Genomic DNA, 57,671 nt, shown 5'->3' with positions numbered 1-57,671 from the left:
CGATCACCACGGGAAGCGTGAGCAGCGCCATGGTCAGCGCCGACCAAAGAAGTCCGGGGGAACCCAGGGTGGGCGCGGGCAGCTTGTCCTCGAACAGCAACGCGTCGAGGGAGCCCCCGATAGCGTAGACGAAAAAGCCGAGACCAAATACGCCGTAAACAATGGAGGGAACCCCCGCAAGATTGTTAACGGCAATACGCACGAGTCGCGTCACTGGCCCGCGGTAGGCATACTCCTGTAGATAGATCGCTGCCAGCACGCCCACGGGCGACACAATCAAAGCCATAAGCAGGACCAGAATGACAGTACCCACAATGGCGGGAAACACCCCCCCCTGCACATTACCCTGCCGCGGTGAATCGCCAAGAAAGCGCCCCATGGCAGCAAAGAAATGTGCAACTTTTTCTACTGCATTCATAGCATTGGGAGCGTAGACCGTTCTCAGGTCGCCAAGGGGTAGCGCGATAACAAGTCCGGATGCAAGACGGACCCGCAGTAGCGCCCCTTCCGCTTGCGGTACTGGCAGCCGATCATCCATCGCAGCTTCCAAAAGCGCGACCTGATCCGCGGGAGGGAGTCCCGCAAGAGCCTGAGAGCCTTTCCGCGTCTGTAGAGCTTCCAGAAAACCAAAAACGGGCCCCTGGTTTTTTCTTTCAATGACCAGCGCGCTCGGGGGCACGGTGCGACCCGAAACACCCGCTTCATCTACCCATAGCAGCGGTGAATCGAAATAATCTTCTGCGCCGCGGTGGAGCAGTACGCGGCGGAGGGTTTCCCTGGTATCCAGCTCCCGATCAAGTATCACGCCCAGTTGGGTCTGCGGGTTACCCTCGGCGCTTTGCAGCTGCACCAGCGCCTGAGGCCAGAAATGCGGAAACCCGCGAAATGCCAATAAGCTCAAAAAGCCCAGCAACACCATCAATGCAAGCACCACGGCGCCGGCACTTAGCCAGACCATGGGCTCGGCTCGGCGGACACCGCTTTGGAGCCTCGATACATTAACAAGAGGTTCAGCGGTTTGCATAAGCGTAGCGCAGCCGCTGTCTAAACAGCTCTGCGACGGTATTGAGAACAAAAGTAAGCCCGAAGAGTACCAGGGCGGCGAGAAACAGTAGGCGGAACTGCACGCTTTCAGAGCCCGCCTCGGGGAGCTCCACCACGATGCTCGCGCTCAGGCTTCGCAGCCCGGAAAACGCACCCGGTTCCATAAGCGGAGTGTTTCCCGTAGCGAGAAGAACAATCATAGTCTCCCCAAGGCCTCGGGCGATACCGATCAGCAGCGCTGACAATATCGCCGGCGACGCCGCAGGAAGCACTACCCGCGCGAGGGACTGCCAGCGAGTTGCGCCCAGGGCAAGGCTCCCGTCAGAAAGGCTCCGGGGAACGGCAAAAATAGAGTCTTCGATGATGGAAAACATCACCGGGGTGATGGCGACACCCATGGCCATACCTACCAGAAGCGCATTGCGCTGCTCATAGGCTACCCCCCACTCGCTCCAAAGCCAGTCGCGCAAGGAGGTTTCCAGCAACCAACTCTCAAGCAACTCACCGTTCATCATGAGTAGGGCGATCGCAATCAGATAAACTGCGGCGACCAGCGCCATGCGGGGTGGTCGCCGTTGAAACCTCGGCGACGCCAGTTGCAACAGCAGATGAATCAAAGACAGAAAAACCGGCAGGCCCAGAAGCAGCGCGGGGAGTAGCAGGACCGGAAGCAGGTAGTCCAACAGCAGCGGTGCCAACCACAAACCGGCAACAAAACCTAACACTACCGTGGGGAATGCCTCGAGCATTTCAATGCTCGGCTTTATGCGATTGCGGATCCGGGGAGGCAAAAAGTAGCCTGTATATACCGCCGCACCCAGAGACAGGGGGATCGCTAGCAACATGCCATAAATGGCTGCCTTGAAAGTGCCGTAAAGAAGCGGCGACAGGCTCAGCTTCGACAAGACACCAATAGCCGCACCATCGGGGTGCCAGTACTGTCCCGGGGCGTCGTAACCACCAAACCACTGGGGACTCCAAAGACTCCGCCATCCGGTTTCCGGTGAGGGGTTGCTGAGCATCACGCTCACCCGTTCCCTGTCCGTCAGTCGATAAACAACGTTTTTGTTATTGTTGTTATAGATATCCAGCCCCAGCTCTCCGGGGCCTTTCAGCGCTGGAACAATCTCCCGCAAAAGCTCCTCCTTACTACTGGGAACCTGCACCAGTAGCTCGCCGCCCTCACCAAAAAAATAAACCACCCGGCGCCGGCCCTCACTCACCAAAGCACGCACATTCATGGACGCTTCCCACGGCTCGCCCAGCAAGGGGAGGCCTGTGCGCGCGATATCAAAGCGATACACGCGGTTCTCCTGATCCACCAGCAACAGGGTTTCGTGGTTGGGCCCCCAGACAATGTGTTTTGCGGAACTTTGGAGAGCCGGGAGCCGCCCCTGCACCACGCTTTTCGGACTGCGCCCGGGATGCCAGCGAAGATAGAACCGGTCCTTGACGACCACCACCATGCCCAACCCCGCGTCCACCCGAATCACGCCCGAAGAAAACTCCGCCGCCATGACGCTAGGACCCGTTGAAACGACAGGGGATGTGGGAGACGTGCCAAGCTCCCCCGCGTGGAGCAAACCCCGTTGGTCGAAAAACGCGTAGACAAGCCGGTCCCCTTCCGCGTCAATGGCCAAGCTGGAGGGCACTGCATCGCTCACGGCGATCGTTGCCTGCACCTCGAGGGTTGCGGGCGTGGGAGTGGAGCTATCCGGCTCGCCACCCACACCCGCCGGTGGAATGACAAAAATCTCCAGGGCGTTGGCGTTTAAACGCGCCGCGTATTGATTTGTACGCCGTACTTCGCCTTCGGAACGGCTTGCGCCGTCAGGCACAAGAAAGTGTCTCTCTCCGGCAAAAATCAGGGATTCCGCGCCGGCTGGCAGGACCTGCGTGGACACAGACTCGATCCTGGCAGCACTCGCCAGGGGCATAGCAACGTATAGGAGGTAAGCCAGAATCAGCAGAATCATGAGGATCACAGCACCACCGGCCGCACCGATGGCCAGAGTCGCAATGCGATCCCGCGCGCGTCGCCGCGCAGTAATTTTTGACGCACTGTCAGCCACGGGTTAAACCCAGGCTGGAGCGCAGCCCCCGAAGCTCCGAGGCCGGAAGAGCAGCGTAGCCCAGGCGGGCGACCTCTCTCTGCCCTTCCGTGCTCAGCACCACCTCCATAAACGCGGCGATGAGTGGATCCACAGGCGCATCGGGTGGTCGATTGATGTACACGAAAAGACGTCGCGCCAGCACTGCCTCATCGATTCCGCCACTGTCGAGCACTCGTAGGCGTTTGACGCTGGCATTGAGAAATCCCGCACTGGCGTAGCCGATGCCGTAGGCGTCCATAGCCACCGCGCGCACGACGGCAGAAGAACCCACCAGGCGATTGAGCTGAATGGCGAAGTCACCGGCACACAACACCTGGCGGCGAAAAACGCTGTAGGTACCCGATGCCGCGCTTCGACCGTAGGCGCTGATCACCCGCTGATTCCATGGTGCCCCCAGTCCCAGAGCATCCCAGGAACGGATGGCGCCGGGGTACCCACAGCGTCGCGTCGCCGAAAAAACCGCATCGAGTTGCGCTGTGGTAATGCTGTCCAGCGGATTGTCTCTGTGGACAAAGACCGCCAGTGCGTCCTGAGCGACGGGCACTGCCGTAGGCGGATAACCGTATTTTCGAATGAAGGCGCTTAGCTCATCGGGGGACATGGGCCGGCTCATGGGCCCGATATTTGCCGTACCCTGCACCAGTGCCGTGGGGGCCGCCCCGGAGCCGATAGCACGAACCTGCGCTGAAACCTGAGGGTATCGCGCTGTCAGCATTTCTGCCCAAATTGAGGTGAGAGAGCCCATGGTGTCAGAACCCGTGCTCACCAACTTACCCGTGAGGGGCTCAGCCCCATGAAGTGATGGCACCCAAAGGCAGGCATACAAAGCGAACGCAAAGTAGAAACGACGGCGGGTATTCACAGGGCAAAGTGCAGAGCGAAACGACTCCCTCGTCCCGGCTCACTAGCAATGATCAACTCAGCCCGATGGCTGGCGGCAACGTGCTTGACGATTGCCAAACCAAGACCGGTGCCTCCGGTGCGCGCATTGCGACTTTCATCCACGCGGTAGAAACGTTCCGTGATTCTGGATATGTGTTCGGCTTCGATACCAACGCCGGCATCCACCACGTTCAACACGAGCTCCTGGTCACCGCGCACCCAGCTCACGCTCACCGGCTTGTCGTCTTCGCTGTATTTGAGCGCATTGATGACCAGGTTGGACACCGCGCTGCGGAGCTCACGGTAATTACCCTTCACTGCATCCCGGGTCTCCAGTTCCAGAACCACAAGGCGGTCCGGATGACTGGAGCGCAGCTCCTCGCGAAGCTCTTCAAGCATCGCTACCATGTTTACGTCTTCCGTCTCCCGGTCCTCACTCACCGTTTCGATGCGACTGAGCCACAGCAAATCCGTCAACAGGTTCTCCATGCGCTGAACCTGCATATCCATCTGCGCCGCCGCTTTTTGGAACCGCGGGTCCTCGAGCAGCTCGCTGGATGACAAGGTATCCAGATACCCCTTGAACACCGTCAGCGGCGTTCTCAGTTCATGGGACACATTGCCCACAAAGTCCCGGCGCATTTGCTCCATCTGCACCACCCGGGTCACATCCCGGAAGAACAATAGAAAGTCGCCGCCGGCAAAGGTTGTAATTTCCACCTGTAAAATCTGCCGACTGTTGCGGTCACTGGGAATTTGCAGGGGCTGCTGAAAATCACCTTTTAAAAAGTAATCGTGAAACGCAGGCCAGCGAAGCAGATTCAACACGGGCTGGCCTCGATCCCGGGGGTACTGGAGCCCGAGCAGACCCTCTGCCGCGTAATTAGACCATTCGATGGCGCCGCTCTGGGTAAGAATCAGCACGCCGTCGCGCATGGATGCGAAGGAGCTTCTCAGATAGTCAACGGTGGACTGGAGGCGGCCACGGGCTTCGCGGTTTTCCCGCTGGAGACCGTAGATGGTGTCGTAGACCAAACCCCAGATACCGGCACTCTCGGGCGGAGGCTGATCCGGGTCTTCCAGCCACCGGCGCATGAGCCAGAGCTGCCACAGCCAGATACCGGTAAGGACGCCGAGCCCGATGCACAGCATTTCGAGGGTGTAGCCCGTAACCCAGCCGAGCAGGCCCGAGGCCGCCAGAACCAGCAGCAGCTTCCGTAATTCAGCGCGCCAGCTCCCTGCAAGACTCAACCGGCGGGTACCCCCCGGGAGGAAAAGCGATAGCCCGTGCCACGCACGGTCTGGATCAGACCGCTGTAGTCCTTACCCTTGACTTGCAGCGCCTTGCGCAGCCTACGGATGTGCACATCCACCGTGCGCTCTTCTACATAGACGTTTGCGCCCCACACCTGATCGAGCATTTGATTGCGGCTGTAGGCACGTTCCGGATGGGACATAAAAAACTGCAGCAGATTGAATTCCGTAGGCCCCATGTCCAGAGGCTCATCAGCCAGGTACACCCGCCGGCTTTTGCCATCGAGCACCAGCTCGGACACCTGCATGCGATCGGCGCTCTCGCCCACCCCGGAACGTCGCAGGAGTGCCTTTATACGTGCGATGAGTTCCCGCGGCGCAAAAGGCTTGGTGATGTAGTCATCTGCCCCCACCTCGAGGCCCTGAATGACATTGTCTTCCGCGGTTTTTGCGGTGAGCATAATCACGGGTATCTCCTGGGTCGTGTCGTCGCGCTTCAGCCGACGCAACAGCTCAATACCACTCCCTCCCGGCAGCATCCAGTCCAGGAGCACGATATCCGGCCGCTGATCGACAACAATGGCGTGGGCATCCTGGATGTTATCCGCCTCAAGGCAGCGGTAATCGACGATTTCCAGCGCCATTCGCAGCATATCGCGAATCGCAAACTCATCATCTACCACCAGCACCGTTCGCTCACTCATCCCTGTTCTCCCGCAGGACTGCTGAAGCGGTGAATCTTGCAACCCACAGATGACACAAAGATGACAGACAGGGCCTTTTCGGACACAAAAACGTCACAATCAAAACCAATCAAAACCAACCAAACCAGCCTCTCCCCTTCTCCAGGCGCTCCCGACAGCCGTTAAGCTGGCGCTCATAACGAGCTGATCGGTCTGACACTTTACGGGCCACGCCAAGCAACCAGTCTTTGGAGTGAAAGGTGCCCCGCTCATAGCCCCCGTGGCCTTCGTGATAGGCGAGATAAAGCCGGTAAGCATCGTTTTTCTGAATACCGTTGCGACGGTAGGACTCATTGTTGTACCAGCCGACAAAATCAATCGCGTCGCCAAAGTCATCCCGGTCCGCCCCGTAACGACCGGCGGAGCGCTTGTAGCCATTCCAGGTGGACTCAAGCGCCTGACTGTAACCGTAGGAATCGGAAGGACGGGGACCCGGTATAAACCCGAGAATCTTTTTGCGCGGCGGTTTGGCGTTGGCGACAAAGCGGGACTCCTGATGAATGATGGCCATCATCACCGCCACAGCGCTCCCCCAGGACTTCTCAGCATCTCGTGCATCATCGTACCAGCCCCGCTTGTCATCAAAGATTTTGCAGAGGTCGTCGACATCGGCAGGCGGTGAAGTCGCGCAGGCACTCACGAGGAACAGCGTCACCACCAACACAAGGATTCCCCGGGACGGCGTTACGCCGCAGGCTGTCATGCCCCCGCCTGTTCCAGGCGGGCCTGGAACTCCGCCTCATCGATAACCTCAACACCCAGGGACTCCGCTTTGCTCAGCTTGCTCCCCGCCCCCGGTCCGGCGAGCAGCACGGTAGTTTTCCCCGACACGGACTTGGCGGTGCGGGCACCCAGAGCCCGCAGCGCAGCCTCGGCTTCATCCCGGGACTGACTTTCGAGCTTACCGCTTACCACCCACACCTGGCCGTCCAGTGCACCGTTGCCATCAGCGGTCATCGCGACTTGGGGCCAGGCGATGCCCGCGGCAACGAGTCGCTGGAGCACCTCCTGATTCGCTTCCGCACGAAAAAACACATGCACATGCTCGGCGACCACGGGCCCTACATCGGGCACCTCCAGCAAATCCTCAAGATCCGCTCCGCCAATGGCGTCCAGACTGCCAAAATGGTTTGCAAGAGCCAGGGCCGTGGCCTCTCCCACTTCCCGGATACCCAGGGCAAAAATAAAGCGCGGAAGCGTGGTCTGGCGACTGGCATCGATGGCGCTTAACAAGTTAACCACGGACTTCTCACCCATGCGCTCCAGAGACAACAGCGCCGATTCCTCGAGCTTGAAGAGATCGGCCACATCGCGCACCAGGCCCCGGTCCACCAGCTGCTCAACGATCTTTTCCCCCAGGCCATCAATATCCATGGCGCGCCGACTGGCGAAATGACGCACCGCCGCCTTCAACTGCGCCGCACACACCAAACCACCGGTGCAACGCAATGTCGCTTCCCCTGCCACCCGCTCCACGGGCGACTCACAGACGGGGCAGGCGCATGGCGCATCGATGAGCGCCGCGGAATCCAGACGCCGCTCTTCGATGACCGACACCACTTGTGGAATAACATCACCCGCACGACGCACCACCACGCTGTCACCGTGGTGAAGATTGAGACGCGCAATTTCATCCATGTTGTGGAGCGTTGCATTGCTCACCGTAACGCCCCCGACAAATACCGGCTCCAAGCGTGCTACCGGCGTAATCGCGCCCGTGCGCCCCACCTGAAACTCAACGCCGGTCACCTTCGTCACCGCCTCCTGAGCGGGAAATTTTCGTGCGACGGACCACCGCGGCGCTCGGGCAACAAAGCCCAGCTCCCGCTGCGCTGCAAAATCATTCACCTTGTACACGATGCCATCGATGTCAAAACTCAGGGCATCGCGCTGCTCTCCCAGCCGCTGGAAATAATCGATGCAGTCCCCTAAACCCGAGAGACGTTCGGCATAGCGACTGACAGGGACTCCCCAGCTCGCAAACAACTGCAGGACATCCCAATGAGACCCCGGCCAACCCGCCTCGGGATGCTGACCCGATGAGTAGGCGCAAAACTCCAGGGGCCGCCCGGCGGTAATCTTTGAATCGAGCTGGCGCAAAGACCCCGCCGCCGCATTCCGCGGATTGACGAAGGGTTTTCCACCCTCACGCCGGGCATGCTCATTGAACGCTTCGAAACCAGCGCGGGGCATAAAGATCTCGCCGCGAATCTCCACAAGCTCAGGGCAGTCCTCTCCCAGCAGTTTCAGGGGCACAGACCGGATAGTGCGAACATTCAGCGTAATGTCCTCACCGCGGGTGCCGTCGCCCCGGGTGGCCGCGCGCGACAACAGACCATCACGATAGATAAGGCTCACCGCTATGCCGTCGAGCTTGGGCTCGGCGACCAACTCCGGCAGGGTATCCACGTCCAGGCGATCAACAACGCGTTTAAGAAATGCCGCCAGCTCATCGTCACTAAAGGCATTATCCAGGGACAGCATCGGCATGGGGTGCTCGACGCTTGTGAAAGCATTGAGCGGTGCAGCGCCCACTCTTTGGGTCGGTGATGACGCGTCCCGCAGTTCCGGGTGCACCGCCTCCAGGGTCTGAAGCTCCCGCAGGGCGGCATCGTAGTCCTGATCAGGGATTGTGGGCGCATCTAGGATGTAGTACTCGCGATTCCAGCGCTCCAGCTGCTCACGCAGGCTTTGGACGCGGTTCCTGATGTCATCGTCGGGCATCGTGATCGCTAGCCCCGCTGGGCAAGTAACCGACGTTCGAGTTCGCGGATCTGTTGTCGGGAATGTTCGACGGCCTGCTGGGTCAGAACGCTGCGGGATTCATCCAACAGCTCTCCCCCGAGGTTACGTGCCACGACCCGGGCGGTTTCGAGCATGTAGTCAAAGGCCTGGATCATATCTTCAGGCCCCGGAAGCGTGATGAAAAACACCAGACCCCGGGTCTGCATGGTATCCATATTGTCGATGTCAAAAACGCCCGGCTGGAGCATATTGGCCACACTGAACTGGATGGGACCGCGTCCTGCCTGCTGCTCGTGGCGGTGAAAAAAGTTCATATCGCCAAAACGGAGATCGCAGGCCAACAGGATTTCGAGAATGTCCTTGCCCGAAAAACCATCGGTGTCTCGCGACATGACATGGAGGATGATGACTTCCGTCTCCATGACACCCCCGGCCTCCACAGTTTTTGTGGGGCCTGGCTCCTCTTCCTCGGGAATGTCGTTTAGCCAGTCGAGATTACTGGGCTCATCGCTATCGGCGCGCATGCCTTCCATGGATACTTCGCCGTCATTGCTGCCGCTTCCATCTGCAGAAGCCTTCTCATCCGCTGCCGAAGCGTTTTCTGTCTCTGGGGCGCCTTCATGCTGATCTCTGAACCCGGCCTGCGGAGGAGCCTCCGCGGCGATATCAGCCGCATCTGCGGCGTCAGAGGCGTCGTTGGAGGTGTTGTTGGAGGTGTTGTCGCTGGAGGGACCCAGGCCATCGCTACCCAGAAGGTCCTCACGACTGACGATCCGCGCACCACCATTGGGCAGCTCGCGAAACACCGCAAGATCATCCACCGGCGGCGCGTCCGCGGGTTCTGGCGCGAGCTTCATACGCACGCGCTCCCGCTGCTGGCTCCGCATTCTCCGCCAGGCGTCAATCATCACCGCAAGAATCAGGAGACTTCCGACGAGCACCATTCCGTCGCGCAGGGTCACTTCAGGCACGGCTTTGTTTACTCCTCCCTATGGTCAATCGCTGAACCACGCTAACGTGCTTCCCCAACTCCAGAATTCTAGCTCGCCGCCAGCTCAGCGGCCTCCTCCACATCCACCGTGACCAGCCGCGATACGCCTGGCTCGTGCATGGTCACCCCCATCAACTGATCTGCCATCTCCATGGTGATCTTGTTGTGGGTAATAAAGATAAACTGCACCTTATCGGACATCTCTTTCACCATGCGGGCATAACGGCCCACGTTGGCATCATCCAGTGGCGCATCCACCTCATCGAGCATGCAAAAAGGCGCCGGGTTGAGCTGGAAAATAGAAAACACCAAGGCAATAGCCGTCAGAGCTTTTTCACCCCCGGACAGCAGGTGAATGGTGCTGTTCTTTTTGCCGGGAGGCTGCGCCAGGATAGACACCCCGGTATCCAGAAGATCGTCACCGGTCATCTCAAGACTGGCGGCTCCGCCGCCAAACACCCGGGGGAACAACTCCTGCAGTCCGCTGTTTACCTGATCAAAGGTGTCCTTAAAGCGGTTGCGGGTTTCCTTGTCGATTTTACGGATCGCCGCCTCGAGCGTATCCAGAGCTGACTCCAGATCTTCATTCTGCGCGTCAAGATAGCGCTTGCGCTCGGACTGCTGCTGGTACTCATCCACGGCGGCGAGGTTAATGGGCCCCAGTCTCGCAATGCGGTTGGCGTAGCGCTCCAGCTCGGTTTGCCAGGCCGCCATATCCACTTCCTCCGGCAGGGCCGCAAGGAGTTCTTCGAAATTACCCCCCAATTCCTCGAGCTGGCCGAGCATGGTGTTTTGCTGATGCTCCAGCCCCTGCACCGCAAAACGTCGGGATTCGAGCTTCTCACGAAGAGCCGCCGCGCGCTGCTCAATCTGCATGCGCTCCTGCTCCGCCTCACGCAGCGTATGTTCAATATCCGCCAGCGCCTGACGGGCTGTAGTGAGACGTGTTTCCGACTCCAGACGATGCGCCAGCTGTTCTTCCAGGTTTTTCTTCAGGTCATCCAGAGGTTCGTCGTTCTCAAGGCGCGCACTGCTGAGGGTTTCGAGGCGCTCACTCAGTCGCTCGACCTGCTCCCTGCTCCGTATCAGCGCGCTGCGAATAGTTTCGCTCTGGGTCACCAGTGACTGATGCCGCAGGGCGGCCTGATGGGCTGCATCACGACTCTGCTGCGCATCACTGCGGACGCTGTCCAGGGTGTTTCGAAGACCTTCCCGCGCCGCCAAACGCGCTTCCCGGTCTGCGGTATTGCCATCCATCGTCTCAATGGCAGCGGACAGTTTATTTCGCGCCTCGACCATGGCGCCCTGCTCCTGCTCGAACTGTCCGCGAAGCTCCGTGACTTCGTGCTCCAGACGTTCCCGTCGCGCGAGTACCTGTTCCTGCTTGGCTTCCTCCGCACGCACCTGGGAAAGCACATCGGAGCGATTCCGTGCGGCCGTATCTGCCTCTGCGCGCGTCGCTTTGAGTTGCTGTTCCGCGGCTGCCAGGTGCTCGTCGCTTTCACTAAGGGAGGCCTTGGCCCGGGACTCTGCCTCCGCGAGCTGCTCTATCTCCTCGCCCAGCGCCTCCAGCTCCTGCTGCCGGGCGATGAGGCCCGATTCGCTTTCGCCACCCTGGAGCGTGCGCACCCAGTTGCGGCCAAACCAGCGCCCCTCCGGCGTGATAATGGATTCTCCCGGGGCCAGAGAAGCGCGACCGGCCAGGGCCTCTTCACTATTCTCAGCACAGCGCACCGCGGTCAGCAGGGAGCGCGCCCGGCTGTCACCCCGGAGCTTGCCAGCCAGGGAGTTCGGAGGGTTAACAACTTCAGCAGACACCTCGAAAAGCGTCAAATCGCCACTGGCAAGGGCACCCAGGGCGCCATCGAGGGAGGCAACACTGTCGACACACACACCCTGGAGTGCACTGCCCAGTACCACCTCCACAGCGCGCTGCCAGCGATCTTCAACATGCAGGTCATCCAGCAGGCGCGGATTATCCGTGAGGCCGCGCTCCCGCAGCCAGTCACCGACCTTGCCGCCCTCGGCACGCTCTTTTGCCGCCTGCTGCAAGGCTTCCAGGGACGCCTCCCGTCCGCGCTGGATCTGCAGCTTTGAGCGCAATGTATTGAGTTCTTCCTGACGCTCGCGGCGCTGGTTACGAAGGCCGGTAACATCGCCTTCCAAATCCTGCAGCTTTGTCGACAGCTCTTCGATGGTCTCGCTCGCGACCTCGAGCTCACTGCGAAGCTGTTCCAGCGTTTCCACCGCCGCATCATCGTTGTGCGACTCCCGCTCCTGATCGAGCTGCTCCAGACGTTTCTGAAGCCGCGCCAGGGAATGCTCCAGGTGCTGGATTCGGGACTGCTGCACCTCCGCTTCCTGGCGGGGCACGGCGGCCTTCTGGTTGAACTCATCCCAGTCACTTTGCCAGGACTGCATATTGGCTTCCGCTTCGGCCAGTGCCTCGGCCGCGCTGGCTGCAGTGCTGCGCTGGGTCTCCAGCGCCGGGCCCAGCGTTTCCAGCTCCTCCTCCCAGCCTGCCAGACGATTGCCGTCTTCCTCCAGGTGCGCTTTGGCCTGCTCCAGCCCCACCTCGGTGCTGCGCAAATCATCGTTGATCTGCTCGGCCTTCTCTCCCTGGTAGCGTATCTCCTGCTCAATACGACTGACTTCCGCACCGATAGCATAGAAACGGCCCTGTATCTCCACCAACGCGTCGTTGCGCTCACTGTGAGTGAGACGATGCTGTTCCAGCGCTGTATCGACGCGCTGCTGGTTGGCGTATTCCGCCTCAAGGCGAACCTCGTGCTCCCCCACTTCATGAGCCGCGGCCTTGTGCTGCGCCTGCAGTTCACGGAGCTGGGCAGCCATGAGCTGTTGCTTCAGGGAGCGTTCCTCTGCCCTGAGGTTCTTGTATTTTTCCGCCGCCTGGGACTGGCGCTGGAGGTGCTGGAGCTGACGCTCCAATTCGTCACGAAGATCGGTAAGTCGCTCGAGATTTTCGAGGGTACGCCGCATGCGTGATTCGGTCTCCCGTCGGCGCTCCTTGTACTTGGAAATACCCGCCGCTTCCTCAATGAATATGCGAAGTTCTTCCGGCTTTGATTCAATAAGCCGGGATATCATCCCCTGCTCGATGATGGCGTAGCTGCGAGGCCCCAGGCCCGTGCCCAAAAATATGTCGGTGATATCCCGCCGGCGGCATTTGGTACCGTTGAGAAAATATTCCGATTGTCCGTCCCGCGTCACCTGGCGGCGGATGCCAATCTCGGCGTAGCTTGCGTATTCGCCACCGACGCCGCCATCGCTATTGTCGAACACCAACTCGATGGAAGCCTGCCCCACCGGCTGACGATTGCCCGAGCCGTTAAAGATGACATCAGCCATGGACTCACCGCGAAGGTTTTTGGCGGAGCTTTCGCCCATAACCCAGCGCACGGCATCAATGATATTGGATTTGCCGCAGCCATTGGGACCCACGACGGCGCTCATGTTGCTGGGGAAGTGCACAGCAGTGGGATCCACAAAGGACTTGAAGCCTGCCAGCTTTATCGACTTTAAACGCATCTAGCTTTAAGTATCCTTCGTAAACGCATGTTTTTCATGGATATTTCTTATTATTTTTCAATGAAAATCAGATTTTGACCACTAGATATAGTGTATCTGCTTTACAGGAATAACACTATGCCCGAAGCAAAAGGAGCGCTCAGCCTTGTCCTGCGGTCTGCCACTGAATCTCTACCGCCACCTCATCGCCACCTGCGGTGACCGGCTGCCCCACACCGGTGAACGCGGCGTTCGCAACACCGGGCTGCCCGTTCAGGGAAATCTGGGCAGACACCACCACTTCGCCAGCCTCACTCAGTAGCTGCCCCGCCATGGAGTCGCCATCACTCAAGCGTAAGCGCGTCGGCAATTGCCCCGCCTGGAAACGGCGCACCGCGATGGGCATCCCGCCCCGGGCCCCCACCGGTCTTGCGAACACAAACACGATGGCCCGGGGATCAAGGGGCTCTTCGCCCGGCAGATCCAAAGCAACGGAGATGCCCGGCCCACGGTCCTCTGCTCCCTGCGGCGCCTGATTCCCGGGCGCTATCCCGCCACGCTCTCTGGCGACGGCGATGACCTGCGCGAGCATTTCATAACCGGGAGACTCGGCGGCTTCCTGAGCCTGAAGGCGACCCCAGTAATTGATTGCCGCTCCGTAAAGGCCCTCTTCAAAGGAGGCCATACCCAGGAGACCCAAAGCCGTACGCTGCTCCGGATCCACGGCCAGGGCACGCTCTGCAAGCAGCTGGGCATCGGCATCCAGCTGTCTATCTGCCGCCAGAAACCGCGCCTGTGCTGCCATGGCCAGGGCCTGGGGATCCTCGGGCGCCTTTTCTGCGAGGAGACCGAAGGCCTCCCTCGCGGGAGCATAGTCTTCGCCGGCCATGTAGAGCTGGCCCAGGAGTCCGAGATATTGAAGGTTGTCTTCCCGGGCCCGACTACGTGCGGCGATACGCGCAAGAAGGGCCTCCCGCGTTGCATCACTGTCTTGGGGCGTCAACTCACTGAGCTCTTCGTAAATCAATACATCTTCAAGAGAACCGGTTTGCTGATAGATCAATCCCGCGGAGAAAACGACCGCGAGGAGCAGGAAGACGCCCAGACGGCGCCCCCCACTTCCCGGAGCGGGTGCATTGCCCTCCGCCGCAGCGGCATCCTCCAGCAATCGCAGCCGCGCATCGTCAAGAAGCTTCTCATCCTCACCCTGCAACTCCGCTTCCCGTTGCGCGTACCATCCCAGATTAGGATCACTGCCATCGGCAGCCCTGGGAGCCGTATTTCTTCGCGACAGCAAAAAAGCGGCGGCAATAACGCAGAGAACCGCGGCGCCCAGCAAAAAACCCGTCATTGCCTGTTGTCCTTGTCGCTCATCATCTGCGCCACACGCTGGCGCTCCTGGGCTGTGAGGGAGTCTTCATCGTCAGCCCCCCCGTTCTGCCCGCGACGCAAAAGCACCAGCAATAGCAGGAAACCGACCCCGAGCATGAGGGCAGGCGCCAACCACAGCCACAGCGCCGCACCGCTGGCAGCCGGGCTATAGCGTACAAATTCGCCATACCGCGCCACCATATCCTCAAGAATTTCTTCGTCGCTGGCTCCCTCCTCCAACTGCTCGTAAACACGCGCGCGCAAGTCCTGGGATATCGGCGCGTTGGAGTCCGCGATATTCTGATTCTGACACTTGGGGCAGCGGAGTTCCTGGCTCAGGGCGCGATAACGCACCTCCAGCTGAGGGCTGGAAAACTCGTAAGTTTCGATTACCGCAAAGGCAGGTACTGCGCAAAAGACACCCAGTAAAAACGCGAAAGACGCGAGCCGCATGGAAAAACCTCTGGAAAACATCAGGTACCGCTGTTTGAAGTGAGCTCGTCGTAGATCGCTTTCAGGCGACCGGTCCATACGCGCTCATCAATCACGCCCACGTGCCGATAGCGAATGACCCCCTGTGCATCAACAAAGTAAGTCTCCGGTGCGCCGTAGACACCCAGATCCAGCCCCAGGGTCCCCCGGGCATCCACAATGCTCGCGCGATAGGGATCCCCCAACTGGCTTAACCAGTCCCGTGCCGCCGCAGAATCATCCTTGTAATTTACCCCGTAGATGCGCACACCACTGTCCGCCAGGCGCTGGAGATACGGGTGTTCCACGCGACAGGAAATGCACCAGGTCGCCCAGACGTTGAGCAGCAGTGGCCCGCCCAGCAAATCCCTGTCGCTAAGGGTCTGATCATCGCTTAGCGCCGGGAGACTGAACTGGGGAAGCGGCTTGTCGATGAGTGCTGACGGCAGGGCCTGGGGGTCAAGGGACAGGCCGCGAAACAGCAGCAGGGCGAGGAGAACAAACAGCCCCAGCGGTACAAACAGTTTAAGCCTGGGCGACATTCGCAGCCCCCGGAGAAAGCCTGCTCTGCGTTACCTTCCGACGGTAGCGACGGTCAGTCACGGTAAGTAATCCTCCCGCACCCATAAACAGCGCCCCTATCCACATCCAGCGCACCATGGGCTTGTAATGCAAGCGTATCGCCCAGGCTCCGCCGTCACCCACAGGCTCACCCATGGCGACATAAAGATCCCGAAAGAGCCCGCCATCGATGGCCGCCTCGGTCATCACCGAGCCCGAAGCAAGATAGCGACGCTTTTCTGCAAGCAGCGTTGTCACCAACCGCTCGCCGCGATACACCTCGAAACGCGCGCCATCGGCCAGATAATTTGCCCCCCGCAGACGCACCGTCTCTTTGAAGTCGAAACGGTAGCCCGCCAGGGCTTCGCTATCGCCGGGTGCCATGCGCAGATCCCTTTCGATATTGTATTGCGATGTTGCCACCACGCCGATGATCGCCATAGCAAAACCACAATGGGCCATCACCATGCCCCAGTAGCTGGGTGACTGACGGCGCAGTCCCCGAAGAAAACCCGGACTGTTCCGCGTGCGCTCGCGAAAATCCTGTACGAGACCTGCAAGCAACCACCCGGCCAGAACCAGCGCAAGAGCAACCCAAACGTTGTAGCCCTGATCACTGATCAGCGGAAGACCCAGGCCGACACCGAGGACCACCGCCGCGGGCACCAGCATGCGGCTGCGCCAGCGGTAGACGCTGTCATCACGCCATTTGGAGATGGGACCGATCCCCATAAACGGCACAAGGCAGGCCATCAGCGGCACGAATACGGCATTGAAATAGGGAGCACCTACAGAATATTTACCCTGCCCCAGCGCATCCATCAACAGGGGAAACAGGGTACCGAAGAGCACCGTCAACGTTGCCACAAGAAATACGACGTTGTTGACCAGCAGCAAGGACTCCCGGGACACGGTGCCAAAGCCTATACGACTGCGCACCGAGGGTGCCCGGAGTGCGTAAAGGGTCAGGGAACCGCCCACTACGATTCCCAGGAATACCAGGATAAACAGACCCCGTTCGGGATCTGCGGCAAAGGCATGCACGGATGTGAGCACGCCTGAACGCACCAGGAAGGTTCCCAGGAGGCTGAGGGAGAAGGCAAAGATTGCCAGCAATACGGTCCAGCTCTTGAACAGACCCCGCTTTTCCGTCGCGGCCAGGGAGTGAATCAACGCCGTGCCGGCGAGCCAGGGCATAAAAGATGCGTTTTCCACCGGGTCCCAGAACCACCAGCCGCCCCAGCCCAGTTCGTAGTAGGCCCACCAGCTGCCAAGCATGATGCCCAGACTCAGGAACGACCAGGCAACGTTGGTCCAGGGACGTGACCACCGCGCCCAGGCAGCATCCAGGCGCCCGCCCATGAGCGCGGCCACCGCAAAGGCAAAAGCCACGCTAAAGCCCACATAACCCATATAAAGCAACGGCGGATGAATAATCAGGCCGGGATCCTGGAGAAGCGGGTTCAGATCATTACCGTCAGCCGGGACGCCGGGCAACAGGCGCTCGAAGGGGTTTGAGGTAAACAAGGAAAAGGAGGTAAAACCCACCCCGATAAAACCCATAACCGCCAGCACCCGGGCGAGCATCACCGTGGGCAGGCCGCGACTGAATGTCGCTACCGCCGCCAACCAGAAAGACAGGATGAGCACCCAAAGAAGCAGAGAGCCCTCATGATTGCCCCACACGGCGGAGAACTTGTAGATCGGCGGTAGGAGGCTGTTACTGTTGGACGCGACGACCTTGACGGAAAAATCATCCTGCAAAAAGGCAATCGCCAGGCATGCAAAACTTATCAGGCAAAAGACCGTCACGGCACTGGCCAGGGTGGGCGCAAGACGCATGGCAGCATAGTTACCCCGCCAACTTCCCCAAAGGGGAACTACCGTCAGTGCTACCGACATCAGCAGCGCAATAACCAAAGCGAAGTGTCCTAGCTCCGGAATCATGGGCTTACTCCCGCCGTCGCACTGTTCTTTAGCGCCTCCGCCACTTCCGGCGGCATGTAATTCTCGTCGTGTTTCGCCAGCACCTCATCGGCGCGCAGAACACCGGCACTACTCAAACGCCCGGAGGCCACCACCCCCTCGCCCTCGGCGAAGAGGTCCGGAAGAATACCCTCGTATACCACCTCTACCGTTGCCTGATAGTCCGTCACGGCGAAGCGCGTCTCCAGGGTGCTGTCGGAACGCTGGACGCTCCCCTCCACCACCATACCACCCACGCGAATGGGCGTGTCCACGGGGGCTTGCCCCGCAGCCACCTCCACAGGCGGGTAGAAAAGATTGATGTTGCCCCGCAGGGCATAGGCGGCCAGGCCGATGGCTGCGGAAGAGAACAGGACAATACTCAAAACCACCCAAAGGCGTTGCTTGCGGACGGGATGCATTAGTTCAGGATAACTCCACGCTTGGACCGGACTCGGGCTGTTGGGCTTCTTTCTGCTGTTGGCGCCGATACTCTCCCCGGAGCTCCCGAAGAAGTCGACGCTTTCGCATAGCCGGCGACAGGATGAGCAAAGAAAGCACCACAAGGGTGAGACCGTAAGCCGCCCAGACATAGGGGCCGTGTCCATCCATGGCCAGCGCCGCAGAAACACTATCGAAGTACATCAGACAGCGTCTCCCACTAATCGTTGCACCCAACCGGTACGACGCTCCCGTCGCAATATCTCCACACGCATGTTCGCCAACAATGCGCAGGTGAAGAGCAGGTAAAAAGACACGATGCAAAGCAACAGCGGATACAACATGCTCGGGTCAATGGTGCTTTCTCCGGAAAACTTGATGGATGCCGGCTGGTGCAGGCTGTACCACCAGTCCACGGACTTGTAGATGATCGGAATATTCACAGTCCCCACCAGCGCAAGGATAGCGCAGGCTCTCGATGCTGCAGCCTTGTTGTCATAGGCCTCATAAAGCGCCATGACTCCGAGATAGAGAAACAGCAAAATAAGCATGGAGGTAATTCTCGCATCCCATACCCACCATGTGCCCCAGGTAGGCTTGCCCCAGATAGATCCGGTCACCAGGGCGACAAAGGTCAGAGCGGCACCCACAGGGGCTGCGGCGAGCATCGCGATATCGGCCATTTTCATCTTCCAGATCAGGCTGATCGCACCGGCAATGGCCATCACATAATAGCCCGCCAGGGCCACCACCGAGGCGGGCACATGAATATAGATAATGCGATAACTGTTGCCCTGACGAAAATCAGGCGCGGTGTACAGCAGCCCCCAGATCACACCGATACTCAGCGCAAGAAGCCCGATGGGCAGAAGCCAGCGCAGGATCGTGCCGGCGATGCCATACAGCCAGGGGGGGGACCCCAATTTATGAAAGAACGTCCACATCAGCGAATTATACTCGGGGCACATAGGGAGAACAAAGTGAGAGACTCCCTTGACAATAAATCATTCGCGCCCATCGCTCATGCATCGGCAGAGATCCTCAGCGCTGCCGCAATCGCTGCGGGGCCCAGAGCCAGTGCCAGAGAAAACATGGCGCCGAGGAGGGCCAGATACGGCGCAAAGGGCAAGCCATCCACCGCTGCGCGCACCGCGCCCGCGCCAAAAATCAGCACCGGCATGTAAAAAGGCGTCACCAGGAACGCGACGAGCATACCCCCCCGTCGCAATCCTACGGTAAGCGCCGCACCAATAGCGCCGAGTACACTCATTACGCCCGATCCCAAGGCCAGCGAAGCCATGAGTACTCCCACGCCCGCCGAGGGCAAGCCGAGCATCAGCGCAAACAGTGGTGATAACAGCGCAAGCAACAGGCCGCTAATAAGCCAGTGCACCAGCAGATAAGGCATCACAAGGAAGTACAGCGGCTGCTCTGCGATGAGCAGTTGGTCGAGGGAACCATCATCGTAATCTCCCTGAAACAGTGTTTCGGCGCCCAGCATGTTCGCCAGGAGTGCCACGATCCAGAGAATGCCCCCGGCGAAGAGCGACAGGGTATCCGGCGCAGGCCCGAGACCCAGGGGAAAGAGCACAATAACAATGGCAAAAAACAATGCCGGATTGAGCAGCTGCACCGGACGGCGCAGTGCCAGAGTGAGCTGTCGGCGCAGCAGGGCACTGTAGACCCTCCGCGCGCTGGACCCGCTCATAGCGCCGCTCCACTGGAGAGCTCTAACACCTGTGCATTTACATCGGCATTCAGAGCCTGATGGGAACTCAGCAGCACCGCCCCGCCCCGGGCCGCATGCTCAAGAAATCGATGCTGGAGGCGAGCGACACCGGCAACATCGATAGCGGTGAAAGGCTCATCCAGCAACCACAGGGGTTTGTCGCTCAGGTAGAGACGGGCAAGATCAACCCGGCGCTGCTGTCCCGCAGAAAGCTGCGCCGCCGGCACATCCTCGTAACCGTAGAGGCCTACCTCCGCAAGGGCGGTGTCAATGACCGTATCGTTGAGAAAGGACTCCCCGGACGGGTGCCAGTGCAGGTTTTCCCGGGGTGATAAAAGCCCCTTCACTGCGCTTTGGTGCCCCAAATACAGACAGCTCCCCTCGCGCAGCACCTCACCCTCAAAGCCATAGCGCGACAAGCCGGCGAGGATGCGCAGCAGCGTCGTCTTTCCCGCGCCGTTCTCACCCCGCAGATGCACGATATCCCCCGCAGAGAGGGTGAAAGAAAAACCCGTGAAGAGGTCGCGTCCGCCCCGCTCTATTCCAAGGTCCCGCGCCTCCAGAAGTATCCCTGCGCTCATGCGCTAGAGATTCACCGCATTGATACGAGCTGCGGGAGACGCTGTGTCTACCGATATCTCTGGCTCCGCCGCATTGAGGCGGGCAAAGTTAAAAAGATCACGATCCGCCAGTTGCGACGGCGACACATTGCCGATGGCCTTGAATATAGTTTCCGTGCGGCCGGGATATTGTCGTTCCCAGTCCACCAGCATCTTTTTTACCGCCTGGCGCTGCAGATTGTCCTGAGAACCACAGAGATTACAGGGAATAATCGGGAACGCCATTTCCTCGGCGTAGCGCGCAAGATCCGATTCCTTACAGTAGGCCATGGGGCGAATGACCACGTTTTTCCCATCGTCGGACAACAGCTTGGGGGGCATGGCTTTAAGCTTTCCGCCAAAGAACATGTTGAGAAACAGGGTTTCAACAATATCGTCCCGATGATGCCCCAGGGCGATGCGGGTAGCGCCGATACTCTCCGCAAAGCCGTAAAGCGTTCCCCGCCGCAGGCGGGAGCAAAGTCCACAGGTGGTTTTGCCTTCCGGTATCACGGACTTCACCACACTGTAGGTGTCTTTTTCGAGGATGTGATATTCAATGTTTTGCTTATCGAGGTAGGCCGGAAGTATCTCCGGGGGGTAACCCGGCTGCTTCTGATCCATGTGCACCGCGATGAGCTCAAAACTCACCGGCGCGCTGCGCTGCAGGTTTTGCAGGATATCCAGCATGGCGTAGGAATCTTTACCTCCGGAGAGGCACACCATAATCCGCTCGCCGTCGCGAATCATGTCGAAATCGACGACCGCCTGACCCACCTGTCGTCGCAGGCGTTTGTGCAGCTTATTGAACTCGGTTCTGGAACGTCGTGGATCGCGGCTCATCGCGACAAAAACCCGTAGTGAAACACGCGCGCATGGTACTCGGCCGGTGTTGGCGAGGTCCAGCAGTGCTTCAGCACGCAACTTGTCTTTTGGGGGCTTAATGTTGACAATGCGCGGCATATTTTCACCCCCTTCCCGACACCAGAGGTTAGTCATGAAAGCACCTGTTCGCGTCACAGTTACCGGCGCCGCCGGCCAGATCGGCTATGCACTTCTTTTCCGTATCGCCTCGGGCGCTATGCTGGGGGACGACCAGCCGGTGGTCCTGCATCTTCTGGACATTACCCCCGCCATGGATGCTCTCGAAGGGGTGCGCATGGAACTGGATGACTGCGCCTTCCCGCTCCTGGCCGGAATCGTGTGCACGGATGATCCCAATGTGGGCTTTAAAGACAGCGATTACGCCCTGCTCGTCGGCGCCCGTCCCCGGGGCCCGGGCATGGAGCGCAAGGACCTGCTGGAAGCTAACGCGGCTATATTCTCTGTGCAGGGCAAAGCCATCAATGATCACGCGAGCCGCGATATCCGCGTTTTAGTTGTGGGCAACCCCGCCAATACCAATGCTTTGATCACCCAGCGCAACGCGCCGGACATCGATCCCCGCAACTTTACGGCGATGATGCGTCTGGACCATAACCGCGCAAAGACCCAGATTGCACAGAAGCTGGATGCGCCTGTTACCGCGGTGAGCACCATGACTGTATGGGGCAATCACTCCGCAACACAATACCCCGACCTGCACCACACTACGGTCGACGGTAAGGTTGCGGTGGAGTCCGTAGATCAGCAGTGGTACGAAAAAGAATTCATCCCGACCGTGCAGCAGCGTGGCGCCGCTATCATCAAGGCCCGGGGCGCCTCCTCCGCCGCTTCTGCGGCAAATGCCGCCATCGATCACATGCGCGACTGGGCCCTGGGCACAGCCGATGGCGACTGGGTTTCCATGGGCGTTTACTCCGACGGCTCCTACGGCATTGCCGAAGGCCTGATTTATTCCTTCCCCTGCCGCTGTAGCGGTGGCGACTGGAGCATCGTGCAAGGCCTTGAAATCAACGAGTTCAGCCGCGGACGCATGGAGGCGACAGAGCAGGAGCTTACGGAAGAGCGCGATGCCGTAGCGGACCTCCTGCCCTGATCGCGCAATCCTCTCAGCCATGACCCCGGCCGCCAGCCAGCGGGCCTACCATCACGGTAATCTGCGCGCCGAGTTACTTGCAGAAGCCGCCGAGCAGCTTCGCCACACGCCCGCAGAACAACTGAGTCTGCGAGCGGTGGCTCGCTCCCTTGGCGTATCGCAAACTGCCCCCTACCGTCACTTCAGTGGTAAGGAAGCGCTCCTCGCCGCGATTGCAACGCGCGGATACCGGGAGTTGCTGGCATTGCTGGGGGCGGCGAGGAGCGCCGGCAGTGAAAGCGCTGCGAAACAGCTTCGACTGGTGGCCCGGGCCTATGTAGATTTTGCGGCCAGCCAGGAACAGATTTTCAAGTTGATGTTCGGCCCTTTGGTGCAACCCAGTGATGACTATCCGGAGTTGCGGGCCGTCAGCCGGGAGACCCTCCTGCTGGTACAGTCGATTCTGCAGTACGGCATGGAAAACGGCGAGTTCGAGAAACAGGACGCCCTTTATCTCGCCAATGCCTCATGGGCGGGTATTCATGGCGTAGCAACGCTGCGCGTCGACACCCCGGGTCTCTTCAGCAAACACGTTAATCTGCTGCGACAAATCGATGTTTCGGTGAATGCCTTTATCAACGGCATTCGTCGACGGGATCACCAGAACTAGGCGTCCCTCAGCACCTCCGCCGGCGCGACAGATACCACCCGCCGGCAATTCCACAGACCCAGACCGCCAATAAGAACAGCCGCGCCTACCAGCGTGGGCAGCCACAGTGCCGGCGTTGGCGTATACGGCAGCTCCAACACGAAGCGTTGCAGCGCCCAGAATGCACCCTCGGCCGCCACGATAGCCAACAGCCCGGCCATCACTCCCAGCGTAATAAACTCGATGGCGACAGCACCAAGGATGTGCGAGCGCCCGGCCCCCAGTGCCCGGAGTAAGGCGCTCTCGCGCAATCGTGAATCCGCAGTGGCTTGAACTCCGGCAATCAACACCAAGACGCCCGCGAGGAGCACCAGCCCCAACACCAGCTCTATTGCGGTGGAAACCTGTGCGAGGGTACTGCGAAGTTGCGCCATGATCGCGTCAATCTCCAGGACGGTTGCTGTGGGATGCTGTCGTAGCAAATCATTCAAGAGCGGCTTCTGCTCCGGAGGCAGATAAAAACTGGTCATGTAGGTCACGGGGTAATCCTCGAGAAGCCCCGGGGGAAACACCAGAAAAAAGTTCGGCTTGAAGGACTCCCAGTCCAGTGTCCGGAGGCTGGTCACGGTAACGCTTAGCTCGGCCGCCCCGATGCGAAGATCGATCGCGTCGCCCACCGCCATGCCATAGCGCTCTGCAAACTCGGCTTCCAGCGATACCGCCGCAGTCTCCCCGGGCTCCCACCAGCGTCCTTCGAGAATCTCGTTGCCGTCGGGCAGCGCCGCGGACCAGGTGAAATTCGCCTCCCGCTGGGAGGGGCCATCTTCCTCTTCAGGCTCGATGGGTAGCGGCTCTCCCGCGATACCCATGAGGCGCCCCCGGAGCATGGGATAGAGCTTCTCTCTTTTAACCTCACGGTCATCAAGAAGCGTACTCACGGACCCCAGTTCCTCGGGAGCCAGATTCAGCAAAAAATGATTGGGAGCTCCCTCGGGAACCTGCTGCTGCCAGCCCTCAAGGAGCGAGGTGCGCAGCAGACCCAGGAGTAAGAGGAGCATTATCGCAACAGCAAAAACGACAAGCTGGAGGGCGTTACCCAGACCATGGCGCTGGAGACTCGCCAGGGCCAGGCGCCAGACACTCCCTGCCTGCATCCCCAGCACCCGACCACCCCGCAAAAGCGACAGCGCCACCAGGCCGCCGATCACAATCACCGCCAGTAGCCCTGCCAAAACAATAAGAGTGAGCTGCAGGTCGGCGCTGTACCACCACATCAGCAGCACCACTGCGAACAGGCCGAGCAAGTAATCCCGGGGCTCGCGACTGTCGTGAAGGGGCATGTCACTGCGCAGCACGCGCAGGGGACTGATGGCTGTGAGCCTGCCAAGGGACGGCCATGCGAAAACAACGACGCACACCAGGGCGGTGACCGCACCGATGAAATACGGCCGCGGCTGAAACAGGGAAGGCACAACCGTGAGTTGCTCGGCAAAGGACTCAAGAGCAATGACCTGGAGTACCCAGGCGAGCAACCACCCGAGCAATAACGAAATCAACCAGGTCAGCGCCAAGGTCGCCGCATAAAGGCTTTTGACACGGGGGGAATCCGCCCCAAGGCTTTTAAGAAGCGCAACGTAGTTCTGATGCCGTTCAGCATAGCGCCGCGCGGCCAGCCCCACCGCCACGCTGGCAAGAATGACCGCCAAACTTCCCGCCAGAAGTAAAAAGCGCTCGGCCCGGGCCAGCGCCCTGCCTACGGCAGGCTGGGAGGACTCCACGTTTTGCAGACGCTGCCCCGGGGCCACTGCATTCTCCAGCCATTGCCCGAAAGCCGCGGCGTCATCGGCCTCTCCCGCGAAGAGCTGTCGGTAGCTGACCCGACTCCCGGGCTGAACCACCTGCGTGGCGGGAATGTCGCGCGTGTTTAGCATCACCCGGGGACCGACGCCGAGGAACCCACCGGCCCGATCCGGTTCTCCGCGAATCGCTGCAGCGACGCGAAAGTCAGCCTCACCAATGCCCACCGTGTCGCCAATATCCAGATCCAGCAGCGCGAACAGTCGAGGCTCTATCCACACCGAACCCGGTGGCGGCGCTCCACGATGCTCCCGCAGTTCGCCATAGGGTGAGTCACTCAATCTCAGTGCTCCGCGGAGTGGGTAGTCGTCACTCACGGCTTTCACCGAGGCGAGTACCATGCCCTCCTCCCCGGCGAAAATCATGGATCGGAAACTCAGGGTCTCTGCGGACGTCATACCGCGCCCTGCGGCCTCCTCGAGCCAGACGACAGGCAGTGGCCTGGCATCTCTCACCACCAGGTCGGCGGCCAAAAAGCTATGGCTCTCCTGACGCAGCGCCGACTTTAATGAGGAGGCAAATCCACTAATCCCCGAGACCATGGTCACCGCGAGCACAAGAGCACCCAAAAGAACGCCCAACTCACCGCCCCGCCAGTCGCGGACCAGCATGCGCAAAAGAAGGGTCATATCAGGCAGTCTCTACTTCGGCAAGCTCGCCGCTATCCATTTGCAGCTGCCGGGCGCAGCGCTTTGCCAGTTGCAGATCGTGGGTTACCAGTACCAGGGTCGTACCCTCCTCCCGGTTCAATCCAAATAAAAGGTCGGTAATGCGCTCGCCGGTCGCTCTGTCAAGATTACCTGTAGGCTCGTCGGCAAACAGAATGCGGGGAGAGCCGGCAAAGGCCCGGGCGATAGCAACGCGCTGCTGTTCTCCACCGGATAACTGCCGGGGGTAGTGATCACGCCGCTCCGCCAGTCCCACGCGCTCCAGATACTCCGCCGCCCGCTCGCCTGCGCTGCCATCGCCCTGCAACTCCAAAGGCAGCATGACGTTTTCCAGTGCGGTCAATGCGGGGAGCAGCTGAAACGACTGAAACACAAAACCGACGTCGCGGCCCCGCAGGGCGGCCCGGCCATCTTCGCTGAGAGCCTGAAGGTCCGTGCCATCGATACGCACGTGGCCGTCTGAGGCGGTATCGAGGCCCGCGAGCAAACCCAGGAGCGTCGATTTACCCGAGCCCGAAGCGCCAATGATCGCCACGCTCTCTCCCGACTTGATTTCAAGGTTAATCCCTTTCAGTATCGCAAGCTCCCCGTCTGCCATGGGTACCCGCTTGCCGAGATTTTCTGCAGTAATCATTTGTGCTCCTATGTTGCACGCTTTACGCGTAGGCCTGCTGCTTGGATTGACGCTGCTCCTCCAAAGCCTGCCCGCCAGCGCCCATAGCGCCGAGGAAGATCGCCCCCGTGTGCTCGTGGTCGGCGATAGTATCAGTGCCGCCTATGGCATGTCCCTGGAACAGGGCTGGGCCGCTCTTCTGGAGGTTCAGCTGCGGGAACGCTGGCCCAATACCCGAGTGGTCAATGCGAGCATCAGCGGTGATACGTCAGCAGGCGGCGCCCGTCGTCTTCCAAATCTGCTGGAGGAGCACACTCCGGATCTGGTGATCATCGAGCTGGGGGGCAATGACGGGCTTCGCGGATACCCCACGCAAAAACTCGAGGCGAACCTCACTTTCATGGCTGAAGCAGCGTCGGCAGCGGGAGCTAGGGTACTGATTCTGCCCATGGAAATTCCGCCCAACTACGGCCCCCGCTATACCCGATCCTTCCGGAAGAGCTTCGAACGGGCCGCAACGGACACCGGCGCCACCCTCGGACCTTTTTTACTGGACGGCATCGCCACGGAAGACCAGCTTATGCAGCAGGATGGCATTCACCCCACGGTGGAAGCACAGCCGCTCATCACTGACATCCTCCAGCCGGTCATAGAAACACTTCTCGCCCGGCGCGACGCCTCATGACCCAGCGGGAACAGTCGGCTCTCCAGGCCCGCCTCTACAAGATTATCTTTGGCACTGATACGCCCTCGGGGAAGTGGTTCGACCTGATCCTGATCTTTGCCATACTCATTAGCGTGAGCGTGATCATCGTGGATTCCTTTGCGGATGTTCATCGGGAGTACGGCGAATTGCTCCAGCGCATTGAATGGGGTTTTACCTTCCTGTTTACCGCTGAATACTTTCTGCGCATCTGGATCGCACGAAACCGCCGCGCCTACCTGTTCAGCGTCTACGGCATTATCGACCTCCTCGCGATCCTGCCCAGCTATCTCGCCATTCTCGTGCCCCAGACCGCCCCTCTACTTATCATCCGCCTTCTACGCGTGCTACGGGTTTTTCGTGTCCTGCGACTGGTGGGCTACCTCCACGAGGCCAACCAGATTGCCGGGGTGATGCGTAATTCCTGGCGACAGATCTTCGTGTTTTTCTCCATTGTCATCACCATCATTGTGGTCTTTGGATGCCTCATCTATGTACTAGAGGGCCCCAACAACGGCTTCGACAACATCCCGGTGAGCGTCTACTGGGCCATCGTGACAGTAACCACTGTCGGCTACGGCGATGTGGTACCCGTCACCGCCGCCGGGCGCGCGATATCCTCCCTGGCGATGCTTGTGGGCTACGCGATTATCGCTGTGCCCACGGGCATTTTCACGGCAAACATTATCGAGAAACGCCACACACATCGTACGCCACTCAACTGCCCACAATGCTCCCGGGCAGGCCACGAGGATGATGCCCGCTACTGTCGTCATTGCGGAAGCTCTTTGCGAACGGACAGCGAAGACTAGATTCAAGCCGAGCCAGCTTTTCAGGAGCGGCTTTGGGTACCGAGGAAACGGGCTTTGGATCTCGCGCAGAAGACTGCAGATTCATCTATCGCCGTGACGAGCCATAATATATTCGCCAAGCAAGCGGAATTCGGTCTGCCTCGGCGTTTTCTTTCGCCACATCAGGCCAATGTCGCGTTTTACCGAGGCGTCGGCAAAAGGCGTCACTCTCACGTCGGGGGTCGCCAGCGCCCCTGCGGTTACTGCCATGCCCGGGACCAACGTCACGCCAATACCACTGGCCACCATCTGCACCACGGTCGTCAGGCTGGTTGCCTGGTACGGCACGGTGTACTCACTGCCACGCAGCTTACAGGCCTCCAGGGCATGGTCCCGGAGACAGTGGCCATCCTCAAGGAGCAGGAGCTCCTGACCCTGCAGGTTTTCCGTGTCGAGATCATTTCTGGCGGCGAGAGGATGATCGAGGGGCGATGCGAGGAAAAACGGGTCGTCAAAGAGGTGCATGCTCTCTACCCCTTCCGCCTGCACCGGTAAGGCAAGGAGGAGTAAATCCAACTCGCCCCGGTGCAAGCCGTCGACAAGAGGCTCCGTCAAATCTTCCCGAATAAAGGGGGTGAACTCGGGGTGATCGCTGCGCAGGGATTTCAGCAGGCCAGGGAGCAGAAACGGTGCGATGGTAGGAATGACACCCAAGCGCAGGCGCCCGCTCAGGGGCTCCGCGGAGGCCTGGCAAAGGGCGACCAGGTCCTCCACATCCAGAAGCAGTCCACGGGCACGCTCCACCACCTCCTCCCCCAGTCCGGTGAGCACCAGGCTGCGATTGTTACGTTCCAGCAACGATGCTCCCAGCACCTCCTCGAGCTCCAGGATGCCTGCGCTGAGTGTCGACTGAGAAACGTGGCAGGCCTTCGCGGCACGGCCAAAGTGGCCGTGCTCTACAACGGAGCACAGATAGCGAAGCTGTTTGATGGTCGGGTGTCTGCTCATGGTGATCATTTCGCCTCGAAGATAGAAAAGATAGCAGAGTTACAGAAAAATGGATGCCCGTCGCAGGACCAGGGCACCCCAATACCGCTATACTTACCGCCATGGATCTCATCGTTTTTGACCTCGACGGCACGCTGCTCAACAAGTCCTCGAAGATAACCGCGTATACGCAGGAAACACTCCGGCGTTTAACGGCAGAGGGAATTGCCTACACGGTGGCGACGGGTCGTGCACTTCATGGCGCCATCGACATTCTCGACGGGCACGGCTTTCTACTGCCGCAGATTTACAAAAACGGCGTAATGATATGGAACCCCGATCTCGACAGTTACAGCACGAGCCACCTGTTGACGCTTGACGAGATCGGCCACGTTGCGGAAGCTTTCCTGGAAAAAGACGTCACTCCCTTCTTCTTCACCCTTGAGCCCGGTAACCGCCACGCCGTCTATCATCCGCCGGTGCGCCAGAAAGCCGAGTACAAGCTCATCAGGAGCTTTGAGAAGGAGCGGAACCTGCCGGTACTGCCCATTGCCGATTTACCCGCCGACGCGGACATCACCAACATCAGCGCCATCGGTCCTGACATCGCCATCAATGCCGTGGCTGAAATGGTGGAGACCGAAGAACATCTTGTTGCCTACATGGGCGTCGCCATCGAGGATCGACGGCTGAACTGGATCGACATTCATCATCACTCAGGCAGCAAAGGGGGCGCCGTTACCTTAGTAAAAGAAGAGCTGGGCTTTAAGCGCGTCATCTGTTTCGGAGACAGTGACAACGACCTCAGTATGTTTCAAACCGCAGACGAAGCCTACGCCCCGGAAAATGCCAAGGAGCACATCAAGTCCGCTGCCACCTCGGTTATCGGACACCATGACGCCGATGGCATCGCCCGTTTCCTGCGGGAGCGCTTCGCCCTCTAAGCGTGCGTGACGCCCCGGCACTTTTTCTGCCGGTGCTGCTAGACTTCCAGCCCGGACCGGTCAAACGCGGAGCGCCAAATTATGATCTTGCTTACGGCAGGTGTTTTACTTTTTACGGGAACCCATCTCTTCCTGGGTCTGGCCCCCGGCAAAGTCAGCGCAGCCCGGCTGAACTGGGGAGAAGGCGCGACCAAGGGTTTGATCACCGTCTCCACGCTCGCCGGCATGACTCTCATTGTCCTTGGGTGGCGCGCCAGCGGCAGCGCCTGGGTCTATACAATGCCCTCGAGTGTTCGCGGGTTTGCTTCTGTACTGCTCATCCTCGCGATCTACCTGCTTGTGGTTTCCAACCGTCCGTCGGCCGTTAAGCGCCTGGTCCGTCACCCACAGCTCTCGGGAGTTCTGTTGTGGTCCATCGCCCACCTGCTCCTCAACGGTGACTCCCGATCGATGATTCTCTTCGGCGGCCTGGCACTTTGGTCAATTCTGGAAATCCTGGTCATCAATCATAGAGACGGTTCCCGTGAACCCGCCCCTGCAGCGAGCATCGGTGCGGAGTTAGTCACGGTCGCCATTGCAGCAGTCGTCCTGGCGATTCTCGTCGGGGCCCACCCCTGGCTGGCGGGTGTTCCGGCCGTGGCAGGCTTTTAGACTTTGCCATTAAACGGTGCAAGCGCGATATACTCGCACGCCCTCCATTTTCCCACGCTTCAGGACTCCCCATGGCTGTAAAAACGCCGCTCTCCCGCGACAGCAACCCGCTGTCCGAAGCAGAGGCATTGCGTGAACACATCAACCGGGCCATTGCCACGGAGCCACCGCGGGGTCTGGACGAGAAACTCATCTACCGGTTTTCCAAATTCTGGTTCCGACCCGAGTTTCACAACACGGATCGTATACCGGATCGCCCCTGTCTCTTTATCGGCAACCACGCCCTCTTTGGCCTGGACGGTTTTGTCATCCTTCCCGTGCTTCTTGAAGAATACGGCCGCTTTTTACGTCCCATGGGTGACAAGTTTCTCTTTGCCCAGCCGCGAGTGGCCAACACTCTCCTGCGTCGAGGCGCCACCATGGGCCACCCCGATGTGGCACGGGCCCTCATGGCCCATGATCAGGATATCCTGGTCTTTCCCGGCGGCGCCCACGAGGCGGTGAAGCCCAGCCGCGAGCGCTATCAGTTACAGTGGAAAGAACGTCTTGGATTTATTCGCCTGGCGGCAGAGTTCGGCTACACCATTGTGCCTTTTGGACTGGTGGGACCGGATGAATTTTACGAGTACCTGCTGGACAGTGAGCAAATCGTCAGACTCCTGAAGCAAAGCGGCTTCTGGTCGGACAACATGCGCCGGGACGCCATCCCACCATTGCTTCGCGGTGCTTTCGGAACGCCGCTGCCCCGGCCCCAGGCCAGTTATCTGAGCTTCGGCGAACCCCTGGAACTACCAAAACCCGGCGCACGGCCCGCGGGGATAAAAAAGCTGAGGGCGTGGCGCGCAACGGTGGCAGAGCGCATCGATAACGAGATCGCCGATATGCTTCTGCGGCGCGAGCAGTCACGGCATACCCTGGGCATTCTTCGACGCATCGCCAACGTCTGACGCAGAACCCTTACCGGGGGTTCTCAGCTTGCTAAAACGACGCCGGTTTTACTCCGCCATCACCCGGGCGAGGCGTTCCGGATGGCGCCATCGTGAACCCAACACCCGCCAGAGGTATAAAAGGGCGTTGATGATGAGCATGCTGACGAACACCCACCAGCTTACCAGCGGCTCCAGCTTCCATACTGTTATAACAAACACCTGAACGATCATGGTTAAAACGTGCACAGTCACCGAAGCTATCAACAGCCAGCGTGTATCCCCTGCTCCCCGAAGAACGCCACTGCAGACCAGAATCAGGCCATCGGCCACCGCATAGGTCGCCAGACCCACCATCATCGGCGCACCTACCGCAAGGATTGGCGCAAAGTCGGTACCCGGTGTGGCGAATACACCCAGCAGGGATTCACGCCAGATCACAAACATGAGTCCCATTAGCCCGGAGTAGGTCACCGCGAGCACAAACCCGGAGGCAATAACTTCGTTGGTTTTTGACATATCCCCGGCGCCCACGGTACGACCCACCATACTCATCAGCGCAATGTTCAACCCCATGAGCGGAACAAAAGACAGCATGTCCCAGTTAAACACCATGGCCATGGCGGCCCCCTCGGCAACACCGTAGGACTGGAAAAGCAGCAGAAACACATTAAAGGTTCCAAGGCCAATGAGCACCTCGACACCCGAGGGCAAGCCCAGGCGGAGATAACGCCGCATAATTCCCGGCATATAAACAAAGGATTTACGCACGTGAAAACGACGGGCATGAATGGGGTTGAAGTAGAAAAGCAGATAAATCGCGATGGAAAGCAGGCAGGCCACTACGGTGCCCAGGGCGGCGCCAACAATGCCAAGCTCGGGCAAACCAAAGCGACCAAAGATCAGCACATAGCTCAGGGGGATATTCAGGAACACGCCGATAAGATCGGCGATCATGACCACCCGGGGACGAGCGATACCCGAAAAATAAGACGCCAGCACCGTTTTTATCAGAAAGAAAAAACTCCCCAATATAAACGTCATGAAGTAGGGCTTTTCCAAAGCCACCTGCTCCGGTGCGTGCCCCATCCATTCGAACATTGACAGCATGGGCCATGCCATCAGCAGGAGCAGCGGCATGGCGATAACCGAAAGAATAATGCCCTGGGTCACCACACGGGGACAGCTGCGCATGTCCTTGCGACCGAAATACTGGGCGACCATAGCATTACCATACGCCGCAATACCGTTAAAAAAGCACAGACATACCCAAAAGGACACACCGCCCCCGAGGGAAGCGGCCACGTGCACAGGACTAATACGGGAGAGAAAGAACCGGTCCGCGAAGGCCATTAACGCAAGCGCTCCCTGGGACACCACCATAGGCAGTGCCAACAAGAAGAGCCTGTTTAGCGTTGATCGGGTGAACCACATAGCGCCCTAACCTTCGGTGGGCGCGTATTCTACTCCCGTAGGAGCTTATACCGTGAAAAAAGAATCCGTCGCGTCGATCGCCAACGGGAAGTTAGGAGTCGCGCTGCGCAACTCCGAGGTTTTCCAGATTCGCGATCATGTCTTCAGCGGAAGAACTGGGCTTGACTGCCGTATCAATGTGCGTAATCACGCCGTCAACGTCGATATAAAAGGTATAGCGACGGGCAAAACCACGGGTAAACACACCGTAGGCCCTGGCCACCTCACCATCGGGATCGCTCAGCAGCGGAAAGTCCGCTTTGGTCTCGTCCGCAAATTCGGCATTCTTTTCCACCGGATCGGTGCTCGCCATGAAATAGGTCACATCAAACTTGCGAATCTCATCACCGTTTTCCGCGAGACTCTTGCACTCGACCGTGCACCCAGAGGTGAACGCGCGAGGGAACCATGCCAGAACCACGGCCTGCTTGCCGCGATAGTCCGCGAGGTCGTAAGTTTCTCCGTCAGATGCCTGGAGGGTGAAATTTGGTGCCCTGTCGCCCACCTTAAGTTCTGCCTGCACCGCGACGGCGCTCAGGCCAAGCACAAAGACGAAGAGGGAGCGAAGAGAGAGTGATAAAGCATTGGACATAACGAACTTACTCCTGGGTAATAAAAGGTCTTTCCACGGGATGACAGCGATGCATGCCTGGTCAGTCATCAATAACAAACTCCATGGAATGTACGTTTGCGCGGGCACACAGATCACTGCAAACCCTGAGCAGCGACTTCCTATGGCTTTTAAGGGCCATGAATGCGACTTTTAAAGAGGAGACCCACAGTGATTAACCCTTTACCTCACTGCCGCTTGCCGCTAACTTCACTATAACGTCTCTGCATGAGACTTCGCGCTTTGGATCCTGCATAGTCAACCAAAGGCTGAACATGCCCTTGGCGTGCATAGTGCGACGTCGCAGAAACCAGCGGGTAGACTCATATATACACACCACGGACATACACAGCAAAAAGGAATAGTCATGCGAAGCACAGCAATTATTGGCGTAGTGGCCACATCTGCCCTCCTCTTTACCCTGGGCGGCTGCAGTAAGGAAGATATGGATAAAGCGAAAAGCTCTGCCGAAGAAGCGACGGAGTCAGCCTCACAAATGGCCGACGACGCAATGAACAAAGCGGGCGACATGGCCGACAGCGCCGCTGATGCGACCGGCGACGCCATAGACTCCATGGGTGATGCGGCCGAAGACGCAATGGATTCAGCCGGCGACATGGCCGACGCCACCGGCGAGAAAATGGGCGAAATGACAGACGCTGCCAACGATAAAGCCAACGCCATGATGGACGAGGCCGGTGATGCGGCAAACGAGATGATGGATGACGCGGAGTCCGGAGCCAAAGATATGATGGACGATGCGGAAGCCGGTGCCAAAGACGCCATGAAGAAAATGGGCGAAAGTTAAATAGCTGCACCCAGGGACAACCCTCGCTGAGCAGCCAGGGTTGTCGCTTCCTCCGATACGCACTCCGGTATTGACTGTGACTTTTGTCTGCAACACCAGGTGCAGACTAAAGGCACAGCTGTCAGGCTACCCCGTTAGGAATCACCCATGGACCTCTGGCCCTATCGCTGGGATCATCTCCTTCGTTATCGCTATATCGAGACTATCAGCCTGTGGGAAGGACGCCTGACTACCGGGCACCTGACGCGCTGCTTTGGCATCGGTCGTCAGCAGGCCAGCAAGGACATCAATTTCTATCTGCGGGAAATAGCCCCCGGTAACATCAGTTACGACAAGTACCTGAAGGGCTATCGACCCAGCAAGGACTTTGTTCCCCGCGTCACCAGGGGCACGGCCGATGAGTATCTGCATCTCATGAGCAGAGATGAACAGCTCATGGGTGTCTTTGAGTCACTCCCCCTTGCCACAGCAAATGTAGAGCAGCTCACGCCGCCGGGGCGTGATGTAGCCCCATCCATACTCCGCCCCATGATTCAGGCAGCCCGTGCCCAGAAACGCCTTGAAGTGGACTATGTGTCTCTCAAGAACCCAGATCGCGAAGGGCGCATCATCGTCCCTCACACATTGGTTTTTACTGGCTATCGCTGGCACGTGCGTGCCTGGTGTGAAAAAAATCAGGGATTTCGCGACTTTGTGCTAAGCCGGTTTCGCGGCGAAGCCGAGATACTGGATGACTCCCAATACGGTGAGGATCAGGATAGGGACTGGTTACAGCGGGTTACCATCAGTATCGTTCCCGATCCCCGGCTGTCGAGCGAGCAACAGGAAGTTATCGCCCACGACTATGGCATGAGTGAAGGCAAACTCCGTCTTGATACCCGCGCCACACTAATCAACTATCAACTTCAGCTTTTGCAGCTGGATCCCCTGACGCGTCAGGACAACCCCCTTGCCCAGCAGGTTGTTCTGGAAAACCAGGGCGCCCTAAGCCCCTGGCTGTTTAACTGAGGAAACGCCTGTGTACCGCGCGGTATTTTTCACCGTCCATCTGCTGCTCGCCAGCATTCCCCTCTTCCTTGGCCTGCACAGCTTGCTGCCATGGCTGTTCTTTCTCCTCGTTCTCACCAGCTTCTGCCTGGGCATTTATGATACGCAGCAGACGGAGCACAGCATCCGGCGAAATTTCCCGCTGGTTGGCAGAGGCCGCTGGATACTGGAATCCGTGCGTCCCTTTGTGCAGCAGTACCTCCTCGAATCCGATGTCGGCGGAGCCCCCATCAACCGCATGTTTCGCGCCATCGTCTACCAGCGGGCCAAGGGTGATTTGGCGACTATCCCCTTTGGCACCAAACTGGATACCTACCAGGACGGCTATGAATGGATAGGACACTCCATTGCGGCCCGAAATATCAGCGAACTGGAGCATGACCCCCGGGTCCGCGTCGGTGGACCGCAGTGCACGCAGCCCTATGCTGCAGCGCTGCTCAACGTGTCGGCTATGAGCTTCGGATCCCTGAGCAACAATGCGGTGCGCGCTCTCAACCGGGGAGCGGCTGCCGGCGGTTTTTATCACAACACGGGCGAAGGCGGCGTGTCTGACTTTCACCTGGAGCACGCCGGAGACCTGGTGTGGCAAATCGGTACGGGCTACTTCGGCTGCCGCGCAAGCGACGGCAGTTTCTCCGCTGAGGCCTTCGCAGACACCGCGACCCTGCCCAGTATCAGAATGATAGAAATCAAATTGTCCCAGGGTGCCAAGCCCGGACATGGCGGAATCCTCCCCGCGAGCAAAAACACGGAGCTCATTGCCCGCATCCGACAGGTACCGACAGGAACAGAGGTCGTTTCTCCCTCGGCGCACAGTGCCTTCTCAAGTCCTCGAGGCCTCCTGGAGTTTGTGGCGCAGTTGAGAATGCTATCCGGTGGCAAGCCCGTGGGATTCAAGCTTTGCGTGGGGCGCGAAAGCGAGTTCATCGCGATTTGCAAAGCCATGCTCGACACAGGTATCACACCAGACTTCGTCACCGTTGACGGCGGCGAAGGCGGCACGGGGGCGGCGCCCCTCGAGTACAGCAACTCCGTGGGCATGCCCCTTCGTGATGGTCTGGCCTTTGTGGTCAATACTCTGGAGGGTTTTGGCGTTCGCGAGCACATAACGGTGATCGCATCGGGAAAGATCATTACCGCTTTCCACATGGCCAAGGCCCTCGCTCTCGGAGCCGACATGTGCAACAGTGCCCGAGGCATGATGCTGGCGCTGGGTTGTGTGCAGTCTTTGGAATGCAACAGCAACCGCTGCCCCACCGGTGTGACGACACAGGATCCACAACTGGTTCAGGGCCTTGATGTAACGGACAAGGGCGAGAGGGTCGCTCGTTACCAGAGGGAAACCCTCCACGCCCTGCTGGATCTGCTGTCCTCCGCGGGACTCAAGTCCCCGGGCGAACTCAATCGGTCGCATATTCACCGCCGCATTGACCAGATGACCATAAGACGCTATGACGAGCTGTTCCCCCTGCCGCAGAAGGCGTCTTACCTCACCGCCACGGCGACAGATCCCGTCTACATTCATCTGAAGGAAGCCAGTAGCGACAGCTTTGCCCCGCAGACCGCAGAGGCCTGAAAGCAAAGGGGGTACGCTGCGGAGAGCAGAGCCCGGCGCCCAGGGGCGACAGGCTCAGGGAGCAGCTACTTGGGCGTGGTCAGGTCGCGGATGATGATGGACCAATGATCCAGGCCATCATAGAAAGCTTTGATGGGCACCCTCTCGTTCAGACCATGAGCGTACATCTCGTCCGGATTCATAAACACGCCAGAGATGCCCCAGGTAGGAATTCCCGCCTTGCGAAAATGCATCCCGTCGGTACCGCCGGACTCCATGTAGGTGATGAGGTCCAGGCCCGGATAGCGACTGTGTACGGCTTTACCCACCGCGGTCATTACATCAGCACGGATCTCCGAAATAGGACTCTCCGTGGGATCACCCAGAAGCACGAACTCCGCCTCCTCGTTACCCACCACCGATTTCAGCTCAGCTTCGATATCGGCAACGGAGACACCGGGAAAGATCCTGCAATTTACCGTCGCCGTGGCTGACTGGGGTAAAGCGTTTTCCGCATGTCCGGCTTCCAGCATCGTCACCACGCAGGTTGTGCGCGTGGTGCCGACGTAGGAAGGTTGGCTGCGAAGTATTTCAGCGGCCTCCTCGTCCTCAGGATCATAGGCAAAACGCACCATGGCATCGCCCAGCTCCCCACCAATCTTTTCGCCTGTCTGCTGAAAGTAGGAGAGGGTCATCTCACTCCAGCGCACGGGAAAACGATGCGCCTCGATAGACTTCACCGCTGCAGCAAGGTCGTAAATGGCATTGTCATCGCGGGGTCGACTGCTGTGTCCACCGGGATTGCGCACGGTAATTTCCCAGGTCGCGTAGGTTTTCTCCGCAGCCTGTACCCGGTAGCTAACGGCCACACCATCTGCGGTAAGCGCTCCGCCGCCGGCGTCAGAATTGAGGGCATATTCCGCCTCGGCAATTTCCGGCATCTCATAGGCCATCATGCGGGTCGTGGTCATGCCACTCTCCTCATCTCCGGAAAACACCAGCATGAGATCCCGGTCAGGCACGAAGCCCTCCTTTTTGAGACGAATCATGGTGCCCGTGAGCTGGGCTACGCCGAACTTGTTGTCGATGGTTCCCCGGGCGTAGAAGTTCACATCATCCTGTGTGAGTTCAAAGGGCGGGCGCACCCAATCGTCCGCCAGCGCCTCCACAACATCCATATGCCCGAGCAACAGAATGGGCTTGGCGCCCGCACTGCCATCACCGCGGTAGGTCGCTATGAGCGTTCCGAATCCATCTTTGGGAACGATGCGAACATCGTCTTCGGCAAATCCAGCGGCGATAAGCTCACCGGCAAGATACTCCGCCACCCGGATTGTGTTGCCCTTCGTTTTGGAGGTATCTACCTCCACAATAGTCCTGTAGATCTCCAATGTCTTTTGCGCATGCTCACTCTCTATCTGCGCATGGGCAGCAACACTGAGAATCGTCAGACATACAGCTGTCCAGAAACTCCGACGCATTAAGGTTCTCCCGATTTACGTAGTTGGGGTTTGCAGTGTAGTGTTGTTACAGCCCCGCGTCATGGGAGCCGCTTACATCACGGTTGCAAAGCTTATAGGATTCGCCCACCAATAAGGGATAAAAAAACAATGCGCAGAATAGATTTAGCGAGTGCCGGATTTCTCCTTCTGGAGAAGCGTGAGACCCCCATGCACGTTGGGGGCATTAACCTCTTCACGCTGCCCGAGGATGCCGACGAGCAGGAGTTTCTCACCTCTCTTCGCACCCTGCTGCGAGAAAGCACTGAATTTCGCAAACCGTTTGGCGAGTATGTGGTGACCGGAAAATCAGGGCTTTTCTGGGAAAAGGATGAGCATATCGACATGGATTACCACGTCCGTCACTCGGCACTGCCGAGTCCCGGGCGTTATCGCGAACTCTTTGCCCTTGCCTCGCGCCTCCATACCACCTTGCTGGATCGCACTCGTCCCCTGTGGGAACTGCACATCATCGAAGGACTGCAAAACCGGCAGTTCGCCGTGTACAACAAGATCCATCACGCCGCCATCGATGGCGTCGGCGCCATGCATATCACCCAGGCCATGTGCTCCGAAGAGCCGGACGGATCGCCAAGCTACGCGCCCTACTCCCGCGAAGCCTATGAGGTGTACAAGCAGGCACGCTTCGGTAACGCCCCGCGGTCCGCCGACCCCAGCAAGCGCGATCTGCGCAACGTTCTGGAGGCTCTGAAACAACAGTACGATTCAAGCATCAATCTGGCAACGGCCATGCGACGCTTCGGCCTGGCTTTTGTCGGTCGCAGCGGAAACCTCGCCGTCCCCTGGCACAACGTCCCGAAAACCTCGATCAACACCCGGGTGTCCGGTGCCCGTCGTTTTGTCGCGCAAACCTTCGCCTTCGATCGCGTGAAAGCTGTCTGTAAAGCCATGGATGCCACGGTGAACGATATAGTGCTCGCCATGTGCGCCGGGGCGCTCCGTCGCTATCTGTTATCCCGGGACGAGCTGCCCCTCCACTCCCTCAAGGCCATGGCCCCGGTGTCCCTGCGCGAGGAAGGCGATGTAGATTCCAGCAATGCCATCGGGTTTATCACGGCCGATATGGCCACCAATGTTTACGATCCGGAAAAGCGTCTGCGCACTATTCAGGAGTCCATGCGCGCGGGGAAGGATCTACTACGGGAACTCTCCCCGGCGGAAGGGGCGCTGTTCATGCAACTGACGCAGCTACCCGCCCTGCTGACCTCAATCCTCGGTCTGGGCTCCAAGTTTCCCGCCTTCAGTACCGTGGTTTCCAATGTTCCCGGGCCACGCAAGCCTCTGTACTGGCAGGGAGCGAGACTGGATGGCATTTATCCGGCGTCCATCGTGTTCGATGGATTCGCCATGAATATCACGCTGGTGAGCTATCACGATCAGCTGGACTTCGGCATTGTGGCCTGTCGTCGGTCCATGCCCCAGATTCAGCGCATCATCGACCATTTGGAAGACTCTCTGGCAGAACTGGAGATCGTGGCCGGCATCAGCGGGTCGGGACCCCGGGCCAGCGACAACCGACGGGGTTCCCGCACCCCCACCAAAGGCAAGGCACGCACCATCGGCAAAGCGAAAACCAGGGCTAAAGTGAAGACCAAGGCCACAACAAAAACAAAGGCGAAAGCACCCGCCAAAAGCACCACCGCCGCTAAAACCAAAGCCACAGCCAAGGCAAAAACCAAAACCAAGACACAGGCAAAGCGTCCCGTGCGAAAAGCCGCCGTCAAACCCAAACTCGGCACCCCTGACAGGTAAGCTATGAGCACTGAAGAGCAATCACCCGGCATTCTCATCGGAGGCTCTGATGCGGGCCAGATATTTCTCAACCCCCGCTATGCCAACCGCCATGGACTCATCGCCGGAGCCACCGGTACCGGCAAAACTGTGACGCTCCAGTGCCTGGCGGAGAGTTTCTCTGCGCAAGGGGTGCCCGTGTTTTTGGCCGATGTTAAGGGGGACATCTCCGGTCTGAGTCAGCCGGGAAAACCCCATCCGAAGATCGATGAGCGCGTCGAGAAGATAGGGATCAATGACTATGCGCCGGAGGGCTTTCCCGTTGCTTTCTGGGATGTATTTGGCAAAAAAGGCACTCCTATTCGCACCACGCTCAGCGAAATGGGTCCGCAGTTGCTTTCAAGGCTCCTGGGCCTGAACGATACCCAGGAGGGTGTACTCACACTGGTGTTCCAGTTTGCCGACGATAACGGTCTCCTTATGCTGGATCTGGCGGACCTGCGCACGACCTTGCAGCACCTGGCGGACAATCGAAAGTCTCTTGGAACAAGCTATCGCGTTTCCTCTGCCTCCGTGAACGCTATCCTGCGCCGACTATTGATGTTGGAGCGCGAAGGGGGCAAACACTTCTTTGGCGAGCCCGCTTTGGAGCTTGGGGACCTCATGCAACGTACCCGGGACGGGCAAGGTGTTATCAACATCCTCGCGGCCGACACCCTCATACGCAGTCCCCGGGTGTACAGTACCCTGCTGCTCTGGCTTCTTTCCGAGCTATTTGAGCAACTCCCCGAGATCGGGGACCCGGACAAGCCCGAACTGGTTTTCTTCTTTGACGAGGCTCACCTGTTGTTCCAGGACGCACCCAAAATCCTCCTGCAAACGATTGAACAGGTAGTACGTCTGATTCGCTCCAAGGGCGTGGGCATCTACTTTGTCACGCAGAGCCCCGCCGACATACCCGACAGCGTGCTCGGCCAATTGGGCAACCGCATACAGCACGCCCTGCGCGCCTACACGCCCAAGGAACAGAAGGCCGTGAGAGTGGCGGCCCAGAGCTTTCGGAAAAACCCCGCCCTCGATACGGAAACCGTGATTAGTGAATTGGGCGTGGGGGAAGCACTGGTATCGACACTGCAGAAAAAAGGCGTGCCTTCTGTCGTGCAGCGAACCCTGGTCAGGCCCCCATGCTCCCGTATGGGCAAGGCCACCCTGGCTGAGCGAATCGCGGTCTTGAAAAACGACCCGAACAGCCGGCGCTACACCCAGAGCATTGACCGGGAGAGCGCTCATGAAGTGCTCCTGGCCCGCGCAACGGTGCAGCAGGCCGAGCGTGACGAGGCAGCGCTGAAAAAACGTGAAAAAAGCGCCAGAAAAAAAACCGGGCGGAAAACCCAGAGCACCGGCGATGCCTTTGTGAAAAGCATGGTCCGCAGTCTGGGTTCAGCTGCCGGGCGCTCCATCGGTAAAAAACTCTTCCGGGGAATTCTCGGTTCGCTGCTGAAGTAATCGCCGGCTTTGCGACTAGCGGTGTATCAGGAGAGCCTGGAAAACAGTCGTTGACCCAAGGCCACCACCAACAGCACAACGCTTCCCGCCAATAGACCGAGGAGCACGGCAAACAGTTGCGGCGTGATGCCGCGAATCCAGACGTTATCCGCGATGAGCATCGTTGCGTGGTGGAGCACACCCTCCGACAAATGATGAAGCACGGGAATGCCGTGAACCAGTATTCCCCCGCCCACCAGAAACATCGCAACGGTACCGAGAACCGTCAAAGTCCGCATCATTCGCGGTGCGAGAAACAGAAGCCCTCGCCCCATCCCTCGAAGTACTTGTCCCCCAGAGCCTTCGCGGTCGCTCTGCAGCCAGTGCAGCCCCAGGTCATCAATCTTCACCAGAGCCGCAACCAGCCCGTACACGCCGATTGTCATCGCGATAGCAATCACACTGAGGACACTGGCGCGCACCAGGAGACTTGCCTCACCAACGATGCCCAGAGTTATCACTATGATCTCTGCGGACAGAATAAAGTCCGTACGCACAGCACCCCGGATGCGTCTCTTCTCCAGTTTTAATGGATCCGTGGCGGGGTTTTCCAGCCGCTTGCGCAGCGCCTCCTGCTCCTCATGACGCTCTTCGATACTGTGACTAAAGTGATGCCAGATTTTTTCAAAACCTTCAAAGCACAGGAACAAGCCTCCGGCAATAAGCAATGGCGTAATTAACCAGTCTGCGAGGGCTGCAATGACGATGGCCGCCGGCACCAGCATGACCTTATTCAGCAGGGAGCCTTTAAATACCGCATAGACCACGGGGAGCTCACGATCCGCGGCAACACCGGTCACTTTCTCAGCGTTAACCGCCAGGTCGTCACCGAGAACGCCCGCAGTCTTACGGGCCGCCACTTTGGTCATGGCCGACACATCGTCCATCAAAACCGCGATGTCATCGAGCAAAGCGAGAAGGCTGGCTGCAGCCACTAACTTAGTCCTTTTTGCTCTTCTTGCGCTGCTTGGCGGGGAGCAGCATGTTTGATCGGGGAATGCGCGGTTTTTTCCCCGTATTCAGATATGCATGAATAGCCTCCTGGGAACGGATTGCCGCCGACTTCGCCTTGCGCGCCACGGGTTCATTGGTCTGCGCCTTGTCGATCACCCGCGCGCGCACATTATCGTGCCACTGTATATCGAGTACGTCCTGAATCATTGCTTTTGCATCAGCGTCATAGATGGGACAGAGCACCTCTACACGGTAGTCAAGATTCCGCGTCATGAGATCGCCAGAGCCAATGTAATAACGGGGCTTCCCCGCGTTATAAAACACATAGACCCGGGGGTGCTCGAGATAGCGATCCACGACACTGATGGCTTCGATGTTTTCCGAAATGCCCTTTACGCCCGGCTGCAGTGAGCACATGCCGCGAATGATCAGGCGGATCTCCACCCCCGCATCACTCGCTTCATAGAGCTTCATAACAAGCTCACGGTCCACCAGGTTGTTGCACTTGAGCGTCATGGCGGCACGCAACCCCTTGCGCGCATTGGCAATCTCGCCCTCAATCATTTCCGTCAGGCCCGGCCGGGAGCTGTGGGGCGACACGAGTAAATGCTGGTACTGCGGGCGCCGGTAGTTATATTGGAGGAAATCAAAAACGTCGAACACCTCCCGGCCCAGATCCTGGTCATGGGTCATCAGGGAAAAGTCCGTATACAGGCGCGCGGTTTTTTCGTTGAAGTTTCCGGTTCCAATATGGGTATAAAACCGTTGCTGACCACCTTCTCGACGCTGAATCAGGAGCAGCTTGCTGTGTACTTTCAAGCCGGGCACCCCGAACTTCACCTCAATGCCCCCTTCCGTAAGTCGCTGCGCCCAGTTGATATTGGCCTGTTCGTCGAAGCGCGCCGCCAGTTCCACCACGGCGAGTACGCGCTTACCGTTGTGTACCGCGCTAAGCAGCGCGTCAACGACTCGTGAGTCAGAGGCAACCCGATAGAGGCAGATCTTGATGTTATCCACATCGGGGTCCACGGCAGCGGTTTTGAGAAGGTCAATGAGGTAATCAAAGGAGTGGTAGGGGTAGTAGAGCAACACATCCTTGCTGCGAATAGCCGCGAGAATGTTCTCTGCCTCATCAACGCGACGGACGGGGACGTTGCCCAGAGGGCGCAGCTCAAGATACCGGGGCCCTACCTTGGGAAAGGACATAAAGTCCTTGGAGTTATGGTACCGCCCGCCGGGGATTAAACTGTCGTATTTACCGAGGGAAAATTTGGACGCCAGAAAATCCAGAAGACTCGCGGGCATCTCCGCATCGTAAACAAAACGCACCGCATCGGCTTTCTGTCGTTGCTTGAGACTGCTGGCCATTTTTTCGATGAGGCTTTCCATTATACCCACATCAAGCTCCAGCTCCGCATCCCGGGAAAACTTAAAGCAATAGGCCGCCGCCGAATCGATGGGCAACACCCCGCGAAACATTTGCGGCAGGCAGGCGCGGATTACATTGTCCAGGGCGATGAAAACCCGCCCGCTCTTACCTTTACGACGGGGAATTTCCAAGAATCTATTCATACGATCCGTGGGAACCTCCACTACCGCCACACGCTGTTTTTTGCCGCCGTTGATTTCCACCGCGAGATACAGGCACTCGTCATTCAGTACCGGGATAGGCGAACCTTCGTTAAAAAGAATGGGGTCCAGTTCAGGCAATACCGTTTTTGTAAAAAAGTCCTGCACGAACTGCGCCTGATTAGGCTCCAGCTGCCGCTCGTTGATCATGTAGATGCGGCGGGCCTGAAGCGCCTCCATCACAGACGCATAGACCCGCTCGAAATCACGCTGCTGTGATACGACCTCGGCCTGGATCGCGCCCAGCAGATCCTTGGCACTCTGGCGGGCATTACCGCTGGATAAGGTAATGAGACGCCTGACCTCCGCTACGCGGACCCGAAAAAATTCGTCGAGATTATTGGAGAAAATGCCGAGATAGCGCAGCCGCTGAATCTCCGGGGCTTTCTCGTCCGCCGCTTCCTGGAGTACCCGGGCATTGAAGGAGAGCCAGCTGAGCTCCCGGGGCACAAACAAACTGTCATCAAGATCCGCCAGTCGGGTCTTAATCGGGCTACTCATAGTGCTCACCATCCATTGCTAAAATCGTCCCGTGCCGCAACCTGCGGCATAGGGTCAGGCATCAGGCTTTATGGTTAACACATCTGTATGAAGATCTTGTAATACGGACTCGGCGGTATTGCCAATAAGCTTGGCACTCAGACCCTGCCTGGCCACCGTGCCCATGACAACGATCTGCGCCCGGGCCTTAGCAGCCTGGGAGGTAATGACCTTGCACACGGGCCCACGCTTGGTGACAAAGTGCTTCTCGGGGATGTCGTGCTCTTTTGCCAGCGCCTTCAGATGAGGCAGCATTTCCTCACGATGTTTCTTGGAATAGCTGATGGGGTCCACAAGATCCAAGTCAGCCAACACCGGGGGAATCTCGATAGCCGACATGATCTTCAGTTCAACACCCAAGGCTTCCGCCAAAGCTTTTGCGGCGCCCAGCACTTTCGAATTCAGCTGCTGCTTGCTGCGCTTTCGCGTACCCAGGTCGAGGGCAGCCATCACCGGCCGGGTGCGACTCCATTTTTTCTCCGCCACCATAAGTACCGGTAATGGGCATTCACGCAGGACGTGCCAGTCGGTAGAGGTGTAGCCCAGGCTGCCCGTGCTGTGGGTTGTTTTCACCACCGCAGCAAACTTACCAGAGGTGGTGCGCTTGACGATCCACGGATGCACAGTCTTTAGCCATACGACCTTTAAGGCCACCTTTTGGTCTTTGGTCGCAAAAGCATCAATTCGCTCGAGCATCTGCGCCCGGCGCTTATCGAGAATCTGTTGCTTGAGCTCCGCCTGTTCCGTTTTGCCCCCGTCAATACGATTGAGAGGCGCGTAAACGAAGGCCACGACTTCAACGTCATAGCCTAGCTTGGCGGCCAATTCGAGGCCTCGGGATGTTGCAACACAGGACTTACCCTTGTCGGCAACGATCAGAATTTTACTCATAGTATTTCTCCGCGACACTTTACTCCGATTATAGGCGCTCACGTCTCCCGCGAAAGGGTCGCCAGACAATTAATCCCCGAAAACATGGTCCGAGACCGCCTTCGCCGTTGCCTCTGGAGACTCCAGAGGGAACAGATGCCCACCCGGAATCTCTACAAAGCTGGCAGCGGGCTGCCAGTGCTGCCACCGCGCCCAGATCCCCGGGCGAAGCGTGTCACTCCGTGCTCCTCGCAGCGCCAGCGTTGGAACCCGCATACGCTTCATCAATGGCCGCGCCCGCGGCGCACTGCCATACACCGCCGCCTCCCAGGCGCCCGAGTAGCGAAGCTGCACGCCTCCATCGGGAAGTGGCGCTTTACTGGCCTCGACGTAATGGGAGAGCGCTTCATCGCTAAGCCCCTGAAAAGCTCGCTTACCGCGATAAAATTCAAAGGCGGTCGCGTGGCTTTCAAAGAGCTCCGGTCGCGACAGTGCTCGCCGCAGCATGGGCATCTTCTTTCGACGCTTTTCGGGCATAAGACGCGTTGCCAGCACAAAGCGGTCTGGTAGGAATACAGGGTCCAGAAGTAGGAGTCCGGCGATTTTTTCGGGATGCCGCTGAGCCGCCAAGGCTGCAATGGTCCCCCCCATGCTATGGCCCATCACCCACACAGGCTCTTCGAAGTGACCATCAATGGCGCTCAGCATATCCGTAGCAAAGAGCTGCCAGCTCAAACGCCGGGGAGGCTCACGCCCGCCCCATAAAGGCCGGTGCTCCAAAGCACTAATAGCAAACCGATCCTGGAGGTGGCTAAAGAGTTGCCTATAACTCCCCGGTGGATAACCGTTGGCATGGGCAAACAACAAAGAAACACCATCACCCCCAAAACTCTCTACTACCGGCCGTTCCAATCTGAGTCTCTCCTTACAAAAAATTGCAGCCCAAGCCAGCAAAAGCGCAGACGATAGCTCTGCTATGCTGTACCCATGAACAATGAGGATACAGAAAAGCCCGGTCTCGACTGGCGAATCTTATTCGGGCTCACAGTCACCTCACTCTGGATGGGCACGGGTGTCTACTATATTACCCGTATCGTGGGGTGGACCGAGTTTCAACGACTGCCTACTGCCGATATTGGCAGTTTTTTTGAAGGTGCTTTTGCACCGCTGGCATTCCTATGGCTGGTCATCGGCCACTTTATGCAGCAAAAAGAAATTACCGCGAACACCCGCGCCACAAGCTTGCAGGAGCAAAGCACCCGGCGTCTTGAACTTCACTCCCGGCGGGACTCCTATTTCAAGCTGCTCGGACTTGTGCAGGAGCAGCTCGGTAGTATCGCTGGGTTTCACTATATTTCTATTTTTGGTCCGACGGGTACGGACGAAGTTTCCATGGACGAGTTTTCCGCCCTCCGCTCGGAGGCCAGCACCGGAGACCATTCTTTGTTCATTCGACTCATGATCGCGGCCGCAGCAAGCAACCGCGAAGATCCCGACGTCGTCAGGGAGATGCTCTTTGGCACGGACATACGCACCCGTCACAGCGAAAACTTCAAACGCACCTTCGGCAGGGTTCTGGAAGCGGCCGAATCCGTGGACACCGACAATATGCTCCGTGAGGCTCTCCTTGATGGCTCTCCCGCAGGGATTTATTACCGAATCATCCGACATGTGACCGGCGAAGAGACCATGAATCCCCTATCAGGGATACGCAGCAACCAGTCCTGAAGGCCCGGTGCTACGCTCAGCACAAACACTGGCACAAGCATCCGCCAGCATTCTAGTAGCGCCAGTGGATTTGGGTATAGAAATACTGAGTGTCCCCCGGAGAGGCTGGATTCAAAGGCGCCTGTGCATTGCCTGAGAAGTACCTTCCCTTGTCCAGATAGGCGCCCCCCGCCTCAATGCTGAAGGCGGAATTTTCCGGACGCCATCGCCAGCGAAGCTCCCATTGACCGCCGAGCTCTCGCCCCGATTCTCCGCTGAAATCCTGACGTGCCCCCGTCACGAAGACGTCTCGGGGCGCATCGAGCGCTAGCCAGCGATAGGACAGGAGCCAGGTCTGGGTGATCGTGGCCTGCCATTGGGCACGCACAAAGGGCGCACGAATATTGCTGCGCACCGCTGCACCGAATATGCCACTGGGACCCAGTTCGAAGGCTCTGGCACCGTATAAGCGGTCGAAGCGCTCGTTGCGGCCGTCACGGGGATCTCGGTCCCCCGTGGCGTGATCATAGCCCAGCCGAAGATTTAAACCAGGCGCTATATCCAGGCCTGCGTGCACGTGGGTGAACCAGGCTTGATGGTCCAGAGCATCACCGCTCGATAGCAGGCCGGGCAGGGATTCCCCCCACTGATAGGCCGCCTCAAGTTCAAGATCTGCCCCTCCCCCGGACCACATAAAACGCGCGCCCAGGGTTGTCAGATCGCGATCAGCGACGGGGCGGTTTGGCCGATCCCTAAGCTCACTCCCAAACAGGTAAGCGGCGAGGCTCGCCGCCTCAACGGGTAATTGATAATCGAAACTCCCTCCCCAGAACTGTTCTGAACTGCGGGCCTTGTCCAGTCGGAATTCCCTGTCCAGCAGCGACCCTCGGTCAAGACCATCGGGGCGCCGATGCAGCGGTAATGTGTAAAAGATTCTGGCGACGCCGTAGGAGGTATCGTGGGTAAGATGCACACCCTGAAAAGCATTGCTGGTGTTGCGGAAATTGTTTCGCGCCAGGAGACGACGGCTGCCATAGTCCAGGGTCATGCGGCCCGCGGCCAGGGTGAGGGACCCGCCCTCCTCCCGGGCCCAGCGCTTCCAGAGTTTCAGGTTGATGGGCTCCAGCGTGTTGATATCGTCGGTGCCCATGGGAGACAGCGTTTTGAAGCCCCAGGCGCGGCTGTCCTGCACCTCAAACCGAAGCCCCCAGTCGGACGCCTCATAGCTTGCCCCCACAACCGTTCGAGCGAGGTGAATATGATCATGATCCGGTGCCAGCAACCTGAAAGAGTCGGCAAGGTATTCGCTGCGCAAACGAAGGTCGACATCAAGGGACCATCCGCTGCTGCGGCCGTCAGATTGCGCCGGGGGGGTTGCGCTCGCCCCGAGCGTCAACGCAGCTCCCAAAATCACCCCCAGGGACCTGAGCAGGAAACGTACAGCCCGAACTTGATAACAAGCAATAGAAATGCGCTTTCTCATAGAGAATAAAGAGACTTACGGGTATCTAAACGAAGAGGCTGAAGAAAGGGCAGGCTATTAACGATGAGAAAACAGTTTTAAAAGCGAAGTTCAAGGCTATGCAGTGTGCTGGGGGACCATCACGGACCCAAGGCCGCTCGCTGAAAACGGCTGCCAATCGTCGGCTGATTGACGGAGCCGGTCTGCAATGACATACCAGACCGCTGGATTCACCGTCATACCGCAATGGCTACCGCGCACCTGAATGTTCTGGGTGCTCTCATGGGCAAACTCGGGGTTCTGAAATGCGGTTCGCCAGTTAACAATACCATCGCCCTTGGAGTACACCGCGGTGGTAGGTACCGGCGGCGCCCGGTGAAGATCATCCAGCGCCACCGGCAAATCGTCGGTGGGATTGAGGGCCTCGAAGAGGCGCGCCGGATAGGAGCCACTGTGCCGGCCGCGACCAAAGGGGCTGCCGAGGGTAATCACCTGTCTCACCAGTGCGGGAGCCTCACGGGCGATTTCCCGGGCAAAGATGCCTCCCAGACTGTGCCCCACCATGGAAACAGATTGCCCGTAGCGGTCGCCCAACATGGCAACACGCTCGAGGACCTTCTCGAGAGTATCGCCCCTGGGACCCAGGTTCTGGCCCTGGCCCCAGCCGTAGACTCGGTAGCCAAGGCTTTTCAGAAAACGTCTCAGGGTCGCGTTATACCCATCGGATCCCAGAAATCCGGGGAGCACCATCACCGGGTGACCATCTCCCGGGCCGAGGTTGTTCAACATGCGGCGCACCGCCGTGAGAGAGAGAAGCTCCAGCGCCACGCGCTGAGGCTCTGTGAGGGCCAGCCAGGCCGCAGGAGGAGGCAGATGGTAAGGGTCCACTGTCTCAGATCCCGGCATGACTACATCGCCAAATAATGCCATCCGACTTGTCCCCATACTGATCTCCCCGACCGCCTGTCACACTGCAGCGGTTTTATTGTCGTTTGTTGTTGGAGAGGGAGGATACTCCGCGGAGCCCGGGGCACAACCCCCCCGGGCCGGGGTTTGCTACAGTCTGGAAATCTCGCTATTGAGTTTGAAACGACGGGACGTGACGTAGGTTTCCATGTCTTCGACGCGCCGCAGAGCCTTGTCGAGGCGCTCCCGGGCTCGGGCGAGACGCACACTCGCACTGTCGCTGTAACGAAACATCTTCTTGGGACGGTAATCGTGATAGCGCTCGTCGTATTCCATTTCCGGACCAAAGGCCTCCTCATTGGCGGAGGGCGGAACAGCGCCGGAGACTTCCGCTGACTCCCGCTTCCGGCGGCGAGCACTGCGGTCATCGGGCCGGGGACTCAACAGCAGGCATCCCGCAACGTAGGCCCAGACTGCCAGGGTACCGGTAAAGAGAAAGGCGCCAATAAAAATCAGACGCACCACCCAGTCGGCGACATCCCAGTAGTCAGCGATACCCGCCGCAACTCCGCAGATCTTGCCATCGCGGCGGTTCCGGTACAGCCCCATGCCCCAGCCATGACGCTTGCGCTCCTGATAATGACGGAATTGGGCCCCACCGCTTCGATGCCTGCGGCGATGCCGGCGTCCGCGACGTCGATCTTCGTCCGAGTAATCGTTCATGAGCTTCTCCTTGTAGTGGTCTCCTGTTGTTCCTGGTCTCGCCAATCCCCGTGTTCGGAATCAAGGATCGATTCCAGCGCCTGAATGCGCTCGGTCAATCGATCCACGGTTACCAGAATCTGCTCAACGTTCTCACGATCCTCCTCGTTCAGACTGCGACTCGAGCGATTGAGGCTGCGGTAGTGCAGCACAATCCAGATCGGAGCAACGATGACCATAAAGAGAATCGTTGGCACGAAAAGTAGTTCGTAAAGTTCCATCTATGGCTCCCTGCCTCAGAGGGTAATGCTCCCATCCTGCACTATTGCCCGCGGGAGCGGTATGGGTTCAAGCATCTCTGGGTGTATCGTCCCCGCCCAGTTCGGCCTTCAGGCGATCCAGCTCCGCCGTAATCTTCTCATCCTGCTCCAGCGCGTTGATCTCAGCTGCCAGGGAGGGTGCTACGTCCTTGCCCATGTCCATGACTTCAAGCTGGCTTTCCAGGCTGTCCATGCGACGCTCAAAGTGCTCAAAGCGACCGAAGGCCTGATCCAGGGCGTCACGATTAGTCTGGCGCTTTACCTTGATCCGCGACTCAACCGTTTGGGTTCGCATGACCAGGGCCTTTTTCTTGGCCTTGGCGTCATTGAGCTTTGCCTGGAGCTTGCCGATCTCGTCGTTCAACTGGGCGATATGCTCATCAGTGGCTGCAAGCTCTGTACTCACCGCCTCCAGCTCTTCCTCAATATCGCGTTTCTCCTGAAGCGCTGCCCGGGCAAGATCTTCCCGTCCTTTACTGATCGCCAGCTTGGCTTTCTGCTCCCAGGAGTCAGCCTCGGCCTGGAGCTGCTCTACGCGTCGCGTTGCCGCCTTGCGATCTGCTAGCACCCGCGCGGAGGAGCTGCGAACCTCTACCAGGGTATCCTCCATCTCCTGGATGATCAGGCGGATCAGCTTCTCCGGATCTTCAGCCTGATCCAGCAAAGCGCTGATGTTCGAATTAATGATATCGCTCATTCGCGAAAATATACCCATGATTACTCTCCTTGCGAGTGCTTCGGGGTGTCCGTGCGGGGGCGCTTAGCATCGCCCGGCGCAGAGATCAGATTGATCGCTTCTACCACCAGTACTACTTCAAACAATGTAATGAGCGCCGGAGAAGGTCCTGTCACCGTGGCTATCCCGCAGGCCACGACGGCTAATGCGAGATAAATGGTTAAACGGTCAGGCTCCATACAACGCTCCTTGGTCACTGTAGTTCGCAGTAGGTATTCCAAGTTACGGGCCAACTAAGCATTAAATAAATATAAAACAATTACTTATAAACTTTATATCAAGTATTATCTTATTTATGTTGATCAATATACGGTGATTTAAACCATTTTAATTGGCCTATAAACACATAAATACTGGTATATTGCGCCTTAAATGACAACGCCAAACAACATGCTGGGCGAGTCAGCGGCATTGGCCACAGCCCTGGACCACCTCTCACAGCTCGCCAGCATTCAACGACCGGTGCTGGTGCTGGGTGAGCGCGGCACCGGCAAGGAACTGGCGGCGGAGCGCCTTCATTACCTGTCGAGCCGATGGGACGCCCCGTTTATCAAGGTCAATTGCGCCTCCATGGCCGAAACACTGCTGGAAAGCGAGCTCTTCGGACACGAGGCAGGCGCCTTTACCGGTGCATCAAAACTTCACGTGGGCCGTTTTGAGCGGGCCGATGGCGGCACACTCCTTCTGGACGAGATTGGAACCATGTCCCCTCGCCTTCAGGAGAAACTCCTCCGCCTCATCGAATACGGTGAATTCGAGCGGGTCGGCGGGCAGCGCACGCTCCGCGTCGATGTACGTGTCGTGGGCTCTACCAATGCCGATCTCCGGGCCATGGCTGCCGCTCAAAGCTTTCGGGCAGACCTCCTCGACCGACTGAGCTTTGACGTGGTGCACATGCCCGCGCTTCGCCACCGGGATGACGACGTCTTTTTACTGGCGCGACATTTCGCCGTGGAAATGAGTGCCGAGCTCAGCTGGGAGAAGTTTCCGGGGTTTACCCCGTCGGCAATGCACAGCCTGAGCGAGTATGCCTGGCCCGGAAACGTCCGGGAGCTCAAGAACGTTATCGAACGATCCCTGCATCGTTGGGCTGATCAGGATACCGCCGTGGCCACCCTGGTCATTGATCCTTTCGAGAGCCCCTGGTCCGACACGCTCACGCAGCCCATGACCGCAGCAGTAGACCGATCTGCAGAAACCCCTTCCGCGTCCAAGGCTGCACCGGAGCTTGCTACGCCGGGTCAAGAGATCCATGGTGAGGAAGGATTAATCAATATTCGTGAACGCGTTGACGCTTACGAAAGATCCCTCCTCGTTGCAGCCCTCGAAAATCAGGACTTCAACCAGCGACGCACCGCCGAGTTCCTGGAACTCAGCTACGACCAGCTACGGGGGCTGGTGCGCAAACACCGGCTGAGTACCCGACGCCGAAAATAAGCGCGCGCAGTCGTTTCCTATTGGCGTCTGTCCTTGTAACGTACGCGGCCTGAACTGACGAAATCGCACAGGAGTTTACCCATGACACTTCCGCTCTCGGACATGTCTTTGCTGCGCAGTGGCGCATATATCAACGGCCAGTGGACACAGGCGGACGACGGTAAGACGTTGAGCATTCTCAACCCCGCAACGGGTGACGAGATCATCAGCATTGCCAGCGTGGGCGTTAACGAGACGCGGAGAGCCATTGAGGCGGCCGATGTCGCCATGAAGGACTGGAAACGCCTCCCGGCAAAAAGCCGCGCACAAACCCTCCGCCGGTGGTTTGAGCTCATCATGGAGCATCAGGAAGACCTCGCCATTCTCATGACTGCCGAGCAGGGAAAACCCCTCGCGGAGTCCCGGGGCGAAGTGGCCTACGGCGCATCCTATGTGGAGTGGTTTGGAGAGGAAGCGAAACGCCTCTACGGCGACGTGATACCCGGTCCCGGCGAGGACAAACGCATCGTCTGCATCAAGCAGCCCGTGGGCGTCGTGGCGGCAATCACCCCCTGGAATTTCCCCATTGCCATGATTACCCGTAAAGCCGCACCAGCGCTGGCCGCGGGATGTGCCATCGTCATCAAACCCGCGAGTGAGACCCCGCTCTGCGCCCTGGCCCTGGCAGAGCTCGCCGAGCGCGCCGGCATCCCCGCCGGCGTCCTGAATGTGATTGCCGGATCTGCGCGGGATATCGGTGGTGAGCTTACAGGCAATGCCACCGTTCGCAAACTGACCTTCACGGGTTCGACCCCCATCGGCAAGGTTCTCGAGGCCCAATGCGCCGACACCATGAAGAAAACGTCCATGGAGCTTGGCGGCAACGCTCCGTTCATTGTGTTTGATGATGCGGATCTGGACTCGGCGGTGGAAGGCGCCATGATTTCCAAATATCGCAATGCGGGACAGACCTGCGTCTGCTCCAATCGCATTTTTGTGCAGAGCACGATCTACGATGCCTTCGTAGAGAAACTGGTGGAGAAAGCCAGCGCTTTGCAGGTAGGGGACGGCATGGGGGACGGTGTCGCCCTGGGGCCTCTGGTGAATGCCAAGGCCGCGGAAGATGTGGACGACTTGGTAAAGGCTTCCGTTGCCAGTGGCGCTAAGGTCGCTCTGGGAGGGGGCCCACACGAACTGGGTGGCAGTTTTTATCAGCCCACGGTTCTTACCGACGTCGACAGCAGCATGGCGGTGTTCCGCAATGAGATCTTCGGACCCGTGGCCCCCATCGTTCGCTTCGATACGGAAGAAGAGGCTGTCGCCATGGCCAACGATACGGAGTTTGGTCTGGCGTCCTACTTCTATACCCGGGATATCGGCCGCGTATGGCGCGTGGGCGAAGCCCTGGAGTACGGCATCGTAGGCATCAACGAGGGCATCATCTCCAATGAGATGGCCCCCTTTGGTGGAGTCAAGGAATCCGGTTCCGGTCGCGAGGGCTCACTCTACGGCATGGATGACTACGTGGAGATCAAATACATGCTCATGGGTGGTCTTTGACAGAGTCCGAATAGCGCTCAGAACAGCGCCCGAAACCCTGCGGCGGCATCAATCCCGCCGCTGGCAGCCGGGAAAGCTACAGAGCATTTCAAACATCAGGTTTGCCCCGAGGAGCGACGTGTTACCCGTAGTGTCGTAGGGTGGTGAGACCTCTACCAGGTCCGCCCCCACGAGATTGGTTCCGAAAACGCCGCGAATGACCTCCAGACCCTGGGAGGTCATGAGTCCCGCGGGTTCCGGCGTACCCGTCCCCGGTGCCACCGATGGGTCGAGGCCATCAATATCAAAGCTCAGATACACCGGATGATCCGCACCGATCTGCTCGCGGACTTCCTTCATGAGCGGCTCCAGCGACTGATACCAGCACTCTTCCGCCGGCACCACCCGCACGCCCCGCTGTCGTGCCCAGTCAAAATCGTCGGCGGCGTAGCCCGTAGCGCGAAGTCCGATCTGTACCATTTTCTTCGGATCGATGAGGCCCTCCTCGATGGCGCGCCGGAAAATCGTACCGTGTGTCACCTCCTCACCAAACATGTGGTCATTCATGTCGGCATGAGCATCCACATGGACCACCGCCAGGGGGCCATGAATCTTTGCCTGGGCACGAAGAATAGGCAGGGTGATAGTGTGATCGCCGCCCATGGCCAGGGTTTTGGCTCCCGTGGCCAGCACACCGTCAAAGTGCTTTTCAATGATATCTATGGACTTTTCAAGGTTGTAGGCGTTGAGGGCCACATCGCCCGTATCGGCCACCTGAAAGGAATCAAAGGGCGCTGCTCTTGTAGCCATGCCGTAGGGGCGCACCAACACCGACTCCGCACGAATTTGCCGGGGTCCGTAGCGGGATCCTGCTCGGTTGCTGGTGCCGCAGTCCAGGGGCACCCCCAGTATGGCGATATCAAGTCCCTCGGCGGACAACTGCACAGGCAGACGAAACATACTGGCGATACCGCCAAAACGGGGCATCTCATTCCCCGACAGGGGTTGGTTAAATTCGCTCAAGTTACACTCACTCTTGTTAGGAAAAAATTATGCCGGCGGGTTAGCGACACAAAGTCTGATCAATGGCTGTCTGCCAGCTTTCCAGCCGCTTCCTTCGCCGGGGCGCGGTGATTCCCACGGCGAACTCCCGTTCGGGCTGCCAGATACGTTTAATCTCGGCACTGTTGCGCCACAGTCCCACGCCCAGTCCCGCAAGATAGCTGGCGCCGGCCACGGTGGTTTCGATGATACGGGGTCGCACAAGTTTGCGGCCCAGATAGTCCGCCTGAGTCTGCATCAGCAAATCGTTGGCGGCAGCCCCGCCATCCACCCGCAGGGGTCGCATGCGTTTGCCAAGGTCCGCCTCCATGCACTTGAGAATATCCACGTTCTGCAGTGCCATGGCATCCAGGGTAGCCCGTGCTATGTGGCCTCGCTCGCTCCCCCGGGTAAGACCGGTGATAAGACCCCGGGCATCCGCCGCCCAATGGGGTGCACCCAGACCTGTAAGCGCAGGGACAAACTCCACACCGCCATGATCAGGGACCGTCGCCGCCAGTGCCTCGATATCCGATGCCCGCTTGATGAGCCCCAATCCGTCGCGCAACCACTGCACGGCGGCACCACAAACAAAGGCGCCACCCTCCAGGGCGTAGACCGGGTCCTGGTTTTTCAGCTGCCATCCTACGGTGGTGAGCAGACCGGACGTCGATGCGATCTGCTCGCCACCGGTGTTCATGACGATAAAGGAACCGGTGCCAAAGGTGCACTTCGCGTCACCGGCGGTAAAGCAGGCCTGACCGAAGAGCGCCGCCTGCTGATCCCCTGCGATCCCGGAAATGGGAATACCATCGGGAAGGCCGCGCACGCCGCGGGTATGTCCAAACACCCCGCTGCTGGGTCGTATTTCCGGCAGGATACTCCTAGGCACATCGAAGAGCTGCGTAAGCTCGTCGTCCCAATCCAGGGTTTTCAAATTCATCAGCGATGTGCGGGCTGCATTACTCGCATCCGTGGCGTGCACCTCACCGCCGGTAAGACGCCAGAGCAAAAAACTGTCCATGGTGCCCGCGGCCAGAGCGCCAGCCTTCAGGGCCCGCTTGGCAGCGGGTACTTCACGGAGCAACCAGCGGAACTTACTGGCACTGAAATAGGGGTCCAGCACCAGACCACTGCGCTCGCGTACCAGCTTTTCGTGCCCCGCACTACGCAGCGCGTCGCAAAAGTCCGCGGTCCTTCGACATTGCCAGACGATGGCGTTATGTAGCGCTTCGCCGCTTCGTCGATCCCAGAGCACGGATGTTTCCCGCTGGTTGGTAATCCCCACGGCCGCAATATCGGAGGGCTTGCAGAGCTTTTTGCGCAGGAGCTTTGCGAGGGCTTTTTCGATAGACGTCCAGATTGCCTCGGGTTGGTGCTCGACCCACCCGGGCTGGGGGAACACCTGCGCGAACTCCACGTTCACGCTGGCGCATAACTGACCCTGCGAGTCGACCAGGGCGACGGTACTCCCCGTCGTGCCCTGATCGATCGCAAGAATAAAGTCAGGCATCAGGCTGCGAAACCCTCCAGCGCCTTGATCTCCAGATAGTCCGTGAAACCGTGCTCGCCCCACTCCCGTCCATTCCCGGATTGCTTGAAGCCGCCAAAGGGTACTTCATAGCCACCGGGGGCACCGTTGATGTGGATGTTGCCCGCACGGATGCGGCGACCCACGCTGCGAGCGCGTTCGATGTCCCCACTCTGCACATAGCCCGCCAGGCCGTAGGGCGTGTCGTTGGCCATGGCGATAGCCTCTTCCTCGGTCTCGTAGGGAAGGATCGCCAGTACTGGTCCGAAAATTTCTTCCCGGGCGATGGTCATGGTGTTGTTGACCCCGGAGAAGACCGTGGGTTTGACGTAGTAGCCCGCTTCCAGGCCATCGGGCCGGCCCGTACCGCCTGCAACCAGGGTCGCGCCCTCGTCAATACCGGCCTGAATAAGGCCCTGAATCTTGTTAAATTGCGCCTCGGAGACGACGGGCCCTAGCTGAGTGCCCTCTGCTGCAGGGTCACCCACCACAACGGCGTCTGCCACGCCCCGTGCGATTGCCTCTACCTCGGCCAGTCGAGCGGCGGGTACAAACATACGCGAGGGTGCATTGCAGGACTGACCACTGTTCATAAACATGCTCATGCAGCCGCGGGTCACCGCATCTTCAAAGTCCGCATCGTCAAGAACGATATTGGGCGACTTGCCGCCCAGCTCCTGAGTCACCCGCTTAACGGTAGGCGCGGCATTCATGGCGACCTGAGTTCCCGCTCGCGTGGAACCGGTGAAGGACATCATGTCCACATCGGGGTGCCTGGACAATGCCGCACCCACGGTAGGTCCATCACCGTTCACCAGGTTAAACACGCCCGCGGGCACGCCTGC

53 protein-coding genes (1 of these 53 running past the window's edge) are annotated in these 57,671 nt (G+C 58.8%); 15 read left to right on the top strand and 38 right to left on the bottom strand.

The features are described from left to right. From pstA to ttcA, 19 genes are all read right to left on the bottom strand, one after another. On the bottom strand, window positions 1–958 hold the 5' portion of the coding sequence (gene pstA / locus ACTG3T_RS01790; protein ID WP_439100551.1) for a phosphate ABC transporter permease PstA. It extends 437 nt beyond the left edge of the window; 958 of the gene's 1,395 nt are visible here — the first part of the coding sequence; the start codon lies at window positions 956–958; its stop codon lies off the left edge, out of view. 52 nt (window positions 959–1,010) lie between these two features. Further along, a complete protein-coding gene (locus tag ACTG3T_RS01785) occupies window positions 1,011–3,116 on the bottom strand; it encodes an ABC transporter permease subunit (RefSeq protein WP_439100550.1) in 2,106 nt (701 codons plus the stop codon). Beyond that, window positions 3,109–3,966 carry a PstS family phosphate ABC transporter substrate-binding protein gene (locus ACTG3T_RS01780; protein WP_439100562.1) on the bottom strand — a complete coding sequence of 286 codons (858 nt, stop codon included), beginning with the start codon at window positions 3,964–3,966 and terminating at the stop codon, window positions 3,109–3,111. Before ACTG3T_RS01780 ends, ACTG3T_RS01785 begins: the two co-directional genes overlap by 8 nt. Window positions 3,967–4,016: 50 nt before the next feature. Further along, entirely contained in the window at window positions 4,017–5,291 is a 1,275-nt protein-coding gene (gene phoR / locus ACTG3T_RS01775; RefSeq protein ID WP_439100549.1) for a phosphate regulon sensor histidine kinase PhoR, read from the bottom strand. Continuing rightward, entirely contained in the window at window positions 5,288–5,998 is a 711-nt protein-coding gene (phoB, locus tag ACTG3T_RS01770; protein WP_439100548.1) for a phosphate regulon transcriptional regulator PhoB, read from the bottom strand. The genes phoR and phoB overlap by 4 nt, the downstream gene beginning before the upstream one ends. A gap of 109 nt (window positions 5,999–6,107) precedes the next feature. Next, entirely contained in the window at window positions 6,108–6,740 is a 633-nt protein-coding gene (locus ACTG3T_RS01765) for a transglycosylase SLT domain-containing protein (RefSeq protein WP_439100547.1), read from the bottom strand. Next, complete coding sequence (ligA, locus tag ACTG3T_RS01760) at window positions 6,737–8,761, bottom strand: NAD-dependent DNA ligase LigA (RefSeq protein WP_439100546.1); 2,025 nt, start codon at window positions 8,759–8,761, stop codon at window positions 6,737–6,739. The genes ACTG3T_RS01765 and ligA overlap by 4 nt, the downstream gene beginning before the upstream one ends. An 8-nt stretch (window positions 8,762–8,769) precedes the next feature. Then, window positions 8,770–9,753 (bottom strand): cell division protein ZipA, encoded by a 984-nt coding sequence (zipA, locus tag ACTG3T_RS01755; protein ID WP_439100545.1) that lies wholly within the window; start codon window positions 9,751–9,753, stop codon window positions 8,770–8,772. Window positions 9,754–9,821: 68 nt separating this feature from the next. Then, window positions 9,822–13,322, bottom strand: a complete 3,501-nt coding sequence (smc, locus tag ACTG3T_RS01750) for a chromosome segregation protein SMC (RefSeq protein WP_439100544.1) — start codon at window positions 13,320–13,322, stop codon at window positions 9,822–9,824. A 139-nt stretch (window positions 13,323–13,461) separates the two neighbouring features. After that, window positions 13,462–14,652: a c-type cytochrome biogenesis protein CcmI gene (gene ccmI / locus ACTG3T_RS01745; RefSeq protein WP_439100543.1), complete on the bottom strand. Its 1,191-nt coding sequence runs from the start codon at window positions 14,650–14,652 to the stop codon at window positions 13,462–13,464. Then, complete coding sequence (locus tag ACTG3T_RS01740) at window positions 14,649–15,125, bottom strand: cytochrome c-type biogenesis protein (protein ID WP_439100542.1); 477 nt, start codon at window positions 15,123–15,125, stop codon at window positions 14,649–14,651. The genes ccmI and ACTG3T_RS01740 overlap by 4 nt, the downstream gene beginning before the upstream one ends. 20 nt (window positions 15,126–15,145) lie before the next feature. Next, window positions 15,146–15,685, bottom strand: coding sequence for a DsbE family thiol:disulfide interchange protein (locus ACTG3T_RS01735; RefSeq protein WP_439100541.1), 540 nt, complete (start codon window positions 15,683–15,685; stop codon window positions 15,146–15,148). Then, window positions 15,669–17,651, bottom strand: a complete 1,983-nt coding sequence (locus ACTG3T_RS01730; RefSeq protein ID WP_439100540.1) for a heme lyase CcmF/NrfE family subunit — start codon at window positions 17,649–17,651, stop codon at window positions 15,669–15,671. The genes ACTG3T_RS01735 and ACTG3T_RS01730 overlap by 17 nt, the downstream gene beginning before the upstream one ends. Beyond that, window positions 17,648–18,091, bottom strand: coding sequence for a cytochrome c maturation protein CcmE (gene ccmE / locus ACTG3T_RS01725; protein ID WP_439100539.1), 444 nt, complete (start codon window positions 18,089–18,091; stop codon window positions 17,648–17,650). The genes ACTG3T_RS01730 and ccmE overlap by 4 nt, the downstream gene beginning before the upstream one ends. A gap of 4 nt (window positions 18,092–18,095) precedes the next feature. After that, window positions 18,096–18,314, bottom strand: coding sequence for a heme exporter protein CcmD (ccmD, locus tag ACTG3T_RS01720; RefSeq protein WP_439100538.1), 219 nt, complete (start codon window positions 18,312–18,314; stop codon window positions 18,096–18,098). Continuing rightward, complete coding sequence (locus tag ACTG3T_RS01715) at window positions 18,314–19,054, bottom strand: heme ABC transporter permease (protein WP_439100537.1); 741 nt, start codon at window positions 19,052–19,054, stop codon at window positions 18,314–18,316. The genes ccmD and ACTG3T_RS01715 overlap by 1 nt, the downstream gene beginning before the upstream one ends. 77 nt (window positions 19,055–19,131) lie before the next feature. After that, complete coding sequence (gene ccmB, locus ACTG3T_RS01710) at window positions 19,132–19,818, bottom strand: heme exporter protein CcmB (RefSeq protein WP_439100536.1); 687 nt, start codon at window positions 19,816–19,818, stop codon at window positions 19,132–19,134. Further along, complete coding sequence (gene ccmA, locus ACTG3T_RS01705) at window positions 19,815–20,420, bottom strand: cytochrome c biogenesis heme-transporting ATPase CcmA (RefSeq protein WP_439100535.1); 606 nt, start codon at window positions 20,418–20,420, stop codon at window positions 19,815–19,817. The genes ccmB and ccmA overlap by 4 nt, the downstream gene beginning before the upstream one ends. Before the next feature lie 3 nt (window positions 20,421–20,423). Beyond that, window positions 20,424–21,281: a tRNA 2-thiocytidine(32) synthetase TtcA gene (gene ttcA, locus ACTG3T_RS01700; RefSeq protein ID WP_439100561.1), complete on the bottom strand. Its 858-nt coding sequence runs from the start codon at window positions 21,279–21,281 to the stop codon at window positions 20,424–20,426. A gap of 154 nt (window positions 21,282–21,435) precedes the next feature. On the opposite strand from ttcA, the gene ACTG3T_RS01695 reads away from it, so the two are divergent. Further along, window positions 21,436–22,416 (top strand): malate dehydrogenase, encoded by a 981-nt coding sequence (locus ACTG3T_RS01695; protein ID WP_439100534.1) that lies wholly within the window; start codon window positions 21,436–21,438, stop codon window positions 22,414–22,416. A gap of 19 nt (window positions 22,417–22,435) precedes the next feature. Next, window positions 22,436–23,065, top strand: a complete 630-nt coding sequence (locus ACTG3T_RS01690) for a TetR/AcrR family transcriptional regulator (RefSeq protein ID WP_439100533.1) — start codon at window positions 22,436–22,438, stop codon at window positions 23,063–23,065. Here the strand turns inward: ACTG3T_RS01690 and ACTG3T_RS01685 are convergent. Together ACTG3T_RS01685 and ACTG3T_RS01680 are read right to left on the bottom strand one after the other, a co-directional pair. Then, window positions 23,062–25,530 carry an ABC transporter permease gene (locus tag ACTG3T_RS01685; protein ID WP_439100532.1) on the bottom strand — a complete coding sequence of 823 codons (2,469 nt, stop codon included), beginning with the start codon at window positions 25,528–25,530 and terminating at the stop codon, window positions 23,062–23,064. The genes ACTG3T_RS01690 and ACTG3T_RS01685 overlap by 4 nt on opposite strands. A gap of 1 nt (window position 25,531) precedes the next feature. Further along, window positions 25,532–26,203 (bottom strand): ABC transporter ATP-binding protein, encoded by a 672-nt coding sequence (locus ACTG3T_RS01680; protein ID WP_439100531.1) that lies wholly within the window; start codon window positions 26,201–26,203, stop codon window positions 25,532–25,534. Window positions 26,204–26,213: 10 nt separating this feature from the next. Here ACTG3T_RS01680 and ACTG3T_RS01675 point away from each other — a divergent pair, with 10 nt between their 5' ends. Beyond that, window positions 26,214–26,867: an arylesterase gene (locus ACTG3T_RS01675; protein WP_439100530.1), complete on the top strand. Its 654-nt coding sequence runs from the start codon at window positions 26,214–26,216 to the stop codon at window positions 26,865–26,867. Next, entirely contained in the window at window positions 26,864–27,697 is an 834-nt protein-coding gene (locus ACTG3T_RS01670; RefSeq protein ID WP_439100529.1) for an ion transporter, read from the top strand. Before ACTG3T_RS01675 ends, ACTG3T_RS01670 begins: the two co-directional genes overlap by 4 nt. A gap of 81 nt (window positions 27,698–27,778) precedes the next feature. On the opposite strand, the gene ACTG3T_RS01665 is transcribed toward ACTG3T_RS01670, so the two are convergent. Further along, on the bottom strand, window positions 27,779–28,684 hold the full coding sequence (locus ACTG3T_RS01665) for a hydrogen peroxide-inducible genes activator (RefSeq protein ID WP_439100528.1): 906 nt from the start codon (window positions 28,682–28,684) through the stop codon (window positions 27,779–27,781). 53 nt (window positions 28,685–28,737) lie between these two features. Between ACTG3T_RS01665 and ACTG3T_RS01660 the strand changes: the two genes are divergently transcribed. The 3 genes from ACTG3T_RS01660 (at window position 28,738) to ACTG3T_RS01650 (ending at window position 31,205) form a co-directional block, all read left to right on the top strand. Further along, entirely contained in the window at window positions 28,738–29,607 is an 870-nt protein-coding gene (locus ACTG3T_RS01660; RefSeq protein ID WP_439100527.1) for an HAD-IIB family hydrolase, read from the top strand. A gap of 81 nt (window positions 29,608–29,688) precedes the next feature. After that, window positions 29,689–30,258 carry an NnrU family protein gene (locus tag ACTG3T_RS01655; RefSeq protein ID WP_439100526.1) on the top strand — a complete coding sequence of 190 codons (570 nt, stop codon included), beginning with the start codon at window positions 29,689–29,691 and terminating at the stop codon, window positions 30,256–30,258. A gap of 71 nt (window positions 30,259–30,329) precedes the next feature. After that, the gene (locus ACTG3T_RS01650) at window positions 30,330–31,205 is read left to right on the top strand and encodes a lysophospholipid acyltransferase family protein (protein ID WP_439100525.1); all 876 of its coding nucleotides are present in this window, start codon (window positions 30,330–30,332) and stop codon (window positions 31,203–31,205) included. Between the two features lie 48 nt (window positions 31,206–31,253). Here ACTG3T_RS01650 and ACTG3T_RS01645 read toward each other — a convergent pair whose 3' ends face one another. Both ACTG3T_RS01645 and ACTG3T_RS01640 read right to left on the bottom strand, forming a co-directional pair. Next, entirely contained in the window at window positions 31,254–32,618 is a 1,365-nt protein-coding gene (locus ACTG3T_RS01645) for an MATE family efflux transporter (RefSeq protein WP_439100524.1), read from the bottom strand. 91 nt (window positions 32,619–32,709) lie between these two features. Then, on the bottom strand, window positions 32,710–33,249 hold the full coding sequence (locus ACTG3T_RS01640) for a peroxiredoxin (protein WP_439100523.1): 540 nt from the start codon (window positions 33,247–33,249) through the stop codon (window positions 32,710–32,712). Between the two features lie 385 nt (window positions 33,250–33,634). Between ACTG3T_RS01640 and ACTG3T_RS01635 the strand changes: the two genes are divergently transcribed. The 3 genes from ACTG3T_RS01635 (at window position 33,635) to ACTG3T_RS01625 (ending at window position 36,698) form a co-directional block, all read left to right on the top strand. Further along, the gene (locus ACTG3T_RS01635; protein ID WP_439100522.1) at window positions 33,635–34,075 is read left to right on the top strand and encodes a hypothetical protein; all 441 of its coding nucleotides are present in this window, start codon (window positions 33,635–33,637) and stop codon (window positions 34,073–34,075) included. 147 nt (window positions 34,076–34,222) lie between these two features. Beyond that, window positions 34,223–35,083 carry a helix-turn-helix transcriptional regulator gene (locus ACTG3T_RS01630; protein WP_439100521.1) on the top strand — a complete coding sequence of 287 codons (861 nt, stop codon included), beginning with the start codon at window positions 34,223–34,225 and terminating at the stop codon, window positions 35,081–35,083. Window positions 35,084–35,093: 10 nt separating this feature from the next. Beyond that, window positions 35,094–36,698, top strand: coding sequence for an FMN-binding glutamate synthase family protein (locus tag ACTG3T_RS01625; protein WP_439100520.1), 1,605 nt, complete (start codon window positions 35,094–35,096; stop codon window positions 36,696–36,698). 65 nt (window positions 36,699–36,763) lie between these two features. Here the strand turns inward: ACTG3T_RS01625 and ACTG3T_RS01620 are convergent, their stop codons facing one another. Next, on the bottom strand, window positions 36,764–38,158 hold the full coding sequence (locus tag ACTG3T_RS01620) for a M20/M25/M40 family metallo-hydrolase (RefSeq protein ID WP_439100519.1): 1,395 nt from the start codon (window positions 38,156–38,158) through the stop codon (window positions 36,764–36,766). Between the two features lie 129 nt (window positions 38,159–38,287). On the opposite strand from ACTG3T_RS01620, the gene ACTG3T_RS01615 reads away from it, so the two are divergent. Both ACTG3T_RS01615 and ACTG3T_RS01610 read left to right on the top strand, forming a co-directional pair. After that, on the top strand, window positions 38,288–39,949 hold the full coding sequence (locus tag ACTG3T_RS01615) for a WS/DGAT/MGAT family O-acyltransferase (RefSeq protein ID WP_439100518.1): 1,662 nt from the start codon (window positions 38,288–38,290) through the stop codon (window positions 39,947–39,949). A 3-nt stretch (window positions 39,950–39,952) separates the two neighbouring features. Next, window positions 39,953–41,434, top strand: coding sequence for a helicase HerA-like domain-containing protein (locus ACTG3T_RS01610; RefSeq protein WP_439100517.1), 1,482 nt, complete (start codon window positions 39,953–39,955; stop codon window positions 41,432–41,434). Between the two features lie 26 nt (window positions 41,435–41,460). Here ACTG3T_RS01610 and ACTG3T_RS01605 read toward each other — a convergent pair whose 3' ends face one another. The 4 genes from ACTG3T_RS01605 to ACTG3T_RS01590 form a co-directional block, all read right to left on the bottom strand. Further along, on the bottom strand, window positions 41,461–42,408 hold the full coding sequence (locus ACTG3T_RS01605) for a DUF808 domain-containing protein (protein WP_439100516.1): 948 nt from the start codon (window positions 42,406–42,408) through the stop codon (window positions 41,461–41,463). Window positions 42,409–42,412: 4 nt separating this feature from the next. Then, window positions 42,413–44,557: a polyphosphate kinase 1 gene (gene ppk1 / locus ACTG3T_RS01600; RefSeq protein ID WP_439100515.1), complete on the bottom strand. Its 2,145-nt coding sequence runs from the start codon at window positions 44,555–44,557 to the stop codon at window positions 42,413–42,415. A 54-nt stretch (window positions 44,558–44,611) separates the two neighbouring features. Then, on the bottom strand, window positions 44,612–45,487 hold the full coding sequence (locus tag ACTG3T_RS01595) for a universal stress protein (RefSeq protein ID WP_439100514.1): 876 nt from the start codon (window positions 45,485–45,487) through the stop codon (window positions 44,612–44,614). Between the two features lie 69 nt (window positions 45,488–45,556). Beyond that, window positions 45,557–46,378 (bottom strand): alpha/beta fold hydrolase, encoded by an 822-nt coding sequence (locus ACTG3T_RS01590; RefSeq protein WP_439100513.1) that lies wholly within the window; start codon window positions 46,376–46,378, stop codon window positions 45,557–45,559. A gap of 75 nt (window positions 46,379–46,453) precedes the next feature. Here ACTG3T_RS01590 and ACTG3T_RS01585 point away from each other — a divergent pair, with 75 nt between their 5' ends. Then, on the top strand, window positions 46,454–47,194 hold the full coding sequence (locus ACTG3T_RS01585; RefSeq protein ID WP_439100512.1) for a hypothetical protein: 741 nt from the start codon (window positions 46,454–46,456) through the stop codon (window positions 47,192–47,194). A 52-nt stretch (window positions 47,195–47,246) separates the two neighbouring features. On the opposite strand, the gene ACTG3T_RS01580 is transcribed toward ACTG3T_RS01585, so the two are convergent. The 6 genes from ACTG3T_RS01580 to ACTG3T_RS01555 all read right to left on the bottom strand — a co-directional run bounded on the left by ACTG3T_RS01580 (window position 47,247) and on the right by ACTG3T_RS01555 (window position 51,478). Continuing rightward, complete coding sequence (locus ACTG3T_RS01580) at window positions 47,247–48,587, bottom strand: alginate export family protein (protein WP_439100511.1); 1,341 nt, start codon at window positions 48,585–48,587, stop codon at window positions 47,247–47,249. Window positions 48,588–48,752: 165 nt separating this feature from the next. Next, on the bottom strand, window positions 48,753–49,565 hold the full coding sequence (locus tag ACTG3T_RS01575) for an esterase/lipase family protein (protein WP_439100510.1): 813 nt from the start codon (window positions 49,563–49,565) through the stop codon (window positions 48,753–48,755). Between the two features lie 126 nt (window positions 49,566–49,691). Then, window positions 49,692–50,264 (bottom strand): PspC domain-containing protein, encoded by a 573-nt coding sequence (locus ACTG3T_RS01570; protein ID WP_439100509.1) that lies wholly within the window; start codon window positions 50,262–50,264, stop codon window positions 49,692–49,694. Next, window positions 50,261–50,524, bottom strand: a complete 264-nt coding sequence (pspB, locus tag ACTG3T_RS01565; protein WP_439100508.1) for an envelope stress response membrane protein PspB — start codon at window positions 50,522–50,524, stop codon at window positions 50,261–50,263. The genes ACTG3T_RS01570 and pspB overlap by 4 nt, the downstream gene beginning before the upstream one ends. A gap of 67 nt (window positions 50,525–50,591) precedes the next feature. Then, window positions 50,592–51,278 (bottom strand): phage shock protein PspA, encoded by a 687-nt coding sequence (pspA, locus tag ACTG3T_RS01560; RefSeq protein ID WP_439100507.1) that lies wholly within the window; start codon window positions 51,276–51,278, stop codon window positions 50,592–50,594. 2 nt (window positions 51,279–51,280) lie between these two features. Beyond that, window positions 51,281–51,478 (bottom strand): hypothetical protein, encoded by a 198-nt coding sequence (locus ACTG3T_RS01555; protein WP_439100506.1) that lies wholly within the window; start codon window positions 51,476–51,478, stop codon window positions 51,281–51,283. Window positions 51,479–51,671: 193 nt separating this feature from the next. Between ACTG3T_RS01555 and pspF the strand changes: the two genes are divergently transcribed. Then, window positions 51,672–52,736, top strand: a complete 1,065-nt coding sequence (gene pspF, locus ACTG3T_RS01550; RefSeq protein WP_439100505.1) for a phage shock protein operon transcriptional activator — start codon at window positions 51,672–51,674, stop codon at window positions 52,734–52,736. Window positions 52,737–52,817: 81 nt separating this feature from the next. Further along, on the top strand, window positions 52,818–54,275 hold the full coding sequence (locus ACTG3T_RS01545; protein ID WP_439100504.1) for an NAD-dependent succinate-semialdehyde dehydrogenase: 1,458 nt from the start codon (window positions 52,818–52,820) through the stop codon (window positions 54,273–54,275). Between the two features lie 48 nt (window positions 54,276–54,323). On the opposite strand, the gene speB is transcribed toward ACTG3T_RS01545, so the two are convergent. The 3 genes from speB to ACTG3T_RS01530 all read right to left on the bottom strand — a co-directional run. Then, the gene (gene speB, locus ACTG3T_RS01540; protein WP_439100503.1) at window positions 54,324–55,277 is read right to left on the bottom strand and encodes an agmatinase; all 954 of its coding nucleotides are present in this window, start codon (window positions 55,275–55,277) and stop codon (window positions 54,324–54,326) included. A 40-nt stretch (window positions 55,278–55,317) separates the two neighbouring features. Further along, on the bottom strand, window positions 55,318–56,808 hold the full coding sequence (glpK, locus tag ACTG3T_RS01535; protein ID WP_439100502.1) for a glycerol kinase GlpK: 1,491 nt from the start codon (window positions 56,806–56,808) through the stop codon (window positions 55,318–55,320). Beyond that, window positions 56,808–57,671: aldehyde dehydrogenase family protein (locus tag ACTG3T_RS01530; protein WP_439100501.1), on the bottom strand; the 864-nt coding region annotated here is incomplete at its 5' end. The genes ACTG3T_RS01530 and glpK, both read right to left, overlap by 1 nt.

Origin of the sequence: Congregibacter sp. (assembly GCF_965660375.1) — a bacterium.
In the GTDB taxonomy this organism is placed as follows: Bacteria; Pseudomonadota; Gammaproteobacteria; order Pseudomonadales; family Halieaceae; genus Congregibacter.
This window is presented reverse-complemented; position numbering and strand designations above follow the sequence as displayed.

Coding starts and splice junctions, on each gene's coding strand:
- ACTG3T_RS01730 (WP_439100540.1), bottom strand. CDS start 17,651: ATGATTCCGGAGCTAGGACACTTCGCTTTGGTTATTGCGCTGCTGATG.
- ACTG3T_RS01665 (WP_439100528.1), bottom strand. CDS start 28,684: ATGAGCAGACACCCGACCATCAAACAGCTTCGCTATCTGTGCTCCGTT.
- phoB (WP_439100548.1), bottom strand. CDS start 5,998: ATGAGTGAGCGAACGGTGCTGGTGGTAGATGATGAGTTTGCGATTCGC.
- ACTG3T_RS01615 (WP_439100518.1), top strand. CDS start 38,288: ATGCGCAGAATAGATTTAGCGAGTGCCGGATTTCTCCTTCTGGAGAAG.
- smc (WP_439100544.1), bottom strand. CDS start 13,322: ATGCGTTTAAAGTCGATAAAGCTGGCAGGCTTCAAGTCCTTTGTGGAT.
- ACTG3T_RS01765 (WP_439100547.1), bottom strand. CDS start 6,740: ATGACAGCCTGCGGCGTAACGCCGTCCCGGGGAATCCTTGTGTTGGTG.
- ACTG3T_RS01620 (WP_439100519.1), bottom strand. CDS start 38,158: ATGCGTCGGAGTTTCTGGACAGCTGTATGTCTGACGATTCTCAGTGTT.
- ACTG3T_RS01635 (WP_439100522.1), top strand. CDS start 33,635: ATGCGAAGCACAGCAATTATTGGCGTAGTGGCCACATCTGCCCTCCTC.
- ACTG3T_RS01660 (WP_439100527.1), top strand. CDS start 28,738: ATGCCCGTCGCAGGACCAGGGCACCCCAATACCGCTATACTTACCGCC.
- ccmB (WP_439100536.1), bottom strand. CDS start 19,818: ATGAGCGGGTCCAGCGCGCGGAGGGTCTACAGTGCCCTGCTGCGCCGA.
- ttcA (WP_439100561.1), bottom strand. CDS start 21,281: ATGAGCCGCGATCCACGACGTTCCAGAACCGAGTTCAATAAGCTGCAC.
- ACTG3T_RS01670 (WP_439100529.1), top strand. CDS start 26,864: ATGACCCAGCGGGAACAGTCGGCTCTCCAGGCCCGCCTCTACAAGATT.
- ACTG3T_RS01695 (WP_439100534.1), top strand. CDS start 21,436: ATGAAAGCACCTGTTCGCGTCACAGTTACCGGCGCCGCCGGCCAGATC.
- ACTG3T_RS01585 (WP_439100512.1), top strand. CDS start 46,454: ATGAACAATGAGGATACAGAAAAGCCCGGTCTCGACTGGCGAATCTTA.
- ACTG3T_RS01595 (WP_439100514.1), bottom strand. CDS start 45,487: ATGAGTAAAATTCTGATCGTTGCCGACAAGGGTAAGTCCTGTGTTGCA.
- ACTG3T_RS01650 (WP_439100525.1), top strand. CDS start 30,330: ATGGCTGTAAAAACGCCGCTCTCCCGCGACAGCAACCCGCTGTCCGAA.
- ACTG3T_RS01680 (WP_439100531.1), bottom strand. CDS start 26,203: ATGATTACTGCAGAAAATCTCGGCAAGCGGGTACCCATGGCAGACGGG.
- ccmI (WP_439100543.1), bottom strand. CDS start 14,652: ATGACGGGTTTTTTGCTGGGCGCCGCGGTTCTCTGCGTTATTGCCGCC.
- ACTG3T_RS01555 (WP_439100506.1), bottom strand. CDS start 51,478: ATGGAGCCTGACCGTTTAACCATTTATCTCGCATTAGCCGTCGTGGCC.
- ACTG3T_RS01640 (WP_439100523.1), bottom strand. CDS start 33,249: ATGTCCAATGCTTTATCACTCTCTCTTCGCTCCCTCTTCGTCTTTGTG.
- ACTG3T_RS01740 (WP_439100542.1), bottom strand. CDS start 15,125: ATGCGGCTCGCGTCTTTCGCGTTTTTACTGGGTGTCTTTTGCGCAGTA.
- ppk1 (WP_439100515.1), bottom strand. CDS start 44,557: ATGAGTAGCCCGATTAAGACCCGACTGGCGGATCTTGATGACAGTTTG.
- pspB (WP_439100508.1), bottom strand. CDS start 50,524: ATGGAACTTTACGAACTACTTTTCGTGCCAACGATTCTCTTTATGGTC.
- ACTG3T_RS01690 (WP_439100533.1), top strand. CDS start 22,436: ATGACCCCGGCCGCCAGCCAGCGGGCCTACCATCACGGTAATCTGCGC.
- ACTG3T_RS01570 (WP_439100509.1), bottom strand. CDS start 50,264: ATGAACGATTACTCGGACGAAGATCGACGTCGCGGACGCCGGCATCGC.
- ccmE (WP_439100539.1), bottom strand. CDS start 18,091: ATGCATCCCGTCCGCAAGCAACGCCTTTGGGTGGTTTTGAGTATTGTC.
- ACTG3T_RS01545 (WP_439100504.1), top strand. CDS start 52,818: ATGACACTTCCGCTCTCGGACATGTCTTTGCTGCGCAGTGGCGCATAT.
- ACTG3T_RS01685 (WP_439100532.1), bottom strand. CDS start 25,530: ATGACCCTTCTTTTGCGCATGCTGGTCCGCGACTGGCGGGGCGGTGAG.
- ACTG3T_RS01735 (WP_439100541.1), bottom strand. CDS start 15,685: ATGTCGCCCAGGCTTAAACTGTTTGTACCGCTGGGGCTGTTTGTTCTC.
- glpK (WP_439100502.1), bottom strand. CDS start 56,808: ATGCCTGACTTTATTCTTGCGATCGATCAGGGCACGACGGGGAGTACC.
- ligA (WP_439100546.1), bottom strand. CDS start 8,761: ATGCCCGACGATGACATCAGGAACCGCGTCCAAAGCCTGCGTGAGCAG.
- ACTG3T_RS01655 (WP_439100526.1), top strand. CDS start 29,689: ATGATCTTGCTTACGGCAGGTGTTTTACTTTTTACGGGAACCCATCTC.
- ACTG3T_RS01715 (WP_439100537.1), bottom strand. CDS start 19,054: ATGTGGACGTTCTTTCATAAATTGGGGTCCCCCCCCTGGCTGTATGGC.
- ACTG3T_RS01575 (WP_439100510.1), bottom strand. CDS start 49,565: ATGGCATTATTTGGCGATGTAGTCATGCCGGGATCTGAGACAGTGGAC.
- ACTG3T_RS01610 (WP_439100517.1), top strand. CDS start 39,953: ATGAGCACTGAAGAGCAATCACCCGGCATTCTCATCGGAGGCTCTGAT.
- pspF (WP_439100505.1), top strand. CDS start 51,672: ATGACAACGCCAAACAACATGCTGGGCGAGTCAGCGGCATTGGCCACA.
- pspA (WP_439100507.1), bottom strand. CDS start 51,278: ATGGGTATATTTTCGCGAATGAGCGATATCATTAATTCGAACATCAGC.
- ACTG3T_RS01645 (WP_439100524.1), bottom strand. CDS start 32,618: ATGTGGTTCACCCGATCAACGCTAAACAGGCTCTTCTTGTTGGCACTG.
- ccmD (WP_439100538.1), bottom strand. CDS start 18,314: ATGTACTTCGATAGTGTTTCTGCGGCGCTGGCCATGGATGGACACGGC.
- ccmA (WP_439100535.1), bottom strand. CDS start 20,420: ATGAGCGCAGGGATACTTCTGGAGGCGCGGGACCTTGGAATAGAGCGG.
- ACTG3T_RS01630 (WP_439100521.1), top strand. CDS start 34,223: ATGGACCTCTGGCCCTATCGCTGGGATCATCTCCTTCGTTATCGCTAT.
- ACTG3T_RS01675 (WP_439100530.1), top strand. CDS start 26,214: ATGTTGCACGCTTTACGCGTAGGCCTGCTGCTTGGATTGACGCTGCTC.